The 56,326-nt window shown below is 65.1% G+C and carries 55 protein-coding genes, 1 tRNA gene and 1 other RNA gene (2 of these 57 running past the window's edge); 33 read left to right on the forward strand and 24 right to left on the reverse strand.

Annotation, left to right across the window (positions count from 1 at the left end; genetic code table 11):
• Window positions 1-359, forward strand: partial view of a glutamine amidotransferase gene (locus tag ABZ677_RS13080; protein WP_037187811.1) — the 3' portion only. 346 nt of this gene lie to the left of the window's left edge; only the last 359 of its 705 coding nucleotides appear in the window; its start codon lies off the left edge, out of view; its stop codon occupies window positions 357-359.
• Between the two features lie 65 nt (window positions 360-424).
• On the opposite strand, the gene recR is transcribed toward ABZ677_RS13080, so the two are convergent.
• Window positions 425-1,033: a recombination mediator RecR gene (gene recR / locus ABZ677_RS13085; RefSeq protein WP_032379989.1), complete on the reverse strand. Its 609-nt coding sequence runs from the start codon at window positions 1,031-1,033 to the stop codon at window positions 425-427.
• Between the two features lie 3 nt (window positions 1,034-1,036).
• The gene (locus ABZ677_RS13090; protein WP_032404980.1) at window positions 1,037-1,372 is read right to left on the reverse strand and encodes a YbaB/EbfC family nucleoid-associated protein; all 336 of its coding nucleotides are present in this window, start codon (window positions 1,370-1,372) and stop codon (window positions 1,037-1,039) included.
• 470 nt (window positions 1,373-1,842) lie between these two features.
• Here ABZ677_RS13090 and ABZ677_RS13095 point away from each other — a divergent pair, with 470 nt between their 5' ends.
• Window positions 1,843-2,502: a hypothetical protein gene (locus ABZ677_RS13095; protein WP_141217010.1), complete on the forward strand. Its 660-nt coding sequence runs from the start codon at window positions 1,843-1,845 to the stop codon at window positions 2,500-2,502.
• A 128-nt stretch (window positions 2,503-2,630) separates the two neighbouring features.
• On the opposite strand, the gene ABZ677_RS13100 is transcribed toward ABZ677_RS13095, so the two are convergent.
• Window positions 2,631-3,065, reverse strand: a complete 435-nt coding sequence (locus ABZ677_RS13100; RefSeq protein WP_037188877.1) for an SRPBCC family protein — start codon at window positions 3,063-3,065, stop codon at window positions 2,631-2,633.
• A gap of 257 nt (window positions 3,066-3,322) precedes the next feature.
• On the opposite strand from ABZ677_RS13100, the gene ABZ677_RS13105 reads away from it, so the two are divergent.
• Both ABZ677_RS13105 and ABZ677_RS13110 read left to right on the forward strand, forming a co-directional pair.
• Entirely contained in the window at window positions 3,323-4,768 is a 1,446-nt protein-coding gene (locus ABZ677_RS13105; RefSeq protein WP_170945876.1) for an FAD-binding oxidoreductase, read from the forward strand.
• Complete coding sequence (locus ABZ677_RS13110; RefSeq protein WP_037187809.1) at window positions 4,765-6,081, forward strand: class I SAM-dependent methyltransferase; 1,317 nt, start codon at window positions 4,765-4,767, stop codon at window positions 6,079-6,081. Before ABZ677_RS13105 ends, ABZ677_RS13110 begins: the two co-directional genes overlap by 4 nt.
• 12 nt (window positions 6,082-6,093) lie before the next feature.
• On the opposite strand, the gene ABZ677_RS13115 is transcribed toward ABZ677_RS13110, so the two are convergent.
• Window positions 6,094-6,876, reverse strand: a complete 783-nt coding sequence (locus ABZ677_RS13115) for an alpha/beta fold hydrolase (protein WP_358369903.1) — start codon at window positions 6,874-6,876, stop codon at window positions 6,094-6,096.
• A gap of 28 nt (window positions 6,877-6,904) precedes the next feature.
• Window positions 6,905-7,837, reverse strand: coding sequence for an oxygenase MpaB family protein (locus ABZ677_RS13120; RefSeq protein ID WP_358369905.1), 933 nt, complete (start codon window positions 7,835-7,837; stop codon window positions 6,905-6,907).
• A gap of 23 nt (window positions 7,838-7,860) precedes the next feature.
• Between ABZ677_RS13120 and ABZ677_RS13125 the strand changes: the two genes are divergently transcribed.
• From ABZ677_RS13125 to ABZ677_RS13135, 3 genes are read left to right on the forward strand one after another with little or no spacing between them, the layout of a single operon-like run.
• Complete coding sequence (locus ABZ677_RS13125) at window positions 7,861-8,433, forward strand: TetR/AcrR family transcriptional regulator (RefSeq protein ID WP_358369907.1); 573 nt, start codon at window positions 7,861-7,863, stop codon at window positions 8,431-8,433.
• Between the two features lie 27 nt (window positions 8,434-8,460).
• Window positions 8,461-8,721: an acyl-CoA-binding protein gene (locus ABZ677_RS13130; protein ID WP_358369910.1), complete on the forward strand. Its 261-nt coding sequence runs from the start codon at window positions 8,461-8,463 to the stop codon at window positions 8,719-8,721.
• A gap of 48 nt (window positions 8,722-8,769) precedes the next feature.
• The gene (locus ABZ677_RS13135) at window positions 8,770-11,136 is read left to right on the forward strand and encodes an FdhF/YdeP family oxidoreductase (protein ID WP_037187805.1); all 2,367 of its coding nucleotides are present in this window, start codon (window positions 8,770-8,772) and stop codon (window positions 11,134-11,136) included.
• A gap of 8 nt (window positions 11,137-11,144) precedes the next feature.
• Here the strand turns inward: ABZ677_RS13135 and ABZ677_RS13140 are convergent, their stop codons facing one another.
• Window positions 11,145-11,963 (reverse strand): oxygenase MpaB family protein, encoded by an 819-nt coding sequence (locus ABZ677_RS13140; RefSeq protein ID WP_358369913.1) that lies wholly within the window; start codon window positions 11,961-11,963, stop codon window positions 11,145-11,147.
• Window positions 11,964-12,055: 92 nt separating this feature from the next.
• On the opposite strand from ABZ677_RS13140, the gene ABZ677_RS13145 reads away from it, so the two are divergent.
• Window positions 12,056-12,679: a TetR/AcrR family transcriptional regulator gene (locus ABZ677_RS13145; RefSeq protein ID WP_037187797.1), complete on the forward strand. Its 624-nt coding sequence runs from the start codon at window positions 12,056-12,058 to the stop codon at window positions 12,677-12,679.
• Here the strand turns inward: ABZ677_RS13145 and ABZ677_RS13150 are convergent.
• Window positions 12,670-13,308 carry a GntR family transcriptional regulator gene (locus ABZ677_RS13150; RefSeq protein WP_037187795.1) on the reverse strand — a complete coding sequence of 213 codons (639 nt, stop codon included), beginning with the start codon at window positions 13,306-13,308 and terminating at the stop codon, window positions 12,670-12,672. The two genes, ABZ677_RS13145 and ABZ677_RS13150, sit on opposite strands and share 10 nt — an antisense overlap.
• Before the next feature lie 6 nt (window positions 13,309-13,314).
• On the reverse strand, window positions 13,315-14,457 hold the full coding sequence (locus ABZ677_RS13155; RefSeq protein WP_037187793.1) for an acyl-CoA dehydrogenase family protein: 1,143 nt from the start codon (window positions 14,455-14,457) through the stop codon (window positions 13,315-13,317).
• Window positions 14,458-14,581: 124 nt separating this feature from the next.
• On the opposite strand from ABZ677_RS13155, the gene ABZ677_RS13160 reads away from it, so the two are divergent.
• Together ABZ677_RS13160 and ABZ677_RS13165 are read left to right on the forward strand one after the other, a co-directional pair.
• A complete protein-coding gene (locus ABZ677_RS13160) occupies window positions 14,582-16,078 on the forward strand; it encodes an aldehyde dehydrogenase family protein (protein ID WP_358369917.1) in 1,497 nt (498 codons plus the stop codon).
• A 2-nt stretch (window positions 16,079-16,080) separates the two neighbouring features.
• Complete coding sequence (locus ABZ677_RS13165) at window positions 16,081-17,001, forward strand: oxygenase MpaB family protein (RefSeq protein ID WP_037187789.1); 921 nt, start codon at window positions 16,081-16,083, stop codon at window positions 16,999-17,001.
• Here ABZ677_RS13165 and ABZ677_RS13170 read toward each other — a convergent pair.
• From ABZ677_RS13170 to ABZ677_RS13180, 3 genes are read right to left on the reverse strand one after another with little or no spacing between them, the layout of a single operon-like run.
• The gene (locus ABZ677_RS13170; protein ID WP_358370268.1) at window positions 16,976-18,067 is read right to left on the reverse strand and encodes an NAD(P)-dependent alcohol dehydrogenase; all 1,092 of its coding nucleotides are present in this window, start codon (window positions 18,065-18,067) and stop codon (window positions 16,976-16,978) included. The two genes, ABZ677_RS13165 and ABZ677_RS13170, sit on opposite strands and share 26 nt — an antisense overlap.
• Entirely contained in the window at window positions 18,067-18,543 is a 477-nt protein-coding gene (locus ABZ677_RS13175; protein ID WP_358369920.1) for a DUF4334 domain-containing protein, read from the reverse strand. Before ABZ677_RS13175 ends, ABZ677_RS13170 begins: the two co-directional genes overlap by 1 nt.
• Window positions 18,544-18,572: 29 nt before the next feature.
• Window positions 18,573-19,760 carry a TetR/AcrR family transcriptional regulator gene (locus ABZ677_RS13180; RefSeq protein WP_358369923.1) on the reverse strand — a complete coding sequence of 396 codons (1,188 nt, stop codon included), beginning with the start codon at window positions 19,758-19,760 and terminating at the stop codon, window positions 18,573-18,575.
• Between the two features lie 178 nt (window positions 19,761-19,938).
• Between ABZ677_RS13180 and ABZ677_RS13185 the strand changes: the two genes are divergently transcribed.
• The 15 genes from ABZ677_RS13185 to ABZ677_RS13255 all read left to right on the forward strand — a co-directional run bounded on the left by ABZ677_RS13185 (window position 19,939) and on the right by ABZ677_RS13255 (window position 33,955).
• Window positions 19,939-20,736: an enoyl-CoA hydratase-related protein gene (locus tag ABZ677_RS13185; RefSeq protein WP_358369926.1), complete on the forward strand. Its 798-nt coding sequence runs from the start codon at window positions 19,939-19,941 to the stop codon at window positions 20,734-20,736.
• A 118-nt stretch (window positions 20,737-20,854) separates the two neighbouring features.
• On the forward strand, window positions 20,855-22,438 hold the full coding sequence (gene fadD5 / locus ABZ677_RS13190) for a fatty-acid--CoA ligase FadD5 (protein WP_358369928.1): 1,584 nt from the start codon (window positions 20,855-20,857) through the stop codon (window positions 22,436-22,438).
• A 3-nt stretch (window positions 22,439-22,441) separates the two neighbouring features.
• Window positions 22,442-23,251: an ABC transporter permease gene (locus ABZ677_RS13195; RefSeq protein WP_037187781.1), complete on the forward strand. Its 810-nt coding sequence runs from the start codon at window positions 22,442-22,444 to the stop codon at window positions 23,249-23,251.
• Complete coding sequence (locus ABZ677_RS13200; protein ID WP_094635695.1) at window positions 23,251-24,099, forward strand: ABC transporter permease; 849 nt, start codon at window positions 23,251-23,253, stop codon at window positions 24,097-24,099. Before ABZ677_RS13195 ends, ABZ677_RS13200 begins: the two co-directional genes overlap by 1 nt.
• Entirely contained in the window at window positions 24,096-25,256 is a 1,161-nt protein-coding gene (locus ABZ677_RS13205; protein WP_358369932.1) for an MCE family protein, read from the forward strand. The genes ABZ677_RS13200 and ABZ677_RS13205 overlap by 4 nt, the downstream gene beginning before the upstream one ends.
• Window positions 25,253-26,263 (forward strand): MCE family protein, encoded by a 1,011-nt coding sequence (locus ABZ677_RS13210; protein ID WP_358369935.1) that lies wholly within the window; start codon window positions 25,253-25,255, stop codon window positions 26,261-26,263. The genes ABZ677_RS13205 and ABZ677_RS13210 overlap by 4 nt, the downstream gene beginning before the upstream one ends.
• Window positions 26,260-27,234 (forward strand): MCE family protein, encoded by a 975-nt coding sequence (locus tag ABZ677_RS13215; protein ID WP_358369938.1) that lies wholly within the window; start codon window positions 26,260-26,262, stop codon window positions 27,232-27,234. The genes ABZ677_RS13210 and ABZ677_RS13215 overlap by 4 nt, the downstream gene beginning before the upstream one ends.
• On the forward strand, window positions 27,231-28,295 hold the full coding sequence (locus tag ABZ677_RS13220; protein ID WP_358369941.1) for an MlaD family protein: 1,065 nt from the start codon (window positions 27,231-27,233) through the stop codon (window positions 28,293-28,295). Before ABZ677_RS13215 ends, ABZ677_RS13220 begins: the two co-directional genes overlap by 4 nt.
• Window positions 28,292-29,326, forward strand: a complete 1,035-nt coding sequence (locus ABZ677_RS13225; RefSeq protein WP_358369944.1) for an MCE family protein — start codon at window positions 28,292-28,294, stop codon at window positions 29,324-29,326. Before ABZ677_RS13220 ends, ABZ677_RS13225 begins: the two co-directional genes overlap by 4 nt.
• The gene (locus ABZ677_RS13230) at window positions 29,323-30,534 is read left to right on the forward strand and encodes an MCE family protein (protein WP_358369947.1); all 1,212 of its coding nucleotides are present in this window, start codon (window positions 29,323-29,325) and stop codon (window positions 30,532-30,534) included. The genes ABZ677_RS13225 and ABZ677_RS13230 overlap by 4 nt, the downstream gene beginning before the upstream one ends.
• The gene (locus ABZ677_RS13235) at window positions 30,531-31,001 is read left to right on the forward strand and encodes a hypothetical protein (protein WP_358369950.1); all 471 of its coding nucleotides are present in this window, start codon (window positions 30,531-30,533) and stop codon (window positions 30,999-31,001) included. Before ABZ677_RS13230 ends, ABZ677_RS13235 begins: the two co-directional genes overlap by 4 nt.
• Window positions 31,002-31,222: 221 nt before the next feature.
• Complete coding sequence (gene mihF / locus ABZ677_RS13240; protein ID WP_008712632.1) at window positions 31,223-31,537, forward strand: integration host factor, actinobacterial type; 315 nt, start codon at window positions 31,223-31,225, stop codon at window positions 31,535-31,537.
• Window positions 31,538-31,605: 68 nt separating this feature from the next.
• Window positions 31,606-32,088 carry a cation:proton antiporter regulatory subunit gene (locus ABZ677_RS13245; protein ID WP_037187765.1) on the forward strand — a complete coding sequence of 161 codons (483 nt, stop codon included), beginning with the start codon at window positions 31,606-31,608 and terminating at the stop codon, window positions 32,086-32,088.
• A gap of 19 nt (window positions 32,089-32,107) precedes the next feature.
• The gene (locus tag ABZ677_RS13250; protein WP_037187764.1) at window positions 32,108-33,280 is read left to right on the forward strand and encodes a cation:proton antiporter; all 1,173 of its coding nucleotides are present in this window, start codon (window positions 32,108-32,110) and stop codon (window positions 33,278-33,280) included.
• A gap of 12 nt (window positions 33,281-33,292) precedes the next feature.
• Window positions 33,293-33,955, forward strand: a complete 663-nt coding sequence (locus ABZ677_RS13255; protein ID WP_052047333.1) for a GntR family transcriptional regulator — start codon at window positions 33,293-33,295, stop codon at window positions 33,953-33,955.
• 18 nt (window positions 33,956-33,973) lie between these two features.
• On the opposite strand, the gene ABZ677_RS13260 is transcribed toward ABZ677_RS13255, so the two are convergent.
• Window positions 33,974-36,109, reverse strand: a complete 2,136-nt coding sequence (locus tag ABZ677_RS13260; protein WP_358369955.1) for a 3-hydroxyacyl-CoA dehydrogenase NAD-binding domain-containing protein — start codon at window positions 36,107-36,109, stop codon at window positions 33,974-33,976.
• 9 nt (window positions 36,110-36,118) lie between these two features.
• The gene (locus tag ABZ677_RS13265; protein WP_094635701.1) at window positions 36,119-37,330 is read right to left on the reverse strand and encodes an acetyl-CoA C-acetyltransferase; all 1,212 of its coding nucleotides are present in this window, start codon (window positions 37,328-37,330) and stop codon (window positions 36,119-36,121) included.
• 232 nt (window positions 37,331-37,562) lie between these two features.
• Between ABZ677_RS13265 and ABZ677_RS13270 the strand changes: the two genes are divergently transcribed.
• Window positions 37,563-37,799 (forward strand): hypothetical protein, encoded by a 237-nt coding sequence (locus ABZ677_RS13270; protein WP_037187758.1) that lies wholly within the window; start codon window positions 37,563-37,565, stop codon window positions 37,797-37,799.
• A 12-nt stretch (window positions 37,800-37,811) separates the two neighbouring features.
• On the opposite strand, the gene ABZ677_RS13275 is transcribed toward ABZ677_RS13270, so the two are convergent.
• Genes ABZ677_RS13275 through phoU form a run of 5 tightly spaced genes read right to left on the reverse strand, consistent with a single transcriptional unit; the run spans window position 37,812 to window position 44,733 of the window.
• A complete protein-coding gene (locus ABZ677_RS13275) occupies window positions 37,812-40,118 on the reverse strand; it encodes a DNA polymerase III subunit gamma and tau (protein ID WP_358369959.1) in 2,307 nt (768 codons plus the stop codon).
• A 44-nt stretch (window positions 40,119-40,162) separates the two neighbouring features.
• Complete coding sequence (locus ABZ677_RS13280; protein WP_358369962.1) at window positions 40,163-42,556, reverse strand: helicase-associated domain-containing protein; 2,394 nt, start codon at window positions 42,554-42,556, stop codon at window positions 40,163-40,165.
• Between the two features lie 51 nt (window positions 42,557-42,607).
• Window positions 42,608-43,183, reverse strand: a complete 576-nt coding sequence (locus ABZ677_RS13285; protein WP_358369965.1) for an HhH-GPD-type base excision DNA repair protein — start codon at window positions 43,181-43,183, stop codon at window positions 42,608-42,610.
• A 55-nt stretch (window positions 43,184-43,238) separates the two neighbouring features.
• Entirely contained in the window at window positions 43,239-44,042 is an 804-nt protein-coding gene (locus ABZ677_RS13290; RefSeq protein ID WP_052047332.1) for a transglutaminase family protein, read from the reverse strand.
• A 37-nt stretch (window positions 44,043-44,079) separates the two neighbouring features.
• Window positions 44,080-44,733 carry a phosphate signaling complex protein PhoU gene (phoU, locus tag ABZ677_RS13295; protein ID WP_037187751.1) on the reverse strand — a complete coding sequence of 218 codons (654 nt, stop codon included), beginning with the start codon at window positions 44,731-44,733 and terminating at the stop codon, window positions 44,080-44,082.
• Between the two features lie 105 nt (window positions 44,734-44,838).
• Between phoU and ABZ677_RS13300 the strand changes: the two genes are divergently transcribed.
• Window positions 44,839-45,168 carry a YnfA family protein gene (locus ABZ677_RS13300; protein WP_037187749.1) on the forward strand — a complete coding sequence of 110 codons (330 nt, stop codon included), beginning with the start codon at window positions 44,839-44,841 and terminating at the stop codon, window positions 45,166-45,168.
• Window positions 45,169-45,193: 25 nt separating this feature from the next.
• On the opposite strand, the gene ABZ677_RS13305 is transcribed toward ABZ677_RS13300, so the two are convergent.
• Window positions 45,194-46,489, reverse strand: coding sequence for a lipase family protein (locus ABZ677_RS13305; RefSeq protein WP_358369970.1), 1,296 nt, complete (start codon window positions 46,487-46,489; stop codon window positions 45,194-45,196).
• 123 nt (window positions 46,490-46,612) lie between these two features.
• Window positions 46,613-47,284 (reverse strand): TetR/AcrR family transcriptional regulator, encoded by a 672-nt coding sequence (locus ABZ677_RS13310; protein ID WP_358369972.1) that lies wholly within the window; start codon window positions 47,282-47,284, stop codon window positions 46,613-46,615.
• A gap of 105 nt (window positions 47,285-47,389) precedes the next feature.
• Between ABZ677_RS13310 and ABZ677_RS13315 the strand changes: the two genes are divergently transcribed.
• Window positions 47,390-48,907 (forward strand): DHA2 family efflux MFS transporter permease subunit, encoded by a 1,518-nt coding sequence (locus tag ABZ677_RS13315; protein WP_170945875.1) that lies wholly within the window; start codon window positions 47,390-47,392, stop codon window positions 48,905-48,907.
• 60 nt (window positions 48,908-48,967) lie between these two features.
• On the opposite strand, the gene ABZ677_RS13320 is transcribed toward ABZ677_RS13315, so the two are convergent.
• Together ABZ677_RS13320 and ffs are read right to left on the reverse strand one after the other, a co-directional pair.
• Window positions 48,968-50,254, reverse strand: coding sequence for an aminotransferase class I/II-fold pyridoxal phosphate-dependent enzyme (locus tag ABZ677_RS13320; protein ID WP_358369975.1), 1,287 nt, complete (start codon window positions 50,252-50,254; stop codon window positions 48,968-48,970).
• A 53-nt stretch (window positions 50,255-50,307) separates the two neighbouring features.
• An RNA gene (ffs, locus tag ABZ677_RS13325) (signal recognition particle sRNA small type) lies at window positions 50,308-50,402 on the reverse strand.
• Between the two features lie 95 nt (window positions 50,403-50,497).
• On the opposite strand from ffs, the gene ABZ677_RS13330 reads away from it, so the two are divergent.
• Window positions 50,498-50,585 (forward strand) — tRNA-Ser (locus ABZ677_RS13330).
• 183 nt (window positions 50,586-50,768) lie between these two features.
• On the opposite strand, the gene ABZ677_RS13335 is transcribed toward ABZ677_RS13330, so the two are convergent.
• Both ABZ677_RS13335 and ABZ677_RS13340 read right to left on the reverse strand, forming a co-directional pair.
• Window positions 50,769-51,515 (reverse strand): 3-hydroxybutyrate dehydrogenase, encoded by a 747-nt coding sequence (locus tag ABZ677_RS13335; protein ID WP_037187737.1) that lies wholly within the window; start codon window positions 51,513-51,515, stop codon window positions 50,769-50,771.
• Window positions 51,512-52,909 carry an MFS transporter gene (locus ABZ677_RS13340; protein ID WP_037187735.1) on the reverse strand — a complete coding sequence of 466 codons (1,398 nt, stop codon included), beginning with the start codon at window positions 52,907-52,909 and terminating at the stop codon, window positions 51,512-51,514. The genes ABZ677_RS13335 and ABZ677_RS13340 overlap by 4 nt, the downstream gene beginning before the upstream one ends.
• 137 nt (window positions 52,910-53,046) lie before the next feature.
• Between ABZ677_RS13340 and ABZ677_RS13345 the strand changes: the two genes are divergently transcribed.
• The 4 genes from ABZ677_RS13345 to kdpB form a co-directional block, all read left to right on the forward strand.
• Window positions 53,047-53,955, forward strand: coding sequence for a LysR family transcriptional regulator (locus tag ABZ677_RS13345; RefSeq protein ID WP_176460616.1), 909 nt, complete (start codon window positions 53,047-53,049; stop codon window positions 53,953-53,955).
• Window positions 53,956-54,262: 307 nt separating this feature from the next.
• Window positions 54,263-54,361, forward strand: a complete 99-nt coding sequence (gene kdpF, locus ABZ677_RS13350) for a K(+)-transporting ATPase subunit F (protein ID WP_080734555.1) — start codon at window positions 54,263-54,265, stop codon at window positions 54,359-54,361.
• Window positions 54,362-54,365: 4 nt separating this feature from the next.
• Entirely contained in the window at window positions 54,366-56,138 is a 1,773-nt protein-coding gene (gene kdpA / locus ABZ677_RS13355; protein WP_358369981.1) for a potassium-transporting ATPase subunit KdpA, read from the forward strand.
• On the forward strand, window positions 56,135-56,326 hold the 5' portion of the coding sequence (kdpB, locus tag ABZ677_RS13360; protein ID WP_358369984.1) for a potassium-transporting ATPase subunit KdpB. It continues 1,905 nt past the right edge of the window; 192 of the gene's 2,097 nt are visible here — the first part of the coding sequence; its start codon is at window positions 56,135-56,137; the stop codon falls past the right edge of the window. Before kdpA ends, kdpB begins: the two co-directional genes overlap by 4 nt.

Raw genomic sequence — 56,326 nt, forward strand, 5'->3', positions numbered from 1 at the left:
CGCTATTCGACGTCACCACCGCGCCGCAGGCAACCAGGTCCATCGGCGAGGTCGTCACCGAGCCCGCGCTCGAGGGCCTGAGCCAGAAACTCACCGGCTTCGAGAACCACCGCGGCGGAACAACTCTCGGGCTGGATGCGTCCCCATTGGCCAAGGTCACCCACGGCGTGGGCAACGGTGTCGGCGACGGACGCGAAGGCGTCGTGCAGGGGTCTGTGATCGGCACGTACATGCACGGGCCGGTACTCGCCCGAAACCCGGAGTTGGCGGACTACTTGTTGGAGCGCGCCTTGGGCACCACGCTCGCTCCGCTCGAGTTGCCCGAGGTTGCGCAACTCCGCAAGGAGCGGCTGCGATAGTGCCTACGGCAGTGGTGCGGTCGAGTGCCCTGGGCGGCACTTGATCGCACCACATCCGTGGGCACTCACATTCGTCGACGTCCGGTCAGAGCGCGGCCCAGCGTCAGTTCGTCGGCAAATTCGAGGTCTCCGCCCATGGGCAGGCCGGAGGCGAGGCGGGTAATGGCCAGGCCGGGGAAGTCGCGCATCATGCGGACCAGATACGTGGCCGTTGCTTCACCCTCGGTGTTGGGGTCGGTGGCGATGATGACCTCGGTGACGTCCACTCCGTCGTCCTGAGTTCCCACACGGGTCAACAACTCTCGGATGCGGAGCTGATCCGGCCCCACTCCGTTCAGTGGGTCGAGCGCTCCGCCGAGTACGTGGTAGCGGCCCTTGAACTCTCGTGTACGTTCCACGGCCTGAACATCTTTGGGCTCTTCGACGACGCAGATCATCGATCTGTCTCGACGCGAATCGGCACAGATCCGGCACAGTTCCTTGTCCGAGACCGTGCCGCAGACGATGCAGAACTGAACGCCGTCGCGAATACGCTGCAGCGCGCGCATGAGCCGATCCACCTCGGGAGGCTCGACGCCCAGGAGATGAAAAGCTATGCGCTGAGCGCTCTTCGGACCGACCCCGGGAAACTTGCCGAGTTCGTCGATCAGATCCTGAACCGGACCTTCGTACACCGCCTAGAACCCGGGCAGGCCGGGCATGCCACCGAGACCACCAGCGAGGGGGCCCATCTTCTCGCTCGCGACGGCCTGAGCCGCGCGAGACGCATCGGCGATCGCACCGATCACCAGGTCCTGCAGAGTCTCGATGTCTTCGGGGTCGACGACCTTGGGGTCGATGGTCAGTCCGACGACCTCACCGGTTCCCTTGACGGTGGCGACGACGAGTCCGCCGCCTGCCTGGCCGGTCACTTCGGTTTCCGCGATCTCGGCCTGCGCCGCCATCAGCTGCTGCTGCATCTGCTGGGCCTGCTGCAGGATCGATGCCATGTCGGGCTGTTCACCGGGTTGCACTGTGCTGTCCTCTCGCGTGGGTTCGAAGCGAACACCAGCGTAGTCGCACCTTGAATCGCTGTGATTCACTGCGCGTCGAATCGACATACCGACCTGAGTGTCCACAATTTTGCGGCAAACACGGGATCGCGCCTGCGGTGACGAATAGTGGACACTCAGCGCAGTGCCTTCCGGCGATGCCGCACGACGGTTCGCCCTCGGTAACGAGGATCAGCGTTGCTCCGCGCGACGGTCTCTGCGCACGGGCCAACGGTGAAGTGATAGAGATTCACCCTGGCGAAGGTTCGGCCGTCCGCCACCCTCACCGCCGCACCCATCGTGTGGATGCCGTCCTCATCAGATCCCGCATCCGTCTTCGACCAGCGTCCGATCCCCGTCGGTCGCGGGTAGTGCGGAAGAGAAGGACACGATGCGATTCTGGAGCCCCGCGCCTGAACATCTGTCAGTACTGAGACGCGTACCATCCTCGAATGCACGCACCGACGAACTCCGAGGGTCACTCCCCTCGTAAGCGTCGGGTGACGCCCGAGACCATGGCCGAGGCCGGTATCGCGCTGACGCTGCCGAAGGTGTCGGTGAAGTCGGTGGCCGAGAGTCTGGGCGTGTCGATCGTCGCCATCTACAACAACATCGACGATCTCGGTTCCCTCAAGGCCCTCGTGGCGGAGGAGATTCTGCGCAGGTGGTCGCCGCCGCTTCCCGGTGACGACGAATCGATGCACGACGCTCTGCTGACCCTCGCCTCCGCGATGCGCGAGCTGGTTCACTCCAACCCGGGCATCGCGGAGTATCTGATCGGTCTGACTCCCAGTTCGATCGACGCTCTTCGGATGGCCGACGCCGTCCAGACGCGCTACCGAATTCGCTACGACCTCACTCCGAAGCAGGCGACGTGGGCCGTCATCACCGTCGTCGAGCACGCGCTGGCGTTGGCGGAGGTCGTCTACAACGATGCCCGACGCGATCGTGAATACGACGACGCGATTGCTGCCCGCACCGACCTCGACACCCTGCCCGGGGCTTACGACACGGTCGACCGTGGACCCGACGGGATGTTCCTGTGGTCGATGCGCACCGTGGTGGTCGGAACCCTGACGCTGATCGCGGCCCCGGATTTCGAGCGGGTCTAGGCAGGAGTGGAGCCTGCGGAACGACCCAACTAGGCAGGAGTGGAGCCTGCGGAACGACCCGATCGGGCAGGAGTGGAGCCTGCGGAACGACCCAACTAGGAAGGAGTGGAGCCTGCGGAACGATCCGACTAGATCAACTCGCGACGCAGGTTGTCCAGCGTCGCGGCCTGGATCTTCTTCAGTCCGAGTGGTGCGAAGGTCTTCTCGAAGAATCCGCCGATGCCGCCTGCGCCCTTCCATTCCGTCGTCGTGGTGACCGTGGTGCCTGCGCCGTCCGGGGCGACCGACCAGGTGGTGACCATGGAGGAGTTGGCATCGCGTTCGGTGATGGTCGATCCGGCGACGGTGACGGTCGCGGCGACGTTGCGCACTCGCTTCTCGGTGGCCTGCAGGGTCCACGTGGCCACGGTTCCGTCCCCTTGCCCGCCCTGGACCACCTCGTAGTCGCGGTACTGCTCGGGGAGGATGCGCGGGCGCACCGTCTCGTAGTCGGCGAGCGCGGCGAGCACCCGATCCGGTGTGGCAGCGATGGTGGCGGAACTGGATGCACTGACCTGAGCCACGGAAACGTTCTCCTTCTCTAGCGGACGGGATGTGCGTCCATCCTGCCTCTCCTCGAGGCCACGTTCGGCATCGCGCCGATGCATGTGTGATGTGCTTCACACGACAATTCTCATATCGGTAAAACACATGCATGACGCAACCATTTGTCCGATTTACTCCGATTCCTCGCTCGGATTCGGCAACAGTTGCGTGAAGTTTCACCGGTCGGACGCCAATGCCGGTGGATACCGTGCGGTACGAGATATAGCGTCTGTATGTGGCTTCAGTGAATGCTCTTCTCGGACGACGGCCAGAACCGAGGGAGAGCGGTTACGCAGCGCACCGGTCGGGTGTCGAGCAGTTGCTTCGCAGCTATCGCGCAATTCCGACCGATGCGACGGTGCGTCTGGCGAAGAAGACGTCCAACCTGTTCCGGGCCAGGACGACCACCACCACGCCGGGGCTCGACGTCTCGGGCCTGAGCAAGGTCATCACCGTCGATCCCGCCACGCGCACAGCCGATGTCGCCGGCATGTGCACCTACGAGGACCTGGTCGACGCGACGCTTCCCTACGGTCTCGCGCCCCTCGTCGTCCCGCAGCTCAAGACGATCACTCTCGGTGGAGCCGTCACCGGCCTCGGTATCGAGTCGACGTCGTTCCGTAGTGGACTCCCGCACGAATCGGTGCTCGAGATCGACGTCCTCACCGGCAGCGGCGAGATCGTCACCGCGACACCGGAGGGCGAACACGCAGATCTCTACTGGGGCTTTCCCAACTCGTACGGCACCCTGGGCTACTCCACTCGGCTGCGGATTCAGCTCGAACCCGTGCTGCCGTATGTCGCGTTGCGCCACCTACGATTTCACGATCTCGACACTCTCCAGTCCACGATGGACACCATCGTCGAGCAGCGCGAGTACGACGGCATCGAGGTCCAATACCTCGACGGTGTGGTCTTCGGCGCCGACGAAAGCTACCTCACCCTCGGCGTCCAGACCGACGAACCGGGGCCGGTCAGCGACTACACCGGTGCCGACATCTTCTACCGCTCGATCCAGCATGCGTCGGACACACCGAAGACCGACCGCCTCACCATTCACGACTACCTGTGGCGCTGGGACACCGACTGGTTCTGGTGCTCCCGCGCATTCGGAACACAGAACCCGAGAATCCGGCGCTTCTGGCCGCGTAAGTACCGGCGCAGCAGTTTCTACTGGAAGCTCATCGGCCTCGATCGCAAGTACGACATTGCCGACCGACTCGAGAAGCGCAAGGGAAATCCGCCGCGCGAACGCGTCGTGCAGGATGTCGAGGTTCCGATCGAACACACCGCAGGCTTCGTGGCGTGGTTCCTCGACAACATCCCGATCGAGCCGTTGTGGTTGTGCCCGTTGCGACTTCGTGAGCCGGCAGCGCCGGGCGCGAATCCGGCTCGGCCGTGGCCGCTGTATCCACTCGAACCGAAACGCACCTACGTCAACATCGGCTTCTGGTCTTCGGTCCCGATCGTTTCGGGCGAACCCGAGGGTGCCGCTAACCGCGCCATCGAGAAGAAAGTGACCGAGTTCGACGGGCATAAATCGCTGTACTCGGATGCTTATTACACCGAGGACGAATTCGCCGTGCTGTACGGCGGCGAGAGATACATCCAGCTGAAGAAGAAATACGATCCCGAATCCCGATTGTTGGATTTGTACTCGAAGGCGGTGCAACGCAGATGACGACGTTCAAGGACTCCGGCAATCGCACGGTGAACGGTGCCCAGAAGCTCAAGATCTCCGAGATTCTGGAGCTGATCTCCGACGGCAACATCCCACTGCGCTTCACCGCATACGACGGCAGCACCGCAGGACCCGAGGACGCGAGAATCGGCCTCAACCTCAAGAGCCCTCGCGGAACCACCTATCTCGCAACCGCTCCCGGCGATCTGGGCATGGCGCGCGCATACGTCTCCGGCGATCTCGAGGCTACGGGCGTCCATCCCGGTGACCCCTACGAGTTGCTGGCACTGATGGGCGACGAGCTGCACTTCCGTCGCCCCTCGGCAATGACATTGACCTCGATCGCCCGTTCACTCGGCTGGGATGTGTTGCGGCCCATCGCTCCCCCGCCCCAGGAAGCAATTCCGCGGTGGCGTCGCATCGCAGAAGGTCTGCGTCACTCCAAGACTCGCGATGCAGAAGCGATCCACCACCACTACGACGTGTCCAACGCCTTCTACGAGAAGGTGCTCGGCCCCTCGATGACGTACACCTGCGCGGCGTTCGAGGCCGCCGATCAGTCTCTGGAGGCTGCTCAGGAGAACAAGTACCGCCTGGTGTTCGACAAGCTCGGCCTGCAGCCGGGTGATCGCCTGCTGGACATCGGCTGCGGCTGGGGCTCGATGGTGCGCTACGCCGCTCGCCGCGGCGTCCGGGTCATCGGCGTGACGCTCTCGCAGGAGCAGGCGTCGTGGGCGCAGAAGGCCATCGCCGACGAGGGGCTCTCCGATCTCGCCGAGGTGCGCTTCTCGGACTACCGCGACGTGCCCGAGACCAACTTCGACGCCATCTCCTCCATCGGTCTGACCGAGCACATCGGCGTGCACAACTACCCGTCGTATTTCACGTTCATCCAGTCCAAGCTGCGGGACGGCGGTCGGCTGCTCAACCACTCGATCACCCGGCCGGACAATCGCGCGCACGCCAAGGCGGGCAGCTTCATCGACCGGTACGTCTTCCCGGACGGCGAACTCACCGGCTCGGGCCGCATCATCACCGAGATCCAGGATGTCGGACTCGAGGTTCGTCACGAGGAGAATCTCCGCGAGCACTACGCCCTGACCCTCGCCGGATGGTGCCGGAACCTCGTCGAGAACTGGGATGCCTGCGTGGCCGAGGCCGGTGAGGGAACGGCCCGCGTCTGGGGCCTCTACATGGCCGGCAGCCGTCTGGGATTCGAGCGCAATGTGGTTCAGCTGCACCAGGTTCTGGCGGTCAAACTCGGACCGAAGGGGCAGGCGGACGTCCCCCTGCGGCCCTGGTGGAACGGCTGACGCTTGTGAGCGTCAGCGACCCGTCGCCCGCAGGATGACCCGCGCGGTCTCGGTCGGCTGATCCCAGTGCGGGAAGTGTCCGCATTTGTCGAACCAGTGCAGGGTGGCGTCGGGGAATCGCTCCAACGCCACCTGTGCCTGGCTGGGCGTCGTCACCTTGTCCTGACGGCCCCAGCCGATGAGCAGTGGGCCCTGCAACGACCCCTTCGCTGCACCCATCTGCTTCGGCCCGTGGATCAAGGCTTTGCGTGCGGCGTCGAGCGACGGTGACGTCGTGGAGGAGAAGCCCTCGAGCTCCTGTTCGACCAGAGCTCTCGGAAGTTTCCACGGCGCAGCCGAGAACTGAGCCAGCGCAGCCGTTCTGGTGACCGGGTTACCGGCCAGGAACGGCACGAGCGGCTGCACGTTCTTCATCAGTGCCAACGACGCGGTGATCGTGGCTCCGAAGATCTTGACCTGGCGGTCGTTCCAGAAGCCGCCCGGATCGAGTGCCACCATCGAGCCTCGGTGACCGCGGCGGGCCAGTTCGACGACCATGCGCGCACCCATGGAGCTACCGACGAGGTCGGCGTCGGAGAGACCTTCGTTGTCGAGGAACTCCCTCAGGGCGTCGGTCAACGACGCGATGGAGACCTCGGGCAGCGGCGGAGTCTTCCCGAACCCGGGCAGGTCGAGGGCGATGACCTCACGATGCTTGGCGAGGGCGGGGACGATCGGGTCCCAATTCCCGTGAGAGGACCCGAGCCCGTGGACGAGGACGATCGGGGTTCCGCTTCCGGTTCTGACACTGTGCATAACCGCGTAGTACCCCGAGCGCACCGATCTACACCTTCGGGCTGTAGTGCGAGGGGTCCGACCGCCGCTCCACGGGCGGCAGATTGCGGGCCGGTGTGTGCACCAACGGTGCCGTTCTCGGGGTTCGGCCCTTGACGCGGTCCCATCCGGCGCGGCCCCGCGGATGCAGTCGCCGTCGTGGTGGCACCAACCCGAACACGAGGTTGACCGCCTTGCCGAACAGCGCCAGGCGCTTCTCGTCCTGTTCGGACCAGCTGTAGCCGAGGAGCGTGCGTACCGGCTCGTCGTAGAGCCCGACGGTGATCCAGACGAACAGGCTCGCCACCGGACGCCGGCACAAGGCCCAGATGGGTTCGGGCAGCCAGGATGCGTACGGCGGTGGTCCCAGCTTCGACAGGTCGAGCACCCCGCGCGCGGCCATGTTGTCCTCCAACACGGTGCTGCACATGTGTTCCCAGTACTTCTGGAACTCGGGCCAGGTGGCGGGCACCGACCGCATGCTCATTCCGTAGAGGCGGTACCACTGCACGTGCTCGTCGAACAGCTGTACCTTCTGGGCCTCGGTCAGTCCGCCCATGAAGTGGTCTGCCGTGAGCACCGTCCCCATGAAGAAGGTGGCGTGCGCCCAGTAGAACGTGTCGGGATCGAGTGCGTGGTACTTGCGGCCTCGGGCGTCGATTCCCTTGATGTTCGTGTGATAACCGCGGACCTGCAGTGCGGTCTCCTCGGCGCGATCGCCGTCGAACACGACCCCGCCGATGGGGTACAGCGATCGGTACAGCCGCTGCCAGCGCTCGTCGAAGAATGTGGAGTGCTGCTCCACCCCGGCTCCGAGCCCGGGGTGCATGTTCTGCATCGACCCCGCCCAGACGCCCTGCAGCATCCCCCGCCAGTCGCCGAAGTACTTCCAGGTGAGTGAATCGGGACCGAGCGGGACGGGTCGATCGGACTGACTACGCATGTTGTCAGACTAGAGTTGACAACATGCGTAGTCAACAGTTGGAGGAACGCAGATCCAAGCGGTACGACGCGCTGCTCGCGGCCGGGGTCGAGCTGCTCGGCTCCCCGGACGGACCTGCCGTCAACGTGCGCGCCGTCTGCCGTACCGCCGGACTGACCGAACGGTATTTCTACGAGAGCTTCTCCGACCGCGATACCTTCGTCCGGGCCGTGTACGCCTGGGTGGGCACAAGAGCGCAGAAGGCCTTGCTCGACGCCGTGATGCAGGCGAACACCGCCGAGGACACCATCGCGGCGCCGGTGCGCGCATTCGTCGAACTCATCATCGACGAACCGAAAACGGGGCGGGTGTTGCTCATCGCGCCGTTGGCCGAACCGGCACTCAGCCGCCGCGGACTCGACTTGCTACCGGGCTTCGTCGAACTGGTGCACGCCCAACTCCCCGACTCCACCGATCGACAGCTGATCGCCGTCGGAACCGTCGGGGCACTGACCGCCCTGTTCATCGGCTATCTCGACGGCACGGTCACCGTCACCCGCGAAGCCCTCGTGGCGCACTGCATTCGGCTGATTTCCGAAGCCTCCGTGCGAGGATGACTGCACCTCTAACCGAAGGAGTTCTTCATGTCCGATCTCGACCAGTCGTTCGCCGACGCGCAGGTAGACGTCAAGAAGCTCACGTCCAAGCCGAGCAACGAAGAACTACTGAGCCTGTACTCGCTCTACAAGCAGGGTTCGATCGGTGACGCCTCGGGTAAGCGGCCCGGACGACTGGACATGGTGAACCGCGCGAAGTTCGATGCCTGGGCGAAGCTCGAAGGTACGAGCCAGGATTCGGCGAAGCAGCAGTACGTGGATCTGGTGACCAAGCTCCTCGCCGGCTGAGCCTACGGCTATGGTCGAGTGCGGGGGTAACGCAACGAAGGGACCCGCATGAGACGCACCGACAGCGACGTCGACGAGGCCGAGCTCGACATCGAGAAGCCGAAGACCCACGCGGCAGGCCCCGTCGCCGTCGCAGTGTCGATGAAGCGGGCACTCGGGCACATGGGCCCGAAGCGCACCGCGCAGACGCTCCTCAAGCTCAACCAGGCCGAGGGTTTCGACTGCATGAGCTGCGCCTGGCCCGATCCGGATCCGGGCCACCGGCACGCGGCGGAATTCTGCGAGAACGGCGCGAAGGCGGTTGCCGAGGAGGCGACGACGACGCGAGCGACGCCGGAGTTCTTCGCGCAACACAGCATTGCCGAACTCGACGCACATACCGAGCACTGGCTGGGCCAGCAGGGCCGGATCACGCACCCGATGATCAAGCTGCCCGGCGGCAGCCACTACGAGCCCATCGAGTGGGACGACGCGTTCCGCCTGATCGGCGACGAGCTGAAGTCCCTCGCCAGTCCCGACGAGGCCATCTTCTACACCTCGGGTCGCGCCTCCAACGAGTCCGCGTTCACGTATCAGTTGTTCGCTCGGTCGTTCGGCACCAACAACATGCCCGACTGCTCCAACATGTGTCACGAGTCGACGTCCATCGCTCTGCAGGAGTCGATCGGCATCGGTAAGGCCAGTGTCACGCTCGACGACGTCCACAACGCCGAGCTGATCATCCTGGCAGGCCAGAACCCCGGCACCAATCACCCGCGTATGCTCTCGGCCCTCGAGCTGGCGAAGCAGAACGGCGCAAAGATTCTGTCCATCAACCCACTTCGCGAAGCGGGTCTGCTCAACTTCAAGAATCCACAGACTCCGCGCGGCATGGTGGGACCGGGAACGGACCTGTCGAATCTGCATCTGCCGATCAAGCTCAACGGCGACCTCGCACTCTTCCAGGCCATCGGCTCGCTGCTGGTGAAGTGGGACGCGCTCGATCACGAGTTCCTCGACACCTACACCGTCGGTTTCGACGCGTGGAAGGCGCACGTCGCCGAGGTCGACTGGGATCTCGTCACCGAGGTGACCGGATTGTCGGTAGCGCAGATCACCGAGGCCGCCGAGATGCTGCGCGACTCCAAGGCCACCGTGTTCTGCTGGGCAATGGGCCTGACGCAGCACCGCAACGCCGTCGCCACCATCAAGGAAGTCACCAATCTCGCGTTCGCGCAAGGCAACATCGGTAAGGCAGGTGCGGGTCTGCTGCCGGTTCGTGGCCACTCGAACGTGCAGGGCGACCGCACGATGGGCATCTGGGAACGCCCTCCGGTGAAGTTCCTCGACGCGATGGCCGCGGAGTTCGACTTCGAGCCGCCGCGCGAGCACGGCTTGGACACCGTCGATTCCATCCGGGCCATGCGCGACGGCAAGGCGCACTTCTTCCTCGGACTCGGCGGAAACTTCGTCCAGGCAACTCCGGACAGTGACGTCACCTTCGAGGCGCTGCGCAAGATGCGGATGACGGTGCAGATCTCCACCAAGATCAACCGTTCGCACCTGGTCTGCGGCGAGACCGCACTGATTCTGCCGACCCTGGGCCGCACCGAGAAGGACGTGCAAGCCAGTGGCGAGCAGTGGATCTCGGTCGAGGACTCCACCTGCTCGGTGCACTCCTCACGCGGACCGCTGAAGCCCGCGAGCGAATTCCTTCGTTCCGAGGTCGCCATCGTCAGCGGTATCGCCGAGGCGACCCTCGGTGACCGATACGGTCTCGACTGGAAGGGTTTCCGCGACGACTACCGCAACATCCGCAAGCACATCTCCCGCGTCGTCGCCGGTTGCGAGGGCTACGAGGTCAATGTTCGACGCCCCGGTGGCTTCGTTCTTCCACACCCCCCGCGCGACAGTCGGACGTTCGAAACCAAGAGCGGCCGTGGTGAATTCGCGGTGTCACCGATCGACGTGCTGCAGGTTCCGCCGGGCCATCTGATTCTGCAGACCCTGCGCAGCCACGATCAGTTCAACACGACCATCTACGGCCTCAGCGATCGGTACCGCGGCATCGAGAACGGCCGACGCGTCATCTTCGTGCACCGAGAAGACATCTCGACGCTCGGTTTCCGCGACGGCGACATGGTCGATCTCGTCACCAAGTGGGACGACGACGACGTGGAACGGTGCGCGCCGTCGTTCCGCATCGTCGAGTACGACACCCCGCGCGGGTCGGCTGCTGCGTACTACCCCGAGACCAATCCGTTGATCCCGCTGGATTCGACTGCGCTGCAGAGCAACTGCCCCACCTCGAAGTCGGTGATCATCTCGATGGTTCCGGCCGGGACGGGTGTGCAGGGAACAGCGAACGGCCATCAGGACAACGAGGGCTCGGACGAGGGTCACAAGTCGCACCCGCAGCCGCATCACCTGAGCTGAGGCTCGAACTAGACCAGCGCCCGCCCCGAACGCATCCGACGCTCGACATCGCGCAGCAGGATGTTGAACGGCAGTGCTCGCACGACAGGCGGCAACACTCGGTTGAGCAGGGACGCGCTGCGCAGCAGTAGCGCAAACCGTCTCTGCTTGACCGGGTCCCAGGGCAATTCCATCTCGTCCCGGAATCGCTGGGGTAGGAATCCGGTGGTCACGAAGCGAAAGAACGGCCCGATCAGCGGATGCAATGCTGCGGGTCTGGCGAACGTGGCCGAGGCGATGCCGTACAGGTAACGCCTGATCGTCGGGTCGATGTGAATGTCGTCCAGCGCTGCTTCCCAGTACTTCTCGAACGCCGCTCGATCTGCGGGCCACATCTCGGGCGGCATCTGCAGCGTCGAGCCGAGTACGTGGCACGCCTGGTACATCTCGTCTGCAACGGCCGGATCGGGTAGCCCGTACAGCGCAACGTACACATCCTCGAAACCGCGGTAGAGGCACGCCGCCACCCACAGCTGCAGGTTGGGATCGAAGGCGTTGTACTTCACCGGACTGTCGGCCGTCGACCGCACGGCCGCATGGGATCTGTTGGTCGCCTTGCGGTATGCGGCCTTGGTCTTGTCGTCGCCCATACCCGCGACGGCGAGGTAGGACAACGTGGTTCGGGTGCGCTTGATCGGGTGCCGGTTGATCTGTCCGGATTCCACGCGGCTCTCGAACACTCCGTACCCGACGGCGGGGTGCCCGAGTTGCATGATGACGTTCGCCGACCCCGCGAGCAGGCCGAACCCGGTCATGGACTTGCGCAGAAAGTCGGTGTCGACAGTCATGATGCAATCGATTCCTTCACTGTCAGCAATCTGAGTACGTCTGTGTTCAGATCAAGCTAGGCGTGGATGCCGAGGGATGTCAAGATGTATCCATGCCCGATTCACCCCGCACCTACGGCGGCGTCGACGGTTCGGCGCGAGTCGCCGAGCGTCGGCGCATCCTCATCGAGACCGGCCTCGATCTGCTCGGAACAGCGAAGCCCGACTTGACCGTTCGCGGGGTATGCCGCCGGGCCGGCGTCGTCAGCCGCTACTTCTACGAGAGCTTCGCAGACCGGGACGCGCTGATGGTGGCGGTGTACGACCACGTCGTCGACGATGTCGCGGCCATCGCGCTCGACGCGGTCGCCGCAGCACCGAAGGACGACCGCGAACGGGTACACGCCGGGATCCGTGCGATCGTGCGCGCTGTCGCCGAAGACCCACGCCGCGGGTTCCTCCTCTTCTCCGCCACGACGGTCGGCGACATCCTGGTAGCCAAACGAGCCGAGTCGACGAAGATGTTCGCCCATCTGCTGGCCACTCAGGCCACCGAGTTCTACGGCACGACAAGGGATCACGATCTCGACCTGACAACCCATTTCGTCGTCGGCGGATTCGCTCAGGTCCTCACCGCGTGGCTCGGCGGAGAACTGGAACTGAGCGAGGACGCCGTTGTCGACCGGTGCACCGAACTGTTGTTGGCCACCTCACCGGTGAAACCACCTCACCCGTGAAGCCCGTGAACCAATGTCGCACCGACGAGGAACTGCGTGCACATCAGGTCTGCGACACCGTCGGCGTCCCGTCGACGAAATGCCTCGATCAGTTCCTCGTGGCTGCTGAGCGCATGCTCGCACCACTGCCGGTTCGACGCGTACATTCGGGCCGGCGTGTATCTGACGGCACCCAACAGAAACCACGCCAGCTTGGCTCCACCGGCGACTTTGTTGATGTACCTGTGGAATTCGAACTCACAGGATTCGATGCCGTCGAGGTCGCGTCGGAACACCGCATCACGTAGCCGGTCGTTCAGCGCGCGCACCGCGTCGATCTGTTCGTCGGTGATGACGTGGGCCGCGCGGCGGGCAAGTGTGCCCGCAATCGTGCCCTGCAACCAGAAGATGTCGTCGATGTCCTGCTGCGTCAGTTCGCTGACGCGGTAGCCGCGCCGAGGTACCAGCTCCACCAGTCCTTCACCGCGGAGAGACACCAGCGCTTCACGCACCGGTGTCGCGCTCACACCCAGCTCGGTGGCCGTTTCGTCGATTCGCACGAATGCACCCGGCTCGAGCGCACCCGTGACGATCTGCTGGCGAATACTTGCGGCGACATCCTCCGAGAGCTGCGGGCGACGACGCAACACGATGACCTAGAGTCCGTACGTCTTGCCGATGATGTCACGCTGAATCTCGTTGGTACCGCCGTAGATCGAGGACACGAGAGTCGTCCGAACGTGCTTTTCCATGTCGAACTCGGTGGCGTAACCGTAGCCGCCCATCATCTGCATGCCTTCGAGTGCCACCTTCTTCGCGGTCTCGGTGAGCTTGAGCTTGGCCATCGAGGCCTCGCGGGGGAACAGCTTCGTCGGGTTCTCGTCGACCAACCGAGCCACGTGGTAGACCAGCAGCCGTCCGCACTCGATCTCGGTGGCCAGATCGGCAATTCGATGCCGCAGTGCTTGGAACGTCCCGACGGGCCTGCCGAATTGCTTTCGTTGGGTGATGAAGTCGAGTGTGTCGTCGAACGCTCGTTGCGCGGTACCGAGCATCATCGCCGCGAGAATGAGGCGCTCGATGTTCAGACCGGTCATCAGCTGCGACCATCCTTGCCCTTCCACCCCGACCACCGCGTCCTCGGGAAGCACGCAGTCGGTGAAGTACAGGTCGTTGACTTCCTTTCCACCCATCGTGTCGATGCCGACGATGTTCAGGCCCTCGATATCGGCCGGGACGTCGAACATCGTCAGACCCTCGTGCTTGCCACCTTCTCTGCCCGTACGTGCGACGAGCAGGATCCGATCGGCGAAATGCGCATTCGAGCACCAGGTCTTCTGGCCGTTGATCAGCCAACCGGAGTCGGTCTTCTCGGCACGGCAGGTCAGATTTCCCACATCCGAGCCGGCCTCGGGCTCGGACATCGAGATCGAGTAGCTGCGCCCGGCGACGATGCCGCCGAGAACAGTGTCCTTCTGCGCGGGCGTGCCGAACTTCTCGTACGCCGCGCCGGTGATCAAGGTGGGTCCGATACCGCCGATGGGGGCCATGGCCTTGGCTGATTCTTCGAGGAGGATGCACAGGTCGACGGTGCTGCCGCCTGCCCCACCGTGGTCCTCCGAGATGATCGCTCCCAACCAGCCCAGGTCGGCCATCTTGTCGTAGAGCGCTTGGTTGTGGGTGTGCTTGCCGTGTTCGGTGAGGGCATCCCGTTGGGACCTGGTGCCCGCCTCTTTGGCACAGAATGACGCGACGGCCTGCGCGAACGCAGTCTGTTCCTGGGTGAGATCGATACTCATGGATCGGCTCCTGCACATCGGGGCAACGGGGGGTTGTAGCAACCGGAAGCGACGCATAGTGTGTCCTGGACAACATTGAATCACATCAAATATATGTGATGCGATCTGCTGGAGGATAGAGCCCGTGACGGACCAGATCGAACGAACGAACGAGAGCACCTTCGAAAGCCTCGACCCCAGAACAGGTGTCGCACTCGCCGCGTATCCGATCGCGGGCCCCGCAGAGGTCGACGCCGCCGTCGCTCGCGCCCGGTCGGCCGCGCGTTGGTGGGATGTGCAGGGCTTCGTCGGACGCAAACGGTGGCTGCTCGAATTCAAGTCCGCCATCGCCAGGGACGCCGCGAGTCTCGCTGCCGTAATCGCCGCCGAAACCGGCAAGCCCGACGAGGACTCGATACTCGAAGTGATGATGGGCGTCGAACACATCGATTGGGCGGCCCGCAATGCCGAGAAGATCCTCCGGCAGCGCAAGGTCGGCTCCGGGCTCATCTCGGTGAACCAGAAGGCGTACGTCGGCTACCGCCCGTTCGGCGTCGTCGGGGTGATCGGTCCCTGGAACTACCCCCTGTACACCCCGATGGGCTCCATCGCCTACGCACTGGCCGCCGGAAACACCGTGGTCTTCAAGCCCAGCGAACTCACGCCGGGGGTCGGGGTGTGGTTGGCCGAGAAATGGGCGTCGCTCGCCGCCCCGCACCCGGTGTTCCAGACGGTGACCGGCGACGGCTCCACCGGCTCGGCGCTGTGCGAATCCACCGTCGACAAGATTGCCTTCACCGGCTCGACCGCCACGGCCAAGAAGGTCATGGCCACGTGCGCGAAGACGTTGACTCCCCTGGTCGCCGAGTGTGGCGGCAAGGACGCCATGCTCGTCGATGCCGACGCCGACATCGCTGCCGCAGTGGAGTTCGCAACGTTCGGCGCGATGGGCAACGCCGGGCAGACGTGCGCCGGTGTGGAACGCATCTACGTCGCCGAACCTGCGTACGACCGGTTCGTCACCGAGTTCACCGCCGCGGTACGGGCATTGAAGCCCGGCGGCGTGGGAACCTCGTCGTACGGCCCGATGACGATGGCCAAGCAGAGCGACATCGTGCGCGGCCAGATCGAGGACGCGTTGGCCAAGGGCGGCAAGGCCGTGCTCGGCGGACTCGACTCGCTCCACGGCCCCTACATCGACCCCGTCATCCTCACCGACGTGCCGGAGGATTCCACGGCGATCACCGAGGAGACCTTCGGTCCGACGGTGGTGGTGAACAAGGTTCGCGATCTCGAGGAGGGCATCGAGCGGGCCAACGCCTCCGCCTACGGACTCGGTGCGTCGGTGTTCACCAAGGACACCGCGGTGGGTCGACGCGCCGCCGAGAAGCTCGATTGCGGTGTGGTCACGGTCAATTCGGTCCTCGGCTTCGCCGGCATCCCGGCACTGCCCTTCGGCGGCACCGGCGACTCGGGATTCGGCCGCATCCACGGCGCCGACGGCTTGCGAGAGTTCAGCACCGTCAAATCGCTTGCGGTGCAGAGCTTCGCATCTCCGCTCAACCTGCTGACGATGAAGCGGAAGGCACGGGACATGAAGATCTCGACGCTGGTGCTCAAGCTTCGGCACGGACGGAGCTGACCATGGACATCACGCCGAAGAAGGGGCGCTTCGGCTGGCTCCGGCGTATCGAGGAACTCGACCCGGTGCGGGACTGCCACACGATCCATCGCATCACCGCCGGCTACGAGTTCCCGTGGGACTACCAGCGTGCACTCGAATTCGCGTTGTTCCGTACCTACTGCGTGCCGACCATCTCGGCGCTGTTGGCCGAGACCGGCGAATTCGAGAAACGACCGCAGAAGCGCTACGACGACACCTCGCTGCTGATGGCCGAACTGCTCGAGCACGGATACGACTCCGAGCGGGGGCGCGAGTCGCTTCGGATGGTCAACCGAATGCACGGAAAGTACGACATCTCGAACGACGACATGCTCTACGTGTTGACGACGTTCATCTACGAGCCGATCGAGTGGATCGACACCTACGGATGGCGTCGCCTGCACCCCAAGGAACGACTCGCCACGTTCCACTTCTACTGCGAAGTGGGAAAACGAATGGGCATCAAGAACATTCCCGAGTCGTACACCGAGCTCGCGCAGTTCAAGCTCGACTACGAGGAGCGCACGTTCCGCTTCACCGAGGACAATCGACGGATCGGCACGTACACCCTCGATCTGTACTGCTCCTGGTACCCCGCTGCGCTGACCCCTGCAGTGAAGCAGGCAGTCTTCGCGCTGTTGGACGATCGGATGGCCGGTGCCTTCGGCTTCCCGTCGGGCTCGGCGACGGTCGAGCGGGCCGCCGTGCGTGGCCTTCGCGCCAGGGCCCGCGTGGAGCGGTTCCTACCCAAGCGGACGCACTCGCGGGCCACCGCCGACGCGTCGAACAAGACCTACCCCGGCTACCCCGTCGGCTACCGCCCTCGGGATCTGGGAGCTACCACCTGCCCGTACACCGCCGATTCGGCAGCACCGGTCAGGGCCACTCCAGCACCGGCTTGACGGTGTCTCCGCGGCGGTGGTCGCCGAGAGCGGAGTCGATCCGGTCGTACGGATAGCGGGTGATCAGCCGATCGACGGGGAGCGCCCCCGCGGAGTACATCTCGGCGAGTGCCGGGATGAACTGCTGCGGGACGGCGTCCCCCTCGAGGCATCCGCGAATCCCCCTGCCGCTCAACACCGTATCCAGCAGATCCAGCTGCAACACACCGCGGCCGAGAGCCACGATCGCCAGCGTGCCGCCCTTGCCGAGAGCGGCCATCGCGTCACCGATCACCTCTGCGTTGCCGGTGGTGTCGAGTGCGTGCGTCGCGCCTCCGTCGGTCGCGTCCGACAACTCGGCGCGCGCATCCTCCGACGCCGGATCGATCACCACGTGTGCACCGAGACTCGACGCCAATTCTCTTCTGGCGCTCGATCTCTCCACCGCGATCACGCGGGCGCCGGTGGTGATCGCCGCGAGCACGGCCGCCATCCCCACCCCACCTGCTCCGTGCACCACCACAGTGTCCCCCGACCGAGGCTTCAGGACGTTCAGCACCGCCCCGGCACCGGTCTGCACGCTGCACCCCAGCGGAGCGGCAACAGCGAGGTCGATATCCCGATCGACGACGACGGTGTTGTCCTGGCGGGTCAGCGCGAACTCGGAGAAGCTCGACTGCCCGAAGAATCCGTCCAGCACCGGAGCGCCGGTACTCGTGACGGCGCGGGACGTGCCGTCCGCGCGTGCACCGAACTGGTTCAGAGCGTGGCCGTCCACGCAGTAGGCCGGCCGTCCCTGCCGACAGTTGCCGCACACACCGCAGTGCCGGAACGTCAGCACCACATGGTCGCCCGGATCGATCCCGCGGACCGACCGGCCCACCGACTCGACCACGCCTGCACCCTCGTGCCCGAGCAGTACCGGCCTCTCGGCCGAACCTGCCCGTCGCGCAACGAGATCGGTATGACAGATCCCGGTCGCGTTCATCCGGACCAGGATCTCGTTGTCGCGGGGTTCGTCGATGTCGATGTTCTCGACGGTGAAGGACTCGGCTGGATCACGCGAGAGCAGTGCCCGCGCGGCGATCATCGGTCGCGCTCCAACACGAAGTAGAAGTGCTCGCCGCGAGAGAGCACGAGCTCCGGTTTGCCGTTCATGATGCCCATCAGCCTGCGGTCGTCGATCTGCTTGAAGTGATCGAAGACGGCTTTGCCGTCGTACACCATGGTGGCGGTGACCTCGCCCCGGAACTCGATGTTCCACAGCGATGCCTCCCCCGACCCCATCTCTACGTTGGAGAACAGCGAGCCGTCGTCGGCGCGGCAGATCAACGGTTGCGCCTCGGTGACGGAGATGAAGTTCTTTCCGTGCCACTTGCTGGCGGGCAGTGCCCGACACAGTCCGTGGCCGGTCTGGAACGCGGCACCGGTCCAGCTTCCGAGGATGTCCTCGGCGCGTACGGGGGCGAGCTGCGACCAGAGTTCGTCGAGTTCCGCTGCCGAGACACCCGAGGTCCGTGCCAGCAATTCGTCTGTACGCGTGATCGTTTCACGATCGGTCATAGCTGTTCTCCGTTTCACATCGGGTGGATTCATCCCAGAAGTACCGCTGTCATCGTCTGTTGCACCCTGGCCATGGTTCGGTCGGAGCGCTCGAACCGCACCGTGCGACCGACATCGAAGACCAACCCGAGAGCGGCGTGGATCAGAAATTTTGAGACCACCACGCTCGTGTTCGGCCGTGCCTCACGCAGTAATTGCGCCCAGCCGTCGATGTTGTGGCGCTGGATCCGGCGCAGTGCGGTCCGCCGATCGGCCGGAATGTTCCCGATCTCGGCGAAGTACACGGCCACCAGTTCGCCCTGCCGGAAGGTCAATTCGGTGTACAGCCTGGCGAAGGTCCGCACCGCGTCGACCGGGGAATTCGAGTGCTCGAGCGCACCGGCGAGGGTGTCGGTGAGCTGGACGTTGGCACGGTGCAACGCAGCCTCGAGCAGCTCGGCCTTGCTGGGGAAGTAGCGGTAGACACTGGAGGCGGTGATCGACGCTGCTGCGCCGATGTCGTCCAGGCCCACCTCGTGGTAGCCGTGCAGATAAAAAAGCCGAATCGAATGATGCAGCAGCTCTTCGCGTTTCGATGCATGCTCCAGCACCGATTCGTGGTGGGGAGATTCACTGCCCTGCTGCGGAAGATCGGTCCGCAGTATCGACCGTGCGGCAGCGAGCATCGACTCCTCGATCTGTTTGGCCGACAACGCCGATCGATGCGCGGTGATGCTGGCGACCGCACTGATCGACGCGGTGGCCAGCATGGCTGCGTCGGCCTCGGACAGATCGGGGCGAAGCTGTCGCAGCGGATTCGTCACGCGCTCGTGCAGCGTTGCCATCGACCGGCGCAGGGCGCGCCGATCGTCCCCCACCAAGTAGCGCCCTTCCCACCGATACAGTCCACCGGTTCGACGGTTGTCGATGGTGGTTCGGATGACGGCACCGATGACCGCGTCGAGCCGGTCCTCCGGATCCTCTCGAGTGATGACCGCAGGATCGGTTGCCGCGAGCAATGAATCGGCCAATCGCAGGACTGCACTGGCGAACAGTGCGTACTTGGTCGGAAAATGCCGGTACAGCGCGGGACCCGAGATCCCGACCGTGGCCGCTATCTCCTCGATGCCGACAGGGTGGTAGCCGCGTTCACTGAACGCCTCTGCCGCCGCTGTCAGAATCTGCGCTTTGCGATTTCGTGGTCGACGGCGTTGCGTCGCTGCACCTGTGTCAGTCATGACCTGTCCTCGTACCGACGGGACCGAACCCGACGTTCGTTCCCCATCGTAGCGGTAGCTCGAACACGAACGATCCGTTCGACGGATTTCTCTGAAACACTGACAATCAGTCGATTTGATGCGCTAAGTTAGCCGCAATTCGCAACTGGGTAGCACCGACGGCCGACAGGAGTTCATAGTGACGAACGGCCTGCACTGCACGTCGGCCGCTGGAATCCTCTCGCTGCGCATCGACCGGCCCCACCGGATGAACGCTCTCGACGGCCCCACCGCCGAGGCCCTGATCGACGCACTGACCACGGCCGCGTCCGACCCTGCGGTGCGAGTGGTGATCGTGACGGGCACCGGTTCCGCCTTCAGCACCGGTGCCGACATCGCCGAAATGGCTGCTGCCGAGCCGTCTTCCGACGCACAGGCCGACGCCGAGGAGACGATGCGGGTAGCCGCGGCCCTGGTACGTGCGGTGCTCGACGTGCCGATGCCGGTGATAGCACAGGTCAACGGCATCGCAGCGGGGATCGGGGTGTCGATCGCGCTGGCCGCGGATCTCGTCTACGCGGCCGAGGACGCCCAATTCCTCCTGCCGTTCACGTCGCTCGGCCTGATGCCCGACGGTGGTAGCACCCTGTTGGTCCCGGCCGCGATCGGACGCGCACGCGCAGGCGCGATGGCTCTGCTCGGTGAGCCGATGAGCGCGGCGGATGCCGCCCGTTGCGGGCTCATCACCGCGGCAGTTGCTCCCCAGGCCCTCGACGAGCATGTTCGCACGATCGCACGCACGCTCTCCCGCGGTCCGCGTCGCGCACTGGAGTTGACCAAGCGGGCTCTGACGGCATCGACGCTGGCAATGCTCGACGACGCACTCGAGAGGGAGACCGCCGGGCAGGTCGAACTGCTGACGGCACCGGAATTCGCGCAGGGACTCGACGCCGTGCTGAACCACCGACAGCCTCGTTCCCGACGCGAATCTCCATAAACTTACTGTCTGAATGACCTGCAGAAATGCACTCCACAAACCACAGACAAACCACCGCTCCCCAGGTAAGCTGCACCACACTCGACCCCCCGCCTCACGGCTCAGAGAGGAACCGGCGATGGCCGCTCACACGGACTCGACTGCACGCACGATTCACACCGACGAACCCCAGCTCTCCAACCGAAGCAACTGGAACAACCATGTTCGACGGCACGCAACGATGCAGCCGACGAACGTGGCCCTGCGGTTTCAGGGGCGATCGATCACCTGGCGCGAACTGGACGATCGAGTGGCGAGGTTCGCGGGAGCGCTGAAGGAACGCGGGGTCGGCTTCGGCGACCGAGTACTGATCGTGATGCTCAATCGACCCGAGTACCTCGAAGCAGTCCTGGCCATCAACGCACTGGGCGCTCTGGCCGTCCCGGTCAACTTCCGGATGACTCCACCCGAAGTCGCGTTTCTCGCCCTGAACAGCGGATCCACCATCGTGATCACCGACGAGACTCTCACACCACTCGTCGACGCGGTTGTGGGACAGGCCGATTCACCACCGATCGTCATCACCGTCGGCGAATCCTACGAGCGCCTGCTCGCCGAAAGCGAACCCGCAGCGGCAGTCGACGTGCCCGACGACGCGTCCGCCCTGATCATGTACACCTCGGGCACCACCGGACGACCCAAGGGTGCCGTTCTCACCCACGCGAACATGCAGGCCCAGGCGTTCACCTGCATTCGCGCACTGCAGATGAGCGAGACCGACGAGGTCGGATTCTGCGCCTCCCCGATGTTCCACATCGCGGCACTGGGCAGCCTCGCCCCGAGCCTGCTGCTCGGCATCACCACCGTGATCTACCCGGTGGGCGCTTTCGACCCCGGCACTCTGCTCGATGTCCTGGCCGCAGAACGCGTCACCAACCTGTTTCTCGTACCGGTGCAATGGCAGGCCATGTGCGCCGAGCAGTCTCGCAGCCCCAGAAAGCTTGCGCTCCGGGTGATTTCCTGGGGTGCGGCACCTGCGTCGGACACCGTACTGAAGGCCATGTCGGCAACGTTCCCCGATACGCTGAACGTCGCCGTGTTCGGCCAGACCGAGATGTCACCCATCACCTGTGTCCTCGACGGCTCGGATGCACTGCGCAAGATCGGATCCGTCGGACGCGTGATCCCGACCATCGCGGCCCGAGTGGTGGACGACGAGATGAACGATGTAGCTCAGGGCGAGATCGGCGAAATCGTCTACCGGGGGCCGACATTGATGCGCGGCTACTGGGAGAACCCCGATGCCACGGCCGATGCCTTCCACGGCGGCTGGTTCCACTCCGGCGATCTGGTGAGGCAGGACGAGGAAGGCTTCGTCTTCGTCGTCGACCGGAAGAAGGACATGATCATCTCGGGCGGCGAGAACATCTACTGCGCGGAGGTCGAGAACGTACTGTTCTCGCACCCGAGAATTCTCGAGGCCGCCGTGATCGGGCGCCTCGACGACAAGTGGGGCGAGGTACCGGTCGCCATTGTCGCACTTCACAATTCCCAGAACGCGCCCGATCTCACGCTCGACGAGTTGACGGTGTGGCTCGGTGATCACCTGGCCCGGTTCAAGCACCCCAAGGATCTGGTGATCGTCGATGCGTTGCCGCGCAACGCCAGCGGCAAGGTTCTGAAGGTCTCGCTCAGGAAATCCTATTCGCCGACGCCGGCCTGACCGATGAGATTCGAGCCACCGGTCGCGCGAGGTCCGGTTCGCGATCTCGTCGATCAGATCGGTGGCCTGTCGGCGTTCTCGACGACCGCCTGCGCGCGCGCCGTGACCGACATCGTTCGAGGCCGGCTACCGGTCGCCGAGACCGTCAACCAGGCTCTGTTCGTCGCGCGCGTGTGCACGGTTCCCGCTCTGCTGTTGATGCTCCCCATCGGCGTACTGATCGCGGTGTCGGTCGGGTCGTTGGCGGGAAGGCTCGGTGCCGGAGCATATTCCGGCGCGGTCGTGGCGTTCGTCGTGGTCGGTCAGGCTGCGGCGTTGGTGTGCGCACTGATGCTCGCCGGCGTTGCCGGATCGGCGATCTGTGCCGATCTCGGATCGAGGACGATCCGCGAGGAGATCGCCGCCATGGAAGTGATGGGCGTCGACGTCGTCGCCCGACTGGTGGTTCCCCGGCTCGTCGCCTCGGTTGTCGTCGCCGTTGTCATCTGCGCCATGGTCACCCTCGTCGGTGTGTCGGCGTGCCTGTTCTACCAGGTACTCGTTGCCGATCAGTCCGCAGGCGCGTTTCTGGCCACCTTCACCGAATACGGCCGCGTCTCTGATTTTGTCATGGCCATGATCAAATCGGCCTGTTTCGCGGTGACGTCCACGCTCATCGCGTCGTACCGGGGTCTGCACGCCGAAGGCGGACCGAGTGGCGTCGCCGACGCGGTGAACGAGGCCGTCGTACTGGCATTCGTCATGGTCTTCGTCGTCAATACCGTTCTGTCGCAACTCTATGCAGTCGTCGTTCCCGCGGTCGGTACGTACTGATGGTCTTCGACACCCGCGTTCGACTCCAGCGCAGAACCCGGGCTGCAACCTCGGCCATGGTGGACGTCGGCCGGCACGTCACCTTCTGGTTCGAGACCATCGCGGCCATCCCGTACACGATGCGCCGGTACTCGAAACACGTTCTGCGCCACATCGGCGAGGTGAGCTTCGGATACGCGTCGCTGCTCGCCGGCGGCGGCACCATCGGCATCGTGTTCGCGATGTCGGCCGTCGCGGCGATGATGGTCGGCGTCGAAACCTACCGCGGTCTCGACCTGATCGGTTTGACCTCCCTGTCCGGGCTGCTCTCGGCACTGGCGAACACCCGGGAGCTGGCACCGGTCATCGCCAGCATCGCGTTGGCGGCCAAAGTCGGGACCGGATTCACCGCCCAACTCGGTGCCATGCGGATCTCCGAGGAGATCGACGCACTCGATTCGATGGCGGTGCGGCCCATTCCGTTCCTGGCCACCACCCGGCTGATCGCGGCAGTGGTGTGCATCGTGCCGATCTACATGGTCGGCCTCATCGCCGCCTACGTCGCCACACGATTGGTCGTCGTCACGTTCGGCGGCAGCTCGGCCGGCACGTACGACTACTACTTCCACCTCGCGTTGGCCCCGAGCGATCTGCTGTATTCGGTCGTCAAAGCGGTCGTGTTCGCGATCATCGTCGCGCTCGTCCACTGCTCGTACGGTTTTCACGCATCGGGTGGGCCGGAAGGGGTCGGCCGCGCGGCCGGCCGCGCGCTACGTACCTCGATTCTGGCGATCGGTATCACCGACGTGTTCCTGACGTTCGCGCTGTGGGGAATCGTGCCGACGGTGCCCGGGCTCGGTGCCTCGTGACCGGCCCGAACCAACCGGCTCCCCGTCGTCTCGGACCCGGCCGAAGCATGCTCGTGTTCCGCGGAATCGTCGCGTCCTGCACCGCGGTGGTCGCGGCGGTGGCATCGGTTGCCTACAGCTCGGGCACCTTCGACTCCGCACCGGAAGTATCGGTCGTGCTTCCCGCGACAGCGGGATTGCTGACCGGGGAGATCGGCGTGCAGTACCTCGGCGTTCGTGTGGGTGAGGTCGTCGACATCGAGCCGGGTATCGATCGATCTCTAGTGACGATGCGTATCGACGCCGACCGAATCGGTACGGTGCCTGCCTCCGCGCGTGTTCGGGTGGTGCCGCGGACTCTGTTCGGAGACATCTACATTCAGCTCGTTGCGGTCGATCGATCGTCCTCCTCGGCACTGGCGGACGGGATGGCGCTGCAACCGGACGCGTCTGCCGACGCAGTCCAGGCGAGCGATCTGTTCCGCACGGTGACCGACCTCCTCGACGGCCTCGAACCGGATCAGGCGCAGCTGGCTCTGACCGCGCTCGGCACCGCACTACGTGGCAGAGGTCAGAGCATCGGCGAGAGTATCGACCGACTCGCCTCGGTCACCGAGCGACTCGAACCCGGTATCGAGGCCGCCCTGAGCGGTATGCCGCAGCTGCGCGAGTTGACCGAGAACATCGCTGCCGCCACACCGGACGTACTCGCCTCGGTCGTTGCCGCGACCAGGGTGTCGCAGACGCTGCTCGATCGATCCGACGGCGTGCGGGCACTACTGACCGCTGCGGCAGGGACAGTCGAGTCCACTCGGGCCGTCGTGGCCGAGAACCGCAGTGCAGCAATCACTGTCGTTCACAGCGGCGGCGCGGCACTCGGTGCGCTCGCGCAGGATTCCGACGGCCTCACGGCGACGCTCGATCGGTTGGGGCCGTTCGGGGAGGCCGGTGCGCGGATCTTCGCCTCGGGCAAGTTCGACGTCACCGCGGTACCCGACTTCTCCGAACCGCTCCCCTACACCGCCGCCGACTGCCCGCAGTATCCCGGTCTCGCCGGTCCCAACTGCGCGCTGGCCGAGCTACAGGACGCCGCAACCGGCACATCGCTCCCGTTGAATCCCGCCAGCACGTTGCTGCTGGCTCCGCTGCTCCGTGGCACTGAGGTGACCGTCCGATGAGTATCCGACCCCTGATCTCGCTTGCCGCCTTCGTCGCCGCAGGTGCTCTGTCGGCCGTGGTCGTCATCCAGACGCTCGATGTCCCGGTCGGCGGTGCCACGACCCGATACAGCGCCGAGTTCGTCGGCGTCGAGGGCCTGCGGGACGGCAACGACGTGACCCTCGCAGGAGTCCGGGTCGGCAAGGTCGCCGACGTTCGGTCGACCACCGACGGACCCACCAGCATCGCCGCGGTGTCGTTCTCCGTCCGGTCCGACGTGCACCTGCCCGGGAACATCACCGCCGCAATTCGCTACGGCGACATGCTCGGTGCCCGGTATCTGGCGCTCGAAACCCCCGCCGACCCGTCCGGCACCCTGGCGGCGGACGAGGTGATACCGCTGTCGCGAACCTCTCCTCCCGTCGACCTGACGGCGTTGGTCAACGGCTTCGAGCCGCTGTTCGACGCGATCGACCCGAACCAGATCAACTCGTTGGCACGCTCGATCGTCGACGCCTTCTCGGGTCGGTCCTCCGCGATCGAATCGCTGTTGGTGCGAGTGGCGTCGATGACCCGCGGGCTGACCGACAACGAGCAGATTCTCGACGAACTGATCGCGAACCTCGGATCGGTGACGAGCGATCTCGACTCGCGTTCTGCCGACATCACGCGCCTGATCGACGGGCTTGCCGAGCTCGGCGATGTGGCGGTCCGACACGGAGATCAGCTCGTATCCGCACTCGAGGACGGATCGGCCTCGATGCGCTCGTTGGCCGATTTGTTGACGCATGCGGCCGCTCCGCTCGATGCCGTCGTAGCCGACAGCACTGCGACGACCGATGCATGGACGGCGAACACAGAACCGTTCGACCGAACCATGACGTTGCTTCCCGAGCTCGCCCGGTCCATCAATCGCATCGGCGACTACGGCGGTTGGCTCAACCTCTACACGTGCAACTTCACGCTGCTGGCAGGCAGCTCAGAAGCGAACATCTTCGGCACGACTCACTCGGAGATCTGCCGATGACGACCACCAAGCTCGGTGTGGGCGGGATCGTGATGATCGTCGTGGCACTGGTGTGCGCCCTGGCGATACCGCAGGCCTGGTACCTGGTCCGCACTCGTTCCTACACAGCGCAATTCGAGAATGCCGGCGGGCTCACCGAGTCCGATCCCGTCTACGTCGCCGGAGTACCCGAGGGCCGGGTCGACAGCGTCGACATCGTCGGTACGCACGTCCAGGTCACGTTCCGGCTCGACCGCGACCACACGCTCGGCGACCGAACGCATGCGTCGATCCAGCTGCGGACCATCCTCGGAAAGCGCTACCTCGAGATCGTCCCCGACGGCGGCGGTTCCCTCGGAACGGACAACACCATCCCTCTCGAGCGAACGTCGGTTCCGTATTCGCTCGACCAGATCTCCGCCGCCGCGAACACCACCGCCGCAGAGGTGGACGTACCCGGACTCGAGGAGATGGTTCGGACCCTGAGAGAGTCGTTGCCGGAGAACAGTTCGACGGTCCGTGACGCCATCACCGGCATCGGTTCGGCATCGGCGCTGTTGGCAGAGAACGACGAGCAGATCTCCGGATTGCTCGATGCATCCCGATCCCTGACCTCGTCGCTCGCCGCGGAAAGCGCATCGCTGTCGTCTCTGGTGAGCAACGCCGAGTTCGTGCTGTCGGTCCTGGCCGATCGACGAACTGCACTGAGCCAGTTGGTGAACGACCTCCGAACCGTCACCGCCACCGCGTCGACGTTCCTCGACGACAACTCCGAGGAGCTCGATCGTCTGATCGGCAACCTGCGCGGGGTCACCGACACCCTCGACCGAAACGGGCAGAACATCGACACACTCATGACGACCCTGCCCGCCGCCTTGCGCGCAGTCACCGACGCCACCGGCAACGGAAATTGGGTCGACGTCTCGGCCCCGGCCGGCCCCATCGCCGATAATCTCCTGTGCACCCTTGGCATTCAGACGGGATGCCGATGAAGAAGACACCGACAGCGCTGATCGCGGTGGCTGCTCTGGTCGGCGGCTGGTTCGTTCTCCACGGTTCCGAGCACTCGACCACCGTCACAGCAGATTTCGCCTACATCAACGGCGTCCACCCCGGAAGCCCGGTCCGGATTCTCGGAGTTCCGGTGGGTACCGTCACCGACATCACGCCCCGGGGCAATGCGGTGCGCGTCGTCATGTCCATCACCTCGGACGACGCCATTGCGGCCGACGCCGAGGCGTACGTCATGAATCCGTCGGTCATCAGCGACCGATTCGTCGAGATCGGACCGGTGTATCAGGGCGGAGAAGAGCTCGGTGACAGCGTCATTCCGGTCGAGCGCAGCCACTCGCCCATCAACTTCGACCAGCTCCTCGACAGTGTGGACGTGATCGCCACTGCAGTCGGTCCCGAGGGAGCAGACGTCGGGGCCGCAGCGGCCGAGCTCGCCGAATCCACCGACGGGACAGGACCGGCGGTCAACGAGGCCATCCGCAACATCGCGCAGGCAACCGCCGTTATCGGCGGGAACAGCGAGAACATCGGCGCACTCGTCGAGACCGTGAACCAGCTGATCACCGCCGTCGACCGACGGGACGGTGCAGTGGAATCGGTGGTGGACTCACTCGATCGTCTCGGGCAGGAGTTCCGCACTCAGGACCTCGATGTGGGCACTCCGATCGCCCAACTGACGTCCATGTTCGACGAACTCGACCGTCTGCTCGCCGGCCGGGGCGACGACCTACGCGCCGCACTCGACAACGCCGCCGACCTGACCGGTCGATTGGCCACGCGCGAAGCACAATTCGCCGAACTGATGGACGTCTTGCCGTTGGCGATGCAGAACATCGGCAGAACCATCGGCGACGACCAGCGAGGACGCATCCGTTTGAACGTCTCCACCGATCTCGACCAGTTCGCGTCGACCGTTCCGCTGTGCCGCGACCTGGCTCTGCCCATCTGCACCGGGGCCGGATTCACCAACCCGATACCGGTGCCCATCGGAGCATCCGATCCACTGGGCCTCATTCAACTGTTGGCGCAGGGCCGATGAGAGGCCCCGCGGCCCTGGCGGTGTCGGCCGTCCTCGTCGGCACACTCACCGGATGCGGTCTCGGCCTGGGCGAACTTCCACTCGGCCGGTCCGCCGACGGGTCCGATTACCGTGTGACCGCAGAGTTCTCGCGAGCCGACCGCATCAGGCTCGGTGCCGAGGTGCGGAGCGGGCAGCAACTGGTCGGCCGGGTCCACGATCTGTCGACGGACGGGGGTCTGGCTCGGGTCGGGCTGAGCCTGTCCCGAGCCGTAGCGGTTCCGGCAGATGTCACCGCATCGATCGAGGTGGCGTCGGCGCTCGGGGATCCGTACATCCGACTCGATCCACCGCAGACGCCGTCGGGAGATCGGCTGTCCGACGGTGCCGTCATCACCGACACCGACATCGGGCCCGAACTCGAATCATCGCTCGCCGCACTCGGTCTGGTACTGAACGGCAGCGGAATCGGCCAGCTCGACACCATCGTCACCGAGCTCGACACGGCATTCTCCGGCCGTGGGCCGCAGGTCGGGGAGCTGCTGCGCAGCACCGACACCATCCTCGCCGCAGCCGACGCGCAGCGCGGCGAATTCGATCGCGTACTGCAGGCCGCACGCGACGTTTCCGCCGCGCTGGCCGACAATCGCACCGTCATCGACGACGGCCTCGCCGTGTCCGCGCCGACGATCGAGTTGCTCGTCCAGCAACGCGACCGACTGGCGTCCCTGCTCGACGACACCGCCTCGCTGGCCACAACGGCTCGAGACATCCTGTCGGACAACGGGAAGCAACTGGAGGACGGTGTCGACGACATCGCCCGCGTACTGAGTTCGGTTCAAGGATGGAACGATTCGATCACCCCGACACTGAACGAGATGAACAACTTCATCGCAGGCTTCAGCGGAGCCGTGCGGGGCGACTACCTCGCCTTCGACGGCGCACTCGACCTGCCCGAGACAGTGGGCGAATTGACCACCGGTGGGCGCATCGCCGACGTGCCCTCGGCACTCGGGCAGCTGTTGGCACCGGTGTTGCGGGGCCCGAGATGAGGCGGCCCGTCACCGTTCAGCTGATTCTCTTCGCCATCACGTCCGTGGTGGCATTGGTCGCAGGGACCGTCTATGCGCTCGGCCCCTCGGCACTGCAGGGTTCGATCACGGTGACCGCCACGACGACCGATGCCGCGAACCTGGGAGTGGGCGCGGGCGTCACCTATCGCGGCATCGAGATCGGTCGAGTCACCGACGTCGCGCTGTCCGCCGACGGGCTCGGCGCCGACATCGCAGTCTCGTTGGACCCCGACGCCTCCGTTCCCGTCGGCTCACCGGCTCGGGTGACCGACAGCAACGCACTCGGCATTCAGACACTCGACATCGTGCCGACCACCGCCGAGGGCCCGTATCTCGTCGACGGGGACACGTTGACCGTCGACGACGCCGATCGGCCTCGCCGACTCGACGAGGTCATCACCAGCATCTCGACACTGGTCGACTCGATCGATCCCGCCACGGTGAGTTCCCTCACGCAGACCATGGGAACGGCCCTCGACGGGACCGGGCCTGCGCTGGGCCGAGTGATCGAGGACGTCGACACCCTCACCCGAATGCTCGACGAGCAGGCACCGGCGTTGGCCAACATTCTCGATACCGGGCTCCCGATGCTCGACGCACTCGCGCCTGCATCGGACTCGCTCCCGGCCACCGCTGCTGTGACACGTGATGTGACCGGACAACTCGTGGGAAACGAACCGTCACTGGTCTACCTGCTCGACCGGTCCCCCGCGATGCTCACCAGAACCCAGCACCTTCTCGACGACACCCGAGGAACAGCAGGGGCCCTTCTCACCAATCTGGTGTCGGTGACCGGAGTTCTGGGCGACCGAACCCCCGCACTGTCGGCGCTGCTCACCGCCCTGCCCGACACGCTCGGCAAACTCACCTCCGTCGTGCACGGAGACCGCGGAGACTTCACGCTGGTCGCAACCCAGGGCCCGGTCTGCTGGTACGACACCCCCCGCCGCGCCGTCGGCGACGAATCTCCGCGCGATCCGAATCTGACGCTGTACTGCCCGCCCGGCGAGAACCTGGCCCAACGCGGGTCACAGAACGCACCCCGTCCCAACGACCTGGGCCTGACCGATTCGACCCGTCCCGGCAACGTGACCGGACCACCGATCGCCGACGATCCGGTGCTGATTCCCACCGGACTCGAGGCGCTCGACTACTGGAAGAAACTGCTCGAAGGAGTACAGCAATGACCATCCGCCGAGGTATCGCCCTACTGCTGTTCGTCGCTCTCGTCGCAGGCGTCGCCGTGCTCGGCTACCTGTATCAGGGCAGCCGGACGATGGACGGCCTCCGAACCGAGGCGCTGGACTCGGCACGGCAGTACACCGAGGAGCTCTCCACCTACGACTACGCCACACCGACAACGAATCTCGACCGTGTGATCGCATCGTCCACCGACGATTTCGCCACCGACTATCGGGACGTGTCGACGAGCCTGACCGACTTGTTGACCCAGGGTCAGGGCAGAGCGACCGGTCACGCCGTCACGGCCGGAATCGTCGAGATCGACGGTGAACACGCCGTCGTTGCGGTGTTCCTCGATCAGGAGGTGTTCAATCTCGCGGTGCCCGATGGGCGGACCGATTCCTCCCGGATGTTGATCGGACTCGAACGCTCGGGCGACCGTTGGTTGCTGGCATCGGCGGACCCGGCATGAGCCGTCGAACGGACCCGATACATCAGGCCTCGGAGGGCCGATGTGCTGGTCGGGGCACACCACGAATCGGATAGGACGTAGCCTGGCTGGGAAGGTTCGGTGGTTCGACCGTGAATGACACCCGTGTTGTTCGGTTAGATTGGAAGAGCCACCAGGCACGATGCAAGAGGGTCGAGACCTGTCAACGAGCGACGGGTCACCACAATCGAGGAGAACAGGCCATGGCTTTACCAGTATTGACACCGGAACAGCGCACCGCGGCGCTGGCCAAGGCGGCCGAGGCACGCACTGCGCGGTCGAAGCTGCTCGCATCCGTCAAGTCCGGCGAACTCAGCGTCGCTGACGTTCTCGCCAAGGCGGAGAACGACGAGATCGTCAAGAAGACCAAGGTGTCCGCCCTGATCAAGGCCCTGCCGGGTGTTGGTTCCGTGCGCGCCGCACAGCTGCTCGAGCAGCTGTCCATCGCCGATACCCGCCGTATCGGTGGCCTCGGTGCAAACCAGCGCGAAGCCCTCCTGGCTGCCGTCGCATCCTGATCGAGATGGGTCGGGCTCCACGCCCGATCCTGCGATAATGCGCTGCCTGCAGGGCTAGCATTTCGGCCATGAACGTCGAAGTGACCCTGCTGCCCGGGATCGGGGTGCGGAAGGATTTCGCCCTCGCTTCCGGGCGCCGCATAGGCGTCATCACCCGCAAGGACGGCGCGAACGAGCTGATCGTCTCGCGCAAGGACGACCCCGATGCCACGCAGGCATCGATCACGCTGAGCAATGAGGAAGCGGCGGCCCTGGGCAATCTGCTCGGGTCGCCGCAACTCATCGCTCAGCTCGGGGAAGAGCATCGCGACCTCCCCGGAATCAACACCCGCCAACTCCCCATTCGCGCCAACTCCCGGTTCGTCAGCCGCACACTCGGCGACACCGCGATGCGCACCAAGACCGGAGTATCGATCGTCGCTGTCATGCGCGCCGGTCAGGTACAACCGTCACCCACCCCCGATTTCACGCTCGCCGCAGGTGACCTGCTGGTCGCCGTCGGCACCGCAGAGGGACTCGACGCAGCGGCCAAGTTGCTCGGCCATGCCTGAGACCAGTCGGGGCTGAGCGATGGCCGAGAGCGCGCTCGCCCTCACCGAGCTGGGCGCAGTGTTCTTCGTTCTCGGTCTGCTCGCTCGGCTCGCCGGTCGAATCGGCGTCTCCCCCATCCCGTTCTATCTGCTCGGTGGCCTCGCCTTCGGCAACGGCGGCATCGTCACCCTCGGTGGCATCGACGAGTTCAGCGAAATAGCCAGCGAGATCGGCGTCATCCTGCTGCTGCTTCTCCTCGGACTCGAATACACCGCCACCGAACTCGTCACCGGACTGCGTCGATCGTGGATGGCCGGACTGGTCGACATCGTCCTGAACTTCGCTCCTGGCGCTGCCGTCGCTTTACTGCTCGGCTGGGGCGGAATCGGAGCCCTGGTGATGGGCGGTGTCACCTACATCTCGTCCTCGGGGATCATCGCCAAGGTCCTCACCGATCTGGGCCGACTCGGCAACCGTGAAACGCCCGTCGTGCTGTCCATCCTGGTGTTCGAGGACCTCGCGATGGCCGTCTATCTGCCCATCCTCACCGCGGTACTGAGCGGCGTGAGCTTCCTCGGCGGACTCGAAGCCCTGGGAATCTCACTGCTGGTCATCACGTTCGTGCTCGTCGTCGCGCTGCGGTACGGCAGATTGGTCTCCGCGATCGTCGACAGTCCCGACCGCGAGGTCGTGCTGCTCAAAGTCCTCGGGTCGGCCCTGCTGGTGGCCGGCATCGCGTCGGAACTGCAGGTCTCGGCCGCCGTCGGCGCGTTCCTGCTCGGCATCGCGATCTCCGGGTCGACGGCCGACAACGCCACGCGCGTCCTCGAACCACTACGCGACCTGTTCGCAGCCATGTTCTTCGTGGTGTTCGGGCTCGCCACCGATCCCGCGACGATCCCACCCGTTCTGGGCTGGGCCGTTGTGCTCGCGGTGACCACCGCCGCCACGAAGATCGCGACGGGCTGGTGGGCGGCGGGCCGTCAGGGAATCGGTCGCCCGGGACGGCTGCGTGCCGGTGCCGCGCTGGTGGCGCGCGGTGAGTTCTCCATCGTCATCGCCGGGCTGGCCGTGGCCGCCGGAGCCGTCGAGGGCGAGCTGACCGCTCTGGCGACGGCCTACGTGCTGTTGATGGCCATCCTCGGACCGATCGCCGCCCGCGTCGTCGAACCCGTCGCGAAGGTCGTGCTTCGTACCAAGCCCACGGTGTGATTGGCTTTCCCCATGGTGGACAAGCGTCGAGCATCGGTTCTGCGCCGACGGCCGCAGCTGTCGGAGGAGGTGGCCAACCACGTCCGGCACCTCGTCATGTCCGGCGAAGTGAGCCCGGGCGACTTCATCCGACTCGACGAGACCGCCGCCGAACTCGGGGTGAGCGTCACTCCGGTACGCGAGGCACTGCTGACGCTGCGGGGTGAGGGCATCGTCGAACTCGTCCCGCATCGCGGATACAAGGTCTCGCCGCTAACTCCCAACGACATCGTCGACATCTTCTGGCTACAGGGGCGCATCGCCGTCGAGCTGGTTCGCCGCGCCGCGCCGAAGATCACCGAGACCGAGCTCGACCGGCTCGCCGAACTCACCGCCGCACTGTCGATCGCGGTCGAGAACGGTAGGCCGGAGGACGTCGAGAACTGCGAATTCGAGTTTCACCGAGTCCTCAACCGACTCGCCGAATCCGCGAAACTGGCGTGGTTTCTCAACAATGCCACCCGCTACACACCCACCCGCCTCTATGCCACCGACCGCGAATGGGGCCGAGCGGCAGTGCGCAACCACGAGGAACTCATCGAGGCACTCGTTCGAAACGACATCGACGCCGCCTGCGAATTGATGAAGCAACAATTCACAGACGGCGCCGAGAGGTTGATCGCGCACCGCGGGTAGATGCTTTCGGCAGTGGTGCTAGCGCAGTGAGGCGGGAACCTGGAAGCGATCGCCGTACTTCTTCGCCAATTCGTCTGCACGAGTGACGAATCCGGCCTGACCTCCCGGGTAGCCGACGACGTACTGGTGCACGCCTCCGGTCCAGGCGGGGAAGCCGATGCCGAAGATCGAGCCGATGTTGGCGTCGGCGGTGGTGTTCAGCACACCCTCGTCGAAGCACTTCTGCGTCTCGATGGCCTCGATGAACAGCATGCGTTCCTTGAGGTCCTCGAACGGGATGTCCGCCGAACCCGACTTGAACGCATCACGCAGTCCGGGCCACAGTCCGGTGCGCTTGCCGTCCTCGTACTCGTAGAAGCCCGCGCCCTTGGCCTTCGACGGACGCTCGAACTCGTCGACCATCTTGTCGATGACTGCACCGGCCGGATCCTCGGGAGGAGTCTGACCCGCGGCGATGAGCGCGTCGTAGGTCTCCTTGCGAATCTTCTGCATCAGGTTGAGCGTGAGCTCGTCCGAGAGCTGCAGCGGCGCAGCCGGGTAGCCGGCCTGCAGACCTGCCTGCTCGATGGTCGACGGCTCGACGCCCTCGCCCAGCATCGCGATGGCCTCGTTGATGAACGTGCCGATGACACGCGAGGTGAAGAAGCCGCGACTGTCGTTGACGACGATCGGGGTCTTCTTGATGAGCTGCACCAGGTCGAATGCCTTGGCCAAGGCCGCATCCGACGTCTTCTCGCCACGAATGATCTCCACCAGCGGCATCTTGTCCACGGGGGAGAAGAAGTGGATTCCGATGAAGTCTTCCTGACGCTTGATGCCCTGAGCGAGGCTCGTGATGGGCAGCGTCGAGGTGTTGGAACCGAGCAGCGCCGTCGGATCGACGAGGTCCTCGATCTCCTGGAAGACCTTCTGCTTCAACTCTTCCGACTCGAACACGGCCTCGATGACGAGGTCGGCTCCCTCGACGTCCTTGGCATCGGCCGTCGGGTGGATACGCGCGAGCAGAGCGTCGGACTTCTCCTGGGTGGTCTTGCCACGCGAGAGTGCCTTGGCCTCGATGGCCTCGGAGTAGGCCTTGCCCTTCTGCGCCGACTCGAGGGCAACGTCCTTGAGCACCACGTCGATTCCGGCCTTGGCGCACACGTACGCGATGCCTGCGCCCATCATGCCTGCGCCGAGAACCGCGACCTTGGTGAAGGTGGTCTTCTCGATGCCGTCGGGACGGGACTTGCCTGCGTTGATCGCCTGCAGGTCGAAGAAGAACGCCTGAATCATGTTCTTGGACACCAGACCGGTGACCAACTCGGTGAAGTAACGCGACTCGATGGTGCACGCGTTGTCGAAATCGACCTGCGCACCTTCGACGGCGGCGGCGAGAATCGCACGCGGAGCCGGCATCGGTGCGCCCTTGATCTGCTTGCGCAGGTTGGACGGGAATGCAGGCAGGATCTGTGCGAGCTTCGGATTCGACGGCGTGCCGCCGGGGATCTTGTAGCCCTTGACGTCCCACGGCGCGACGCCACCCTCGGGGTTGGCCTTGATCCAGGCCTTGGCGGTGGGCACCAATTCGTCGATGCTGCCGACCAATTCGTGAATCAGACCGATCTCGAGAGCCTTCGTCGGACGGAACCGGGTGCCCTGGGCGAGGACGGTCATGAAGCCGGTCTGGATGCCGAGCAGTCGCGTGATGCGGGCAACGCCACCGCCACCGGGCAGCAGTCCCAGCGAGACCTCGGGCAGACCGATCTGGACACCGGGAACGTCGGCCGCGATGCGGTGATGCGTCGCGAGGGCGATCTCGAGTCCGCCGCCGAGTGCAGCGCCGTTGATGGCGGACACGACGGGCTTGCCGAGCTTCTCGATGCGACGCAGCTGGCTCTTGACTTCCTGGACCTCGTCGAACACCCGCTGGGCGTCCTCGGGCTGAGCGGCGATGAGGGTGTGCAGATCGCCGCCTGCGAAGAACGTCTTCTTGGCGGAGGTGAGCACGACGCCGGTGATGGAGTCGACCTCGGCCTCGAGGCGGTCGACGGTCGCTCCCATCGAATCCTTGTACAGCTGGTTCATCGTGTTGGCGCCCTGGTTGGGGTCGTCCATCGTCAGAACGACGATACCGTCGGCGTCCTGGTCCCACTGAATCATGTTGTCAGACATCGTAATACCTCAGACTCGCTCGATGATGGTGGCGACGCCCATGCCGCCGCCGATGCACAGGGTGATCAACGCGTATCGACCGCCGCGGCGCTCGAGCTCGTCGAGCACGGTGCCGGTGATCATCGCTCCGGTTGCTCCCAACGGGTGGCCCATGGCGATGGCACCGCCGTTGACGTTGAGCTTCTCGTTCGGGATGTTCAGATCCTTCTGGAAACGCAGCACGACGGAGGCGAATGCCTCGTTGAGCTCGAAGAGATCGATGTCGTCGACGGTCAGGCCCGCGGTCGCGAGAACCTTCTTCGACGCCGGGGTGGGCCCGGTCAGCATGATGGTCGTATCGGCACCACTGGTGGCCGTCGCGACGATCCGCGCCCTCGGCACCATGTTCAGGTCCTTACCGGCCTGCTCGCTGCCGACGAGGACGAGTGCTGCGCCGTCGACGATGCCGGAGCTGTTACCGCCTGTGTGCACGTGATCGATCTTCTCGACCCAGTGGTACTTCTGCAGCGCGACGTCGTCGAACCCGCCCATGGCGGCGATGCCGGTGAAGGCCGGGTTCAGCTTGCCGAGCGATTCGACGGTGCTGCCCGGACGCATGTGCTCGTCCTGATCGAGGATGAGGAGGCCGTTCTGATCCGTCACCGGAACGACGGACTTCGCGAAGTAGCCACCGGACCACGCCGCTGCGGCGCGCTCCTGGGACTGCACGGCGTAGGCGTCGACGTCTTCGCGGCTGAACCCCTCGATCGTCGCGATGAGATCGGCACCGATGCCCTGCGGGGCGAAGTAGGTGTCGTAGTTGGTGACGGGGTCCATGGCCCAGGCGCCGCCGTCACTGCCCATCGGCACGCGCGACATCGACTCGACGCCACCGGCGACGACGAGCTCGTCCCAACCCGAGCGCACCTTCTGGGCAGCCAGGTTGACGGCTTCGAGACCGGACGCGCAGAAGCGGTTGAGCTGGAATCCGCCGACGGTGTCGGGCATCTTCGCTGCGAGCACTGCCGTGCGCGCGATATCGGCACCCTGATCTCCGACGGGTGAGACCACTCCGAGGATGAGATCGGAGATTCGGTTCTCGTCCATGTCGGGGAAACGTCGACGGAGCTCGTCGATCAGGCCGGTCACCAGGGAAATCGGCTTCACCGAGTGCAGGGAGCCGTTCTTTCCCTTGCCTCGGGGAGTCCTGATGGCTTCATAAATGAATGCCTCTGTAGTCACAGCGCGCAGTTCCTTCCAGATACTCGATCTTCTCGCGGTCGCCGTCGCGGCCGGCCGCATCGGTGCGAGGCCATGACAGACCTCAGCTCATGCCACAGTAGGGCCGCGGGTGGATCCGATATAAGGACCGAAACGAGCGTCCTCCATGACCGATCCGACTGTTGAGGTTTGAACGACGTCGGCTCGGGACATCCCGATAGATCAGATCTACCGAACGCGGAAGAAGACCTCCATGGAAACCGACGACGAACTGACCGTGGGCGCTCGCGTCAAAGTACGCATTCACTCCACCGGCACCGACGACGAGGCCGGTCAGGACGCCTACGAAACCGGAGCCATCGTCGAGGACTTCGGTGTTCAGACACCCGACACCACCTCACGGGACTGGGCGGTGGCACGGCGTTGGGCCGTGGCACTCGACAGTGGCCGCTTGGTGTTCGCCGACAACGAGGATCTCACCGTCGGCTGACGCGCCCGTCGATCAGATCTCTTTGAGCGGTACCGCTCCCAGCTCGCTGACCAGCAGCTCCATCGCGACGGTTTCCGGGTCTCGGCGCACCGTCGGATCGGCAGGCTCGGCCGCGGCCTTGAGCAGCTCTTCCTCGTCCTCCGGGGTCTCCGGTGGCGGTGGGCCTATCGGCTCGGGTTCGTCTGGGTAGTCCGGCGCTTCCGGCATCGGAATGTCGTCCGCCCCGATGCCCGCCGAGGATCCGTCGCCCGCTGATCCGAACCCGTCCGACGTGGGACGGGGAGCCCCTGCCTGGCTCGGCCTCGAGAACTTCGGCAGCGACGCGGGTTTCGCTGCCGGTTCATCTTTTTTTGCTGATGACTGTTCCGGTGGTGCCGCGGCACCGACCAGACACACCACCGACCATTCGACGCCGAAGACGTCACGCAGAGCGTCGCGAATGACGTCGGCGTTGCGGGGTTCCTCCAGCCGCTTGGCCAACGGTGCCGAGTCGTGGCCGAGCGTGATGGTGCCGTTCTCGACGGTGCGCACCGAGGCACCGGAGAGCATCACCTCGACGGTCCGGCTGCGGTCTCGTACCTTCGTGCGCACCTCGGACCACACCGCGCGAACCGCAGCTGCGTCGGGCTCGCTCGACGCGGCTGCAGGGGCCGCCACGGGTTCCGGTTCCGACTCGAACACGGGATCCGGTTCGGGACCGTAATCGTCCTCGGGCTCCGGCGGAAAATCCTCGTGCGGCACCGAGGCGGCGGGAACCGAGTCCTGCTGTGCAGAAACAGGTTCCGGAGTCGGCTCGGGTGCCGGTGCCGGTGCCGGTTCAGGTGCCGGTGCCGGTTCAGGTTCTGGGGTCGGCTCGGGCGTCGGGACGGGTTCGGGTTCCGGAGCCGGGACGGGCTCGGGTTCCGGGGCCGGTTCGGGTTCCGGAGCGGGCGCCGGTGCCGGAATAGAGGCAGCGGGTGCGGGCGCTACGGGAGCTGGTGCCGGTGCGGGCACCACGGGAGCGGGCGCTGCCGGCTCTGCGGCCGGCGGGCGCTGCGACGGTCGCTGGAACTTGCTCACCGGTGCCGGACCCGAAGGTGCGGGTTCCTCGGTGGGTTGCAACTGCGGTCGCGTCGGATCCGCGGCTGCCTGCGCGACGGCTGCTTGCTCCCCCGCCGGAAGGGTGACGTCCAAGCGACGTTCGACGCGTTCGAGTCGTTGCAGCACCGCGGACTCCGCATCGGAGGCCGAGGGCAGCAGCATGCGGGCGCACATCACTTCGAGCAGCAGACGCGGGGCCGTGGCACCGCGCATCTCGCCGAGTCCGGAGTGCACGATCTCGGCGTAGCGAGTCAGCGTCGCCGAACCCAACAGATCGGCCTCGTCACGCAGTCGCTCGAGTACGTCGCCCGGCACGTCGACCAGACCGCGTTCTCCGGCGTCGGGCACGGCCTTCATCAGGATCAGGTCTCGCATGCGATCGAGGAGGTCGATGGCGAAGCGACGCGGGTCGTGGCCCGCGTCCATCACCTTGTCGACGGTGCCGAACAGTGCGCCGCCGTCGCCCGCGGCCAATGCGTCGACGGCCTCGTCGATCAGTGCGACGTCGGTGACGCCGAGGAGTGACAGTGCCCGCGGGTACGTGACGCCCTCGGGTCCGGCTCCGGCCAGGAGCTGATCCATGACGCTGAGCGAGTCACGGGGCGAACCGCCGCCTGCGCGGATGACCAACGGGTAGACCGCATCCTCGACCGGGACCTGTTCCTGGCCGCAGATCTTCTCCAGCAGAACGCGCATCGTCGACGGCGCGAGCAACCGGAAAGGGTAGTGGTGGGTACGCGAGCGGATGGTGGGGAGCACCTTTTCGGGCTCGGTGGTCGCGAAGATGAAGACCAGATGCTCCGGCGGCTCTTCGACGACCTTGAGCAGAGCGTTGAAGCCTGCCGGGGTCACCATGTGTGCCTCGTCGATGATGAAGATGACGTAGCGCGATTCGGCCGGGGCGTACACGGCCTTGTCTCGCAGATCACGGGCATCGTCGACGCCACCGTGACTGGCCGCGTCCATCTCGACGACGTCGAAGTTGCCCGGTCCGCCCGGGGCGAGAGCGACGCAGGAGTTGCACACGCCGCAGGGCGTCGACGTCGGACCTTCGGCGCAGTTCAGCGATCGGGCGAGGATGCGCGCCGAGGAGGTCTTTCCGCAGCCGCGCGGCCCGGAGAAGAGGTAGGCGTGGTTGATTCTGTTGCTGTCCAACGCCACGCTGATCGGCTCGGTGACGTGCTCCTGACCGACGACCTCGGCGAACGTCGCAGGACGGTACTTCCGGTAGAGGGCCACGCCCGAAAGGGTACCGGCGACCACGGACACAGTTGCATCGCCGGTCATTGTGGGCCGGTGGACACCGCTCGGATGTTCATGATGGCGAAGCTCTCGCGGCCGCCGGTCGATTCCGAGAGCGCGTACAGCCAGTGGCCGTCCTGCAGCGCATCCGAGATCGCGTGCCGCACGATGGCTCCCCTGGAGTTCTGGTAGTCGATGGAGACGGGTGTGCCGCGCGCTGCGGCGTCGGTCAGCAGATCCAGCTCACGGGGCAGCAGCCGACTGTGGGTATCCAGTGCAGACCGCACTCGTGCCTCGTCGACGGTTCCGCTGCCACCGGCCAGCAGGAGCCGCGCGAGTTCTCGTGGTTCGCGTCGATGCCGTGCCGGGTGGACGGCACGATGCGTCGGCCGGTTGTCTCCCGCGCGGACCCGAGGTGCGCTGTCGAGTTGGAGTTGCCCGGTATCGGAGTGCCGCACCGGTGAGTATCCGTTCCTGCGAAGCACGGCGATGGTGTCGATCGGCGTGGCCGAACTGACGAGGACAGTGGGCGCGAGGCGCTGGAACTGCAGCACGGCCAGGGACTCGTCGGTCTCGATGTTCGTCAGCAGCACGACGTCCTCGGAGACGATGGCGCAGGGAATTCTGCGTACGGCCAGTGCGCCGTAGGTGCGCCAGCAGTCCCGGATCGTGTAGCTCAGAGCCTGAGGCAGGTCGGTGTCGGCCATCGCGGTCAAGGCATCGATCAACTCCTCACCGGTGCCGCCGGTGTCGAAGAAACCCCGGATGGTCGCCGGGGTGAACCGCCAGACCGATGCGACGTCCCTCGACTCGGGCTGTGCGGCCGCGCCGAGTATCGACGCCACTTCGGTGCTCGGTGGCCCGGTCACCACCGCCGTGGAATCGGGCAGCAGCCGAACGGAGAACGGAACCCACTCGGCCATGTCCTGCAACTGTGCGGCCAGAGCCGCACGGATTTCGTGAGGGTCACCGTCTCGACCCGCAGGGAACTCGGTGAGCGTGCGGCACAGATCGGTCGGCGCACCGTCGGCCAGTATCCCGAGTCGACCGGCCTCCCGCCACAGCGCGTGCACGTGACCGGGCCCGGCGCTCGTCGAGACGACCGGGATGTGCCAGTCCAGGTACCGGTCGAAGTCCTCCGAATCGTGCAGAACCGTCACCGGTGAGTCGGCGTCCTCGTATCGGAGCAGAGCTGTCAGCGCCGTCGCGCGCAGGTCCGCTGCCGCGGGGTCGTCGAGCATCTTCTTGAGCACCGGAACCGTCTTCTGCGACGCACGGGGCACTCGGTGAGTGGGAGTGAAAGGCGAACTCCACCACGCGGTCACCAGCGTGGCCGCCTGTTCGGCTCGGGTGCTCGTCGACCACGTCTCGTAGGCCGCAGTCAACGCGACGCCGGTCTTTCCGCGTTCGGCCAGCAGCCCGGCTTCGCGTGCCAGCATCAGCATCAACGCGGTGTCGTGTTCGTCGGCGAATCCCAACCTGCTCGTCAGCGACCGGAGTTCCTTGGCACTGACGCCACCGGTCTTCATCGTCGTCAGGCCGTCGGCGTCGACGGCTGTCAGCAACGCCTGCGTGTGTTCGCAAAACTGCAGCAGCGCGATGGAACGAGTGCGCCGCACGTCGTCGTGCGAGAGCACGCGGGTGTCGAAGGTCGGCGGCGTGAGTTCGATGGGCAGACGCCACCCGACCCCGCGCAGGGCGATGCTCACCTCCAGCGGCATCTCGACGCGGTGCCCGTCGAGTCGATACAACAATCCACGCTCGAAGGCGGGGGTCCCCGCGCTCGATGGAATGTCGAAGATCAGTGACACCGGCTTGCCATCGACGAAGCGAGACAACATCGCTCGCATCTCCTCCGACCCGCCGTCGAACAGTGCGCGGATACGCTCGGGCGTCATCGCAGTTGCAACGGAGTCGGCGCGCGCCCCTCGCTCGAGCGTCGGGTCGATACCGAGGATCGACAGCACAGCCAGCCGGTCCTGCTCGACGGCGCAGTGCAGGAACAGCTTTCGCTGCCTGCGGGCAAGTCCGAACGGATGCGAGAACACCCCGCACAGATCGATGGCCGAATACTCGACGGTGCCGGTGCCGGGTGAGGAGCGCGGCCAGATCAACCCGTAGGCGGTCAGTGTGGCGAGAGCGGCATCGATGTGCGGTGTCTCGTTGATCGGGCCCTCACTGGCCCAGTGCCCTATCTCGGCGCGGCTCAGATCGCCCATGAGCGCGAACAATTCGAGGAGAGCGAGCGCGCCACTGTCGAGTCGACGCGGCAGCATCGACACCCGAGACGGTGCACCGAGCAACTGCGCGAGCAAGCCGAACGAGCGCGGTGGCGGGTCGGTGCCCACGTCCGGCCGACGGTGCAGCAGATCGGTCAGTGCGTCCTCGTCGAGAGACCCCAGCCAGCCCTCGTAGGTCCCGATATTCTCGGTCATCTCGCCCCCCGGTGAAAGTTCTGGTCACTGTATCGACGGGCACCGACAGACTTACTTGTTCTTGGCTGCGGCTTTCGCTGCCTTCTTGAACTCGCGTACCTCGAGCAGCGATTTCTCGTCCACCACGTCGGCGATGGATCGACGCGCACCGTCGTCGCCGTACGATCCGGCGGCCTTGCGCCACCCGTCGGGCGTGACACCCATCTGCTTGCCGAGCAGTGCGAGAAAGATGCGGGCCTTCTGATCGCCGTAGCCGGGGAGCGCTTTGAGACGCTTGAGCACTTCGGCACCGTCGGGATCGTCGCGGGTCCAGATCTCCTGCGGCTTCCCGTCGTAGTTCTCGACCAGGAACGCCGCGAGCCCCTGGATGCGCTTGGCCATCGAACCCGGGAACCGATGTACGGCCGGGGTCTGCGCGCACAGGGCCGCGAATTCCTCCGGATCGGCGTCGGCGACGGTGTCGACTTTCAGGTCACCGAGACGATCGACGAGCTTCTTCGGTCCTGCGAACGCCGATTCCATCGGTACCTGCTGATCGAGCAGCATGCCGATCAGCAGTGCGAACGGATCCTCGGCGAGCAGTGCATCGGCCTCTGGATCGCCGACGAGGTGCAGTGTGCGAGACATGAGATCGATCCTGCCATGCCCTGCGATGGCGGGTGCCAGGAGCAGAGCGTGCAGATCAGGTGATCGAGACCAACTGGGTGATGTCGTCGAAGGGCAGCGGGCCGTCGACGACGGCACCGACGACGGCGCTGTTGAGGATGATCGATCCGCCGTGGTTGTCGAGGAAGGCGGTGTCGGCTGCGTCGCGTCCGGTGGCGATGCGCACCAGGGTCGATCGCGGTGCGAGGCACGTCGCGTCCACCACTCGCCACTGTCCCTCGACGAACGCTTCGGCGACAGCGTGGAAGTCCATCGGATCGCAGCCCGGTGCGTACACCGCGACCAGGCGAGCGGGGACGTTGACTGCGCGCAGCAGTGCCACCACGAGGTGGGTGTAGTCGCGGCACACTCCGGCACCGGCGAGGAGGGTGTCGACCGCGCCGTCGATGGGGTCGCTGCTGCCCGGTACGTAGCTCAGCCGCGCTCCGACCCAGGACGAGACCTCGGCGAGCAGCTTCTCCGACGGCGGGTAGGACCCGAATTCCGTTGCCGCGAAGCCGAAGAACTTGTCTGCCTCGGAGTATCGGCTGGGCCGCAGGTACAGAGAGAGGTCGTAATCGGAGACCGGAGCAGGCTCGGTGTTGCCGTAGATCGTTGCCGAGTACGACGCCTCGAGCTTGCCGACGCCGGCATGGATCTTGTGGATGCGGGTGCCGTGAGCACCGCTGATCTCCTGCGCTTCGATCGGCTGACCGTCGAGTGTGAACGAGAGTGCTTCCCACACATCGGTTCCTGGATGCGGAGCGATTGCGATCTGGAACTCGAGGGTGCTGGCCTCGGTCACGTCGACATCGAGGTACGCAGAGACGTCACGTTTCATCGTGCCGATCCTGCCATCTTCGGGCCGTTCGCGCAGACTATGACTCGTCGGTGAGGCGATCGCCGGTCACCAGGAAGATGACTCGTTTGGCGACCTCGACGGTGTGGTCGGAGTATCGCTCGTAGAAGCGCCCGAGCAGCGTGATGTCCACTGCGGCCGGGACGCCGTGCGGCCAGTCGGGTGCGGAGGTCAGCATGAACAGGCTGCGGTGCAACGCGTCCATTTCCTGATCCTGGATTCGCAGGTCGGCGGCGAGTTCGGCGTCTCGGGTTTCCAGGACGCGCTGCGTTGCCTCCGCCTGCGCGACGGCAACTCGACCCATCTGCTCGAACACACCCTCGACCTCGGGCGGCAGTACGTGCGCGGGATGGCGACGACGGACCAGTTCTGCGACGTGGACGGCGAGACCGCCCATCCGCTGCAGATCGGCGACGATGTTGATTCCGGAGACGACGCGTCGTAGATCGTGGGCAACGGGTGCCTGCAGGGCCAGGAAGCCGAAGGCTCCGTGTTCCCAGTCGGCCGCGAGTGCGTCGATCTCCTCGCGGTATTCGATGGTCTGCTCGGCCAGCACGATATCGGCGGTCAGCAGCGCACTGGTGGCGTCGACCATCGCCTTTTCGGCAATTCTCGACATTTCGGACAGGTTCGACGCCAGTGAGTCCAGCGCCTCCGTGTAACTGTCCCGCATGTACCACTCACCCCTACCGAATCGGCCCTCGACGCGGGGCCTGTAGGCCTGTACCCCCAAACGCATCCTTCTACACCGAGTCGCTGCTGTGGGAGCCTTTGTCGCATGAACATTGTGAGGTCGGTCATGCTGTTCGCGGTGGCAGCCGTGTTCGAGATCGGTGGGGCATGGCTGGTGTGGCAGGGAATCCGCGAGCATCGCGGGTGGCTCTGGGCGGGAGCGGGCGTGATCGCCCTCGGCGCCTACGGCTTCGTCGCCACCCTCCAGCCCGACGCGAACTTCGGTCGCATCCTGGCCGCATACGGCGGAGTGTTCGTCGCTGGATCTCTGGTGTGGGCGATGGTGCTCGACGGCTTTCGACCCGACCGCTGGGACATCACCGGTGCGTCGATCGCACTGATCGGTGTCGCGGTGATCATGTACGGCCCGCGCTGATTCGCACGGGCCGTACTTCGACAGATCAGCAGTTGGACGGCGCGGGCACTCCGTAGAACCGGTCCTTGATCCAGTTCTGCGCCTCGCCGAGGCCGAGGAGGTCCGGAATGAGGTGTCCTGCACCGGAACCCGGCACGATGGCCGGAACCTGCGCGGCGCTCAGCTGCACGGTGGCACCCTTGCCGCACCAGTCACCGGCCAGTCCGACGGCCTGTCCGTGGGGAACGATGTCGTCGGACGTACCGGACTGAATCAGCACCGGAGCATTCGGCGTCCGCTCGCCGATCTTGTTCTTGGCCAGGACCTCCTGAGCGACGGGCAGCCTGTCCAGCACCACCGACAACGGCTCACCGGTCTTGGTGTACTCGTTGGTGCGGTGCAGCCCGACGTTCAGAATCGTTTCTCCGACACACTGATTCGCGACCAGATTCAGCATGGCCTTGCCTGCGTCGTTGATGTTCTCGTCGATGATGGGCCGCAGGCCGGGGTCGGAGTTGAGCAGACCGTTGAGGGTGTATCCGATGACGCCGGTCAAGATGGTGCCGTCGACCTGCTCGAGGGTCGCCTTCAGATCCGCGGGAGGTGCGCCTGCGTAGGTGCCGACGAGGTTCATCTCGGGTGCGTACTCATCGGCGAGTTCCGCTGCGGCAGCGGCTGCGCCACCACCCTGGGAGTAGCCGTACGCGGCCACCGGGCCGTCAGCGGAGATCTTGGTGCCCTGCAGGTTCTGCGCTGCGCGGGCCGCGTCGAGCACAGCGTGAGCTTCCGAGGCGCGATTGACGTAGGTGTGCGCACCCGGCGTACCGAGACCCTCGTAATCGGTGATGACCACGCCGTAACCCTGCGAGAGCAGCGAGTACGCCGCGAGCACCTCGTACTCGACCATGAAGCCGAGCGGCGGGGTGTAGGTGATGACGTTGTTGAGCATCTTCGACGGCGCACACTGATCGCCCTGACCCTGGGTTCCCGGGGCGAGGACGACGAGCGGACGTGGGCCGGGCCCGGTCCACTCCGCGGCAGGATCGATGTAGGTTCCCGTGACGGCATTGGCTCCGTCGTTGGAATCGGTGCTGCGGTACATGATTCGCGTTGCCGCGCCGGGCAGCGGACCGCCGATTCCGGGGACCGACAGAGCCAGATTCGACGGCTCCGACCGAATCACGTCACCAGGCGAGCCTGCGGGCAGCGGACTCGGTGGAACGTAGAAATCGGATTCGACGGTCGAACCCGTGGACGGAGCAGCCGACACGGCCGGTGCCGTCACCCCGATGAACACTGCCGCCACTGCGACGGCCGAACCGAACACGCGCTTGTACCGCACCCTGGAAACCCCCAACGTCGATCACTTGTCTTCAAGTGAGCGCTACCCCGTGTAGCACTTATCGTGACGCACCTTACGTGATGCACCACACAACGCATAGGGGCTGGTTCGGGCTCCTCACGATCAGCGACGTCGGCGATGCATCGCATTCTTGGCCGTGTCGACCTCGTCGCTGGTGAACGGACGCCCCGGCAGAGCCGATCGGGGGATGCCGTCACCCCGCAAGCCGTCGAGCAACACGGTGAAGTAGCGACGCCAGTTGGCGGCGTCGACGGCGCTGGAGAATTCGACGCACGAGCCGATCATGCCGAGCACGGGATAGAAGTCGTTGACCGCGACGTCCGGCCGTAGCTGCCCGGAGGCCAGTGCTCGATCGACGATCTTCTCGAAGAACGGATCGATGCGCGAGCGAACCTGAGCAATACCGCGGCAGCCCTCGTCGGACCCGAGGACGACGTCACCGAGACCGCGGTCCGCCGACATTCCCTCACACACATCGGTCAGGAACTGCACCAGCCCCTCCCATGGGTCCTGGGCCTCGAGCGCGCGCTGTGCGGTGGCGAGCATGTCTTCGAGACGCTGCTCGAACACGCCGTCGATCAGTTCTTCCTTGCACGAAAAGCGTCGATAGACGGTGCCGACGCCCACCTTGGCGTGCGCTGCGACGTCGTCGAGCGTGATGTCGATGCCGTGCGAGGCGAACAGCTCACGGGCCGCGTCGACGATGCGTCGTCGATTGCGCTCGGCATCTGCCCGTAGCGGCTTCGATGCCGCTGTGTCCGCTCTCACACTCATTCGATGTCCGTTTCACCCGATAAGCGGAGGACATTCCTCCACTTAGCTGCTACCTTAGCTCTACAACCGGAGGGTACACCTCCGCATAGTCGAACCGAGGACACTATGACCACCCTTTCATCGGAGAACGTGGGCGACGCCACGTCGACCACCTCGCCGGTCGACGAACGTTCGCATCGGAATCGTTGGCTGATTCTCGCGACGCTCGGACTGGCTCAGCTCATGGTCGTGCTCGACGCGACCATCGTGAACATCGCACTCCCTGCCGCCCAGCTCGACCTGGGCTTCGACAACGCCGACCGCTCCTGGGTCGTCACCTCGTACGCACTCGCGTTCGGCAGCCTGCTGCTGCTCGGTGGACGACTGAGCGACCTCTTCGGACGGCGCAACACCTTCCTCATCGGGCTCGTCGGCTTCGCGCTGATGTCGGCAGTGGGCGGCGCGGCCGTCAACTTCGGCATGCTCGTCGCGGCCCGCGCTGGTCAAGGTCTCTTCGGCGCTCTGCTCGCCCCCGCGGCCCTGTCCCTGTTGGCCACCACCTTCACCGACACCAAGGAACGCGCCAAGGCATTCGGCATCTTCGGTGCCATCGCCGGCGGCGGCGGCGCTCTCGGCCTGCTGCTCGGCGGCATGCTCACCGAATGGGCCAACTGGCGCTGGAGCCTGTACGTCAACCTGATCTTCGCCGCGCTCGCATTCGTCGGCGGGTTCCTGTTCCTGGCCAAGCACAAGGTCGATGTCCGGCCCAAGCTCGACATCCCCGGCACCCTCGCCGTCTCGGCCGCACTGTTCTCCATCGTCTACGGCTTCGCTCACGCCGAGTCCGACGGCTGGGGCAACTCGGTCACCCTCGGATTCCTGGCCGCAGGTGTGGTGCTGCTCGCGGTGTTCGTGACCATCCAGATGCGCGTCGAGCATCCGTTGCTGCCGCTGCGGATCGTCCTGAACCGGACTCGCGCAGGGTCGTTCCTCGCCGTATTCGTTACCGGCGCAGGCATGTTCGCAGTGTTCCTGTTCCTGACCTACTACCTGCAGAACACGCTGAAGTACACACCCATCACCACCGGGTTCGCGTTCATGCCGATGATCGCGTCGCTGATCCTCACCGCGACACTGTCGACCGCGCTGGTTCTCCCCCGCTTCGGACCCCGCATCCTGATGACGACCGGCCTGGTCGTGGCGTCCATCGGCATGGCACTGCTGACGCAGATCGACGTCGACAGCAGCTACGTCACGCACATCCTGCCCGGCCTGGTCATCATGGGCCTCGGCCTCGGTGCCACCATGGCCCCGGCCATGCAGGGCGCGATCTCGGGCGTCGATCCGGACGACTCCGGCGTCGCATCGGCAACGGTGAACACGATGCAGCAGGTCGGTGGTTCGATCGGCACCGCGCTGCTGAGCACCGTGGCCGCCAATGCGGCGACCAGCTACGTCAGCTCGAACATGGCGACGGCAACCGATGCGGCACTGCTGCAGGCCAACGCGGAGATCGCCAGCTACACCACCACGTTCTGGTGGGCGTCGGGAATCTTCCTGCTCGGCGCGGTGCTCTCGGCCACGCTTCTGAAGAACGGACCGTTGCCTTCGGCTCCCGAAGGTGCGGTAGTCGTCGGGCACTGAGCGGCTTCGCCGCATGTGAGCGGAACCTCGTAGCAGGCTACGAGGTTCCGCTCACGTGCGTCAGCCTTCGAGCAACTTTTCGGTCGCGGCCAGCAACACGCAGGTCGCGACGCCGTCCATCGACTTCTCCAGCTCACCGAGCGAGGGGAAGCTCGGGGCGAGGCGAATGTTCTTGTCTTCCGGATCTTTTCCGTACGGGAAGGCCGAACCGGCGGCGGTCAGAGCGATTCCGGCGTCCTTGGCCAGCGCGATCGACCGCGCGGCCGTGCCCTCGAGCACGTCGAGGCTGATGAAGTAACCGCCCTTGGGTTCGGTCCACGAGGCGATCTTCGACGCACCGAGCCGGTCCTCGAGAATCTGCTGCACCAGAGCGAACTTGGGAGCCAGGATTTCTCGATGCTTGGCCATGTGGGCCCGCACACCTTCGGCATCACCGAAGAAACGCAGGTGCCGCAGCTGGTTCAGTTTGTCCGGGCCGATGCTCTTCTTGCCGAGGTGCTTCTGATACCAGGCGAGGTTCTCCTCGGAGCTGCCGAAGAAGCTGACGCCCGCACCGGCGAACGTGACTTTCGACGTCGAGGCGAACACGAACGCACGATTGGGGAAACCGGCCTCGGCGGCCATGCCGATGACGTCGTAGGACGGCGCGAATTCCTCGGTCAGCGGATGCACCGCGTAGGCGTTGTCCCAGAACAGACGGAAGTCGGGTGCAGCAGTGGGCATGGTGGCCAGCGCGCGAACCACGTCCTCCGAGTACACGGCACCGGTGGGGTTCGAGTAGTTCGGGACCACCCACATGCCCTTGATCTGCGGATCCGACGCCACCAGGTTGGCGATCTCGTGCACGTCCGGGCCGTCGGGTCCCACGGGAACGGGGATCATCTCGATGCCGAAGCTCTCGGTGATCGCGAAGTGCCGGTCGTAGCCGGGGGCCGGGCACAGGAAGCGCACGTTCGGCTCGGCCGACCAGGCTCGCGGCGAGTCGGGCAAACCGTGCAGCAGCGCCCAGACGACGAGGTCCTGCATGATTTCGAGGCTGGCGTTGTTTCCGGCCAGCAGATTCTTCACCGGGATGCCGAGGAGTTCACCGAAGATGGCACGCAGTTCCGGCAGGCCGGCAAGGCCGCCGTAGTTGCGGCAATCGGTGCCGTTGCCGTCCTTGAAATCCGCGCCCGGGAGCGTCAGCAGGTCGGCCGCGAGATCGAGCTGCTCGGGTGACGGCTTGCCACGGGTGAGGTCGAGTGCGAGTTTCTCGGTCTTGAGCTGCGTGTACTTCGCGCTCTGCCGCTCGTGCTCGGAGGCAAGCTCCTCATGGTTCATCAGACCCAACTGGGTTTGCGCTGACATGCGGAGCGGCCTCTCGGTGACTGGTTCCCCGGACAGTGTTGATGTCACTGAAATAAAGGGGACCCCGCGCACCCGGCAGAGCCCATTGACCCTTGCTGCCTTCCGGCCCTGGGGGAGTTCACAGGATGCGCGCCGCGCGGGATCCGTTAGGAAGTGTAGCCGCCTCCCGTCGGGCAACGCATCACCACCCTTCACGCCTCCCGATTTGGGAGATGGTGGGGGTAACCGGGTAAGCTCCCCCACGGAGGATTCGCCTAGTGGCCTATGGCGCTCGCCTGGAACGCGGGTTGGGTTAACGCCCTCAGGGGTTCAAATCCCCTATCCTCCGCCAAAGAAGCCCCCGTGACATGTCACGGGGGCTTCTTGCTGTTCGAGGAGAGGTTGTTCACCGCTTGCCCGCGTCAACCGGGCCGCGCGCCCACCCCGTTCGCGTCTACCCCGTTCGCGTCAATGGCACATTGCAGCGTTCAGACGTATGCAGTGGTCCATTGACGCCGAGCGGGCGGCACCGAACCTAGCGAGCCGACCAACCACCGTCCATGGTGTACGACGCTCCGGTGACCATGCCCGCGTTCTCGGAGGTCAACCACCCCACCAGTGAGGCGACTTCGTCCGGTTCGACGAGTCGCTTGATGGCCGCCTCGGTCAGCAGGACTTTCTCGAGTACCTCGTTCTCGGGGATGTCGTGTGCCTTGGCCTGGTCGGCGATCTGTTTTTCCACCAGCGGCGTTCGGACGTATCCCGGGTTGACGCAGTTGCTCGTCACTCCGTGGGCGGCACCTTCGAGGGCCGTCACTTTCGACAGTCCTTCGAGTGCGTGCTTGGCGGTGACGTAGGCAACCTTGAATTCCGAGGCCCGCAGTCCGTGCACCGACGACAGGTTGATCACTCGACCGAAGCCGCGAGAGTACATGTGCGGCAACGCAGCTCGAACGAGCAGGAACGGAGCCTCGACCATCAGCGTCTGGATTCTGCGGAATGCGCCGGGGTCGAAGTCGACGATCGGTGCGACGGTCTGGATGCCCGCATTGTTGACCAGGATGTCGACGTCCAAGCGAAGGTCGTCCAGCGCGGTGGTGTCGAGCAGATCCACCGACCAGACGTCACCGCCGATCTCCGACGCCAATTCTTTTGCCGCAACGTCGTTCACATCGGCGACGGTGACGTGTGCACCCCGGCCGGCCAGCTCGCGAGCGCAGGCGGCCCCGATGCCGGACGCTCCCCCGGTGACGAGGGCGGAGCGTCCGTTCAGGTCGGTCACTTGAGACCGGCCTTCGCCAGCTCGGCCTCGGTGGCCAGGTTCTTGGCGTCGGCGATGTCGATGCTCTCGAGCGCCAGTCCCTTGGTCTCCCGAGCGACGACGACGGCCACGACGGTGATGGCGCAGGCCACGGCGAGGTACACCGCGATCGGGACGGACGATCCGTAGACGTCGAGCAGCTTCACGGCGATGATCGGGGCCAGCGAGCCGGCGACGATCGAGGTGACCTGGTAGCCGAGGGACACACCGGAGTACCGCATCCGCGTCGGGAACATCTCGGCCATGATGGCCGGCTGTGTGGCGTACATGAAGGCGTGGAACATCAGGCCGATGATGATGGCCAGCATGATGACGACGTTGTGGCCGCTGTTCATCATCGGGAAGGCGAAGAAGCCCCACGTGGCCGCGGTGACGGCACCGGCGAAGTAGACCGGGCGACGACCGACGCGGTCGGCGAGCTTGCCCACCAACGGAATCGTGCAGAAGTGGATCGCGTGGGCGATCAGCATCCACCACAGGATCGTGGAGGTATCGGTACCCACCTCGACCGAGAGGTACGTGATGGAGAAGGTGACGACGAGGTAGTACATGACGTTCTCACCGAAGCGCAGTCCCATCGCGGTGAAGACGCCACGCGGGTAACGCTTGACGACCTCGAAGACGCCGTACGACGCGGCCTTGATGACCTCGGCCTGCTTGTGGGCCTCGAGGAAGATCGGGGCGTCGGAGACCTTGGTGCGGATGTAGTAGCCGACGAAGACGATGACGGCGGAGAGCCAGAACGCGACGCGCCAGCCCCAGCTGAGGAAGGCCTCATCGGACAGGGTGGTGGTCAGAACGAGCAGCGCGACGGTGGCGAGCAGGTTGCCTGCGGGGACGCCTGCCTGCGGCCAGCTGGCCCAGAATCCGCGAGACTTGTTGGGGCTGTGTTCTGCGACGAGGAGAACCGCGCCGCCCCATTCGCCGCCGACGGCGAAGCCCTGGATGAATCGCAGCGTCACCAGCAGGGCCGGGGCCCAGTAGCCGATCGCCTCGAAGGTCGGTAGGCAGCCCATGAGGAACGTGGCTCCGCCGACGAGGACGAGGCTGAACTGCAGCAACTTCTTTCGGCCGTACTTGTCGCCGTAGTGGCCGAAGACGATGCCGCCCAACGGCCTGGCGACGAAGCCGACGGCGTAGGTGACGAAGGCCGCGAGGATCGCGTCGAGCTCACTGGTTCCGGCAGCGAAGAAGATCTTGCTGAACACCAGTGTTGCGGCGGTGCCGTAGAGGAAGAACTCGTACCACTCGACGATGGTGCCTGCCATCGATGCTCCGACGACCTTCTTGAGGCCTGTGGGGGTGGCATCGGGATCCGGTTCGGGTCGTTCTGTCAGCGGCTGATCGACGCTCATGTTTTCTCCTGTGTTACTCAGCACGTCACGTTCATGCATGTGATGGACCACACAACTGCGGGTTGCTCTGAGTATTGGTGCAGATGTTTGTGGGCGCAAGAGCCATGAACGCAGGTCGGATCTGCAAAACTGCACACATGACGCTCGGTGGCGCGAAGATCCCCAGTGCAGACGACCTGCTGGTGCTGCTCGCTGTCAGTCGAACCGGTCGTTACAGCTCCGCGGCCGACGACCTGGGGATCAACCACACGACCATTTCCCGACGCATCGCCGCACTCGAGGACACGCTCGGCGGCCGCGTCCTGACCCGAGGTGCCGGTGGCTGGGAACTGACACAGCTGGGCCGCGGCGCGCTGGCCGCTGCCGAGGCCGTCGAGGATGCGCTGCGGACCCTCGTCTCGACCGACGCAGGTGCGTTGGAAGGCGTCGTACGTATTTCCGCGACCGACGGATTCAGCGCCTACATCGCGGCTCCGGCCGCCGCGCGGGTGCAACGTGCTCATCCGCGGGTGTCCGTGGAGATCGTCGCGGTCACGCGGCGCGCGTCGCAGCAACGATCGGGCTTGGACATCGAGATCGTCGTCGGCCAACCGCAGGTGCATCGCGCCGAGGCCATCCGACTCGGGGACTATCTACTCGGCCTCTATGCATCCGAGGCCTATCTGGAGGACCACGGAACGCCGCAAGTGCCGGCCGACCTCTCCGCACACCCGTTCATCTATTTCATCGACTCCATGTTGCACGTCGACGATCTGGATCTGGCCCCCAACTTCACCCCGACGATGCGCGAATCGGTCACCTCCACCAACGTCTTCGTCCACGTCGAGGCCACTCGCGCCTCGGCGGGCATCGGACTGCTGCCGTGCTTCATGGCCGACCGCCACCCCGACCTACGACGAATCCTGCCCGACGCCATCGCGGTGAAACTGACCTACTGGCTCGTCACCCGCACCGAAACCCTGCGACGACCGGAGGTATCGGCAGTGGTCGACGCGATCCGCGCGGTCGTCACCGAGCAGCGCTCGGCTCTGCTGGGAGAGAGCTGACTAAAAGGCCGCGTCATATTCGTGTCATGACTGAATTCCCAGGCGTAAAGGATCCGTAAGGATCGTCTTCAGGCCAATTTCGACGGCGTAAACATATCGGTGACCGGAGGGCCATGAGCCCTCCGACCAGCGCTGATGATGCGTTGGACCGCCAGCGCTGAAGATGCGTTGGACCGCACTATGTCGAAGAGGCTCGAACGTTCATGGCTGATTTGGGTTATCTCCTCGTCACGGCCGCGGGATTCGGTGTGTGTGCACTGATCCTGCGGGCGTTGGCGACCACTGCCACTACGAAGGCGAAGGCGAAATGACGCTCGACGGAACCATCAACGTCGTACTCGTGGTGATCGCCGCCGCAGTGGTCATCTATCTGTTCGTCGCTCTGCTCGACCCGGAGAGGTTCTGAGAACATGACTGCAGCTCTGGCAGCATCGCTCCAGATCCTCGTGGTCGTCGTCGTTCTGGCGATCGCGTACGTGCCCCTCGGCGACTACATGGCGAAAGTCTTTGCCACCGAACATGATGTCGATACAGACGCAGGAAGCCTCGGTGCCGCGGGGAGTACAGCCACCCTGCAGCGCACCCGCGGCGGCACGACCGTGTGGGCAGATCTTCGTATCGAAAAGCTGATCTACCGCCTCTGCCGGATCGACCCACGGTCCCAGCAGACCTGGGTCGGATACGCACTCTCGCTACTCGGCTTCTCTGCTGCGAGCGTCCTCTTTCTCTATGTGCTGCAACGAATTCAGGGTGTACTTCCACTGAACGGAGGACTGTCGGGAGTGAGCCCGTCGGTCGCATTCAACACCGCGATCTCCTTCGTCTCCAACACCAACTGGCAGTCGTACACACCCGAGACGACGATGTCGAACCTGACACAGCCCCTGGGCTTGGCAGTGCAGAACTTCGTTTCTGCCGCAGTCGGCCTCGCCGTCGCCATCGCCGTCATCCGAGGCTTCGTGCGCGTGCGGACCGGCGGCGAGATCGGAAACTTCTGGGTCGATCTCGTTCGAGGAATCCTACGCATCCTTCTACCTCTGTCGTTCGTCATCGCGCTGATTCTGCTGACGCAAGGCGTAATTCAGTCCTTCAGCACAGGTTTCGCCTCGACGGGGCTCGACGGGTCGTCCGTCTCCAATGCATTGGCTCCCGTCGCGTCACAGGAAGCGATCAAGGAACTGGGCACCAACGGTGGCGGGATCCTCGGCGCGAACTCCGCGCACCCGTTCGAGAACCCGACCCCGTTGTCCAACGTCGTCGAGATCATCTCGATCCTGCTCATCCCGGTGGCACTGACCCGCACATTCGGCACGATGGTCGGCGACCGTCGTCAAGGTCTGACCCTGCTGGCAGTCATGGCGACGCTGTTCGCAGCTCTCCTCACTGTCGCTGCCGTCGCGGAGTCCGGCGCGCGCGGCGTCGCAGCACAGGCCGCAGGTTCGATGATGGAGGGCAAGGAAGTTCGGTTCGGCATCCCCGGATCGACCCTTTTCGCCGTCGCAACGACGGGAACCTCCACCGGCGCAGTCAATTCCGCACACGACAGCATGTCTCCGCTCGGCGGCGGAGCAGTCCTGCTCAACATGCTCTTCGGCGAAATCGCCCCGGGTGGTGTCGGAACCGGACTGTACGGACTGCTCGTGCTGGCGATCATCGCGGTGTTCGTGGGTGGACTCCTCGTCGGCCGTACGCCCGAGTATCTCGGCAAGAAGATCGGGCAGCGCCAGATCACTCTCGCCGCACTGTCGGTACTGGTGATGCCCGCATTGGTTCTGATCGGCACCTCGATCACCGTGATCCTGTCCTCCACGACCGGCTTCCAGGGCAATTCGGGTGACCCGGGCACGCCAGGATCGATCCACGGATTCACCGAGGTCCTCTACGCCTACGCCTCCGCCTCGAACAACAACGGCAGCGCGTTCGGCGGGTTGACCGTCACCAGCGACTGGTTCCAGACCTCCCTGGGCATCGCGATGCTGCTCGGACGCTTCCTTCCGATCATCTTCGTGCTGGCACTGGCCGGTTCGCTCGCCACGTCCAAACGCACCGCTCCGAACCCGGGCACTCTTCCCACGACCGGACCGCTGTTCACCGGACTGGTACTCGGAACCGCCGTTCTTGTTGCGGCACTGACCTTCTTCCCGGCCCTGGCTTTGGGCCCGATCGCAGAGGCACTGCAATGACCGTCACCTCATCCAGGCTCATCGACGACGAGTCCGACGTCGACGACACCCCCACCCCGGTTCGATCCGGTTACTTCAGCCCCCGGCAGATGTGGACGTCACTGCCGTCCGCGTTCGCCAAACTCGACCCTCGACATCTCGCCCGCAACCCGGTCATGTTCGTCGTACTCATCGGCTCCCTCGTCACC

This window comes from Rhodococcus sp. NPDC006774, from assembly GCF_040636045.1.
Lineage (GTDB): Bacteria > Actinomycetota > Actinomycetes > Mycobacteriales > Mycobacteriaceae > Rhodococcoides.

Excerpts from the sequence above, each read along its gene's own strand:
- ABZ677_RS13215 (WP_358369938.1), top strand. The coding sequence starts at position 26,260 with ATGACGACCACCAAGCTCGGTGTGGGCGGGATCGTGATGATCGTCGTG.
- kdpA (WP_358369981.1), top strand. The coding sequence starts at position 54,366 with ATGACTGCAGCTCTGGCAGCATCGCTCCAGATCCTCGTGGTCGTCGTC.
- ABZ677_RS13130 (WP_358369910.1), top strand. The coding sequence starts at position 8,461 with ATGTCCGATCTCGACCAGTCGTTCGCCGACGCGCAGGTAGACGTCAAG.
- ABZ677_RS13140 (WP_358369913.1), bottom strand. The coding sequence starts at position 11,963 with ATGACTGTCGACACCGACTTTCTGCGCAAGTCCATGACCGGGTTCGGC.
- ABZ677_RS13155 (WP_037187793.1), bottom strand. The coding sequence starts at position 14,457 with ATGAGTATCGATCTCACCCAGGAACAGACTGCGTTCGCGCAGGCCGTC.
- fadD5 (WP_358369928.1), top strand. The coding sequence starts at position 20,855 with ATGGCCGCTCACACGGACTCGACTGCACGCACGATTCACACCGACGAA.
- ABZ677_RS13210 (WP_358369935.1), top strand. The coding sequence starts at position 25,253 with ATGAGTATCCGACCCCTGATCTCGCTTGCCGCCTTCGTCGCCGCAGGT.
- phoU (WP_037187751.1), bottom strand. The coding sequence starts at position 44,733 with ATGCGGGACAGTTACACGGAGGCGCTGGACTCACTGGCGTCGAACCTG.
- ABZ677_RS13230 (WP_358369947.1), top strand. The coding sequence starts at position 29,323 with ATGAGGCGGCCCGTCACCGTTCAGCTGATTCTCTTCGCCATCACGTCC.
- ABZ677_RS13120 (WP_358369905.1), bottom strand. The coding sequence starts at position 7,837 with ATGCGTAGTCAGTCCGATCGACCCGTCCCGCTCGGTCCCGATTCACTC.
- ABZ677_RS13255 (WP_052047333.1), top strand. The coding sequence starts at position 33,293 with ATGGTGGACAAGCGTCGAGCATCGGTTCTGCGCCGACGGCCGCAGCTG.
- ABZ677_RS13310 (WP_358369972.1), bottom strand. The coding sequence starts at position 47,284 with ATGAGTGTGAGAGCGGACACAGCGGCATCGAAGCCGCTACGGGCAGAT.
- ABZ677_RS13125 (WP_358369907.1), top strand. The coding sequence starts at position 7,861 with ATGCGTAGTCAACAGTTGGAGGAACGCAGATCCAAGCGGTACGACGCG.
- ABZ677_RS13345 (WP_176460616.1), top strand. The coding sequence starts at position 53,047 with ATGACGCTCGGTGGCGCGAAGATCCCCAGTGCAGACGACCTGCTGGTG.
- ABZ677_RS13285 (WP_358369965.1), bottom strand. The coding sequence starts at position 43,183 with ATGTCTCGCACACTGCACCTCGTCGGCGATCCAGAGGCCGATGCACTG.
- ABZ677_RS13175 (WP_358369920.1), bottom strand. The coding sequence starts at position 18,543 with ATGACCGATCGTGAAACGATCACGCGTACAGACGAATTGCTGGCACGG.
- kdpF (WP_080734555.1), top strand. The coding sequence starts at position 54,263 with ATGACGCTCGACGGAACCATCAACGTCGTACTCGTGGTGATCGCCGCC.
- ABZ677_RS13245 (WP_037187765.1), top strand. The coding sequence starts at position 31,606 with ATGAACGTCGAAGTGACCCTGCTGCCCGGGATCGGGGTGCGGAAGGAT.
- ABZ677_RS13270 (WP_037187758.1), top strand. The coding sequence starts at position 37,563 with ATGGAAACCGACGACGAACTGACCGTGGGCGCTCGCGTCAAAGTACGC.
- ABZ677_RS13165 (WP_037187789.1), top strand. The coding sequence starts at position 16,081 with ATGGACATCACGCCGAAGAAGGGGCGCTTCGGCTGGCTCCGGCGTATC.
- ABZ677_RS13200 (WP_094635695.1), top strand. The coding sequence starts at position 23,251 with ATGGTCTTCGACACCCGCGTTCGACTCCAGCGCAGAACCCGGGCTGCA.
- ABZ677_RS13315 (WP_170945875.1), top strand. The coding sequence starts at position 47,390 with ATGACCACCCTTTCATCGGAGAACGTGGGCGACGCCACGTCGACCACC.
- ABZ677_RS13300 (WP_037187749.1), top strand. The coding sequence starts at position 44,839 with ATGAACATTGTGAGGTCGGTCATGCTGTTCGCGGTGGCAGCCGTGTTC.
- ABZ677_RS13135 (WP_037187805.1), top strand. The coding sequence starts at position 8,770 with ATGAGACGCACCGACAGCGACGTCGACGAGGCCGAGCTCGACATCGAG.
- ABZ677_RS13280 (WP_358369962.1), bottom strand. The coding sequence starts at position 42,556 with ATGACCGAGAATATCGGGACCTACGAGGGCTGGCTGGGGTCTCTCGAC.
- ABZ677_RS13225 (WP_358369944.1), top strand. The coding sequence starts at position 28,292 with ATGAGAGGCCCCGCGGCCCTGGCGGTGTCGGCCGTCCTCGTCGGCACA.
- ABZ677_RS13290 (WP_052047332.1), bottom strand. The coding sequence starts at position 44,042 with ATGAAACGTGACGTCTCTGCGTACCTCGATGTCGACGTGACCGAGGCC.
- ABZ677_RS13250 (WP_037187764.1), top strand. The coding sequence starts at position 32,108 with ATGGCCGAGAGCGCGCTCGCCCTCACCGAGCTGGGCGCAGTGTTCTTC.
- ABZ677_RS13195 (WP_037187781.1), top strand. The coding sequence starts at position 22,442 with ATGAGATTCGAGCCACCGGTCGCGCGAGGTCCGGTTCGCGATCTCGTC.
- ABZ677_RS13095 (WP_141217010.1), top strand. The coding sequence starts at position 1,843 with ATGCACGCACCGACGAACTCCGAGGGTCACTCCCCTCGTAAGCGTCGG.
- ABZ677_RS13340 (WP_037187735.1), bottom strand. The coding sequence starts at position 52,909 with ATGAGCGTCGATCAGCCGCTGACAGAACGACCCGAACCGGATCCCGAT.
- ABZ677_RS13180 (WP_358369923.1), bottom strand. The coding sequence starts at position 19,760 with ATGACTGACACAGGTGCAGCGACGCAACGCCGTCGACCACGAAATCGC.
- ABZ677_RS13320 (WP_358369975.1), bottom strand. The coding sequence starts at position 50,254 with ATGTCAGCGCAAACCCAGTTGGGTCTGATGAACCATGAGGAGCTTGCC.
- mihF (WP_008712632.1), top strand. The coding sequence starts at position 31,223 with ATGGCTTTACCAGTATTGACACCGGAACAGCGCACCGCGGCGCTGGCC.
- ABZ677_RS13110 (WP_037187809.1), top strand. The coding sequence starts at position 4,765 with ATGACGACGTTCAAGGACTCCGGCAATCGCACGGTGAACGGTGCCCAG.
- ABZ677_RS13260 (WP_358369955.1), bottom strand. The coding sequence starts at position 36,109 with ATGTCTGACAACATGATTCAGTGGGACCAGGACGCCGACGGTATCGTC.
- ABZ677_RS13145 (WP_037187797.1), top strand. The coding sequence starts at position 12,056 with ATGCCCGATTCACCCCGCACCTACGGCGGCGTCGACGGTTCGGCGCGA.
- ABZ677_RS13235 (WP_358369950.1), top strand. The coding sequence starts at position 30,531 with ATGACCATCCGCCGAGGTATCGCCCTACTGCTGTTCGTCGCTCTCGTC.
- ABZ677_RS13220 (WP_358369941.1), top strand. The coding sequence starts at position 27,231 with ATGAAGAAGACACCGACAGCGCTGATCGCGGTGGCTGCTCTGGTCGGC.
- ABZ677_RS13115 (WP_358369903.1), bottom strand. The coding sequence starts at position 6,876 with ATGCACAGTGTCAGAACCGGAAGCGGAACCCCGATCGTCCTCGTCCAC.